The organism is Acinetobacter sp. ANC 5414, assembly GCF_013004295.1.
Classification (GTDB): Bacteria; Pseudomonadota; Gammaproteobacteria; order Pseudomonadales; family Moraxellaceae; genus Acinetobacter.
The window spans coordinates 1-57,671 of sequence record NZ_JABERM010000013.1 but is presented as its reverse complement, the minus strand read 5'-3'; the positions used below and the strand labels follow the sequence as shown (position 1 = coordinate 57,671).

General features: G+C 41.3%; 43 protein-coding genes, 5 tRNA genes and 1 pseudogene (1 of these 49 running past the window's edge). 26 read left to right on the top strand and 23 right to left on the bottom strand.

Annotated elements, in window-relative coordinates; translation table 11 throughout:
- Window positions 1-556: the 3' portion of a BON domain-containing protein gene (locus tag HLH18_RS09345; RefSeq protein WP_171546604.1), read on the top strand. 128 nt of this gene lie to the left of the window's left edge; the window shows 556 of its 684 coding nt (coding positions 129-684); its start codon lies off the left edge, out of view; the stop codon is at window positions 554-556.
- On the top strand, window positions 546-1,433 hold the full coding sequence (locus tag HLH18_RS09340) for an alpha/beta hydrolase (RefSeq protein WP_171546603.1): 888 nt from the start codon (window positions 546-548) through the stop codon (window positions 1,431-1,433). The genes HLH18_RS09345 and HLH18_RS09340 overlap by 11 nt, the downstream gene beginning before the upstream one ends.
- A gap of 1 nt (window position 1,434) precedes the next feature.
- Here HLH18_RS09340 and nudC read toward each other — a convergent pair whose 3' ends face one another.
- The 3 genes from nudC to dnaQ form a co-directional block, all read right to left on the bottom strand.
- Window positions 1,435-2,208 carry an NAD(+) diphosphatase gene (nudC, locus tag HLH18_RS09335; protein WP_171546602.1) on the bottom strand — a complete coding sequence of 258 codons (774 nt, stop codon included), beginning with the start codon at window positions 2,206-2,208 and terminating at the stop codon, window positions 1,435-1,437.
- Window positions 2,208-3,851: a chemotaxis protein gene (locus HLH18_RS09330; RefSeq protein WP_171546601.1), complete on the bottom strand. Its 1,644-nt coding sequence runs from the start codon at window positions 3,849-3,851 to the stop codon at window positions 2,208-2,210. The genes nudC and HLH18_RS09330 overlap by 1 nt, the downstream gene beginning before the upstream one ends.
- A gap of 126 nt (window positions 3,852-3,977) precedes the next feature.
- Entirely contained in the window at window positions 3,978-5,390 is a 1,413-nt protein-coding gene (dnaQ, locus tag HLH18_RS09325) for a DNA polymerase III subunit epsilon (RefSeq protein ID WP_171546600.1), read from the bottom strand.
- Window positions 5,391-5,608: 218 nt separating this feature from the next.
- On the opposite strand from dnaQ, the gene HLH18_RS09320 reads away from it, so the two are divergent.
- From HLH18_RS09320 to HLH18_RS09295, 6 genes are all read left to right on the top strand, one after another.
- Window positions 5,609-8,902, top strand: a complete 3,294-nt coding sequence (locus tag HLH18_RS09320; RefSeq protein WP_171546599.1) for a lytic transglycosylase — start codon at window positions 5,609-5,611, stop codon at window positions 8,900-8,902.
- A 29-nt stretch (window positions 8,903-8,931) separates the two neighbouring features.
- Window positions 8,932-10,770 carry an extracellular solute-binding protein gene (locus tag HLH18_RS09315; RefSeq protein WP_171546598.1) on the top strand — a complete coding sequence of 613 codons (1,839 nt, stop codon included), beginning with the start codon at window positions 8,932-8,934 and terminating at the stop codon, window positions 10,768-10,770.
- Window positions 10,771-10,802: 32 nt separating this feature from the next.
- Entirely contained in the window at window positions 10,803-11,867 is a 1,065-nt protein-coding gene (locus HLH18_RS09310; RefSeq protein ID WP_171546597.1) for a microcin C ABC transporter permease YejB, read from the top strand.
- Window positions 11,867-12,880, top strand: a complete 1,014-nt coding sequence (locus HLH18_RS09305; RefSeq protein WP_171546596.1) for an ABC transporter permease — start codon at window positions 11,867-11,869, stop codon at window positions 12,878-12,880. Before HLH18_RS09310 ends, HLH18_RS09305 begins: the two co-directional genes overlap by 1 nt.
- A complete protein-coding gene (locus HLH18_RS09300) occupies window positions 12,855-14,444 on the top strand; it encodes an ABC transporter ATP-binding protein (RefSeq protein WP_171546618.1) in 1,590 nt (529 codons plus the stop codon). The genes HLH18_RS09305 and HLH18_RS09300 overlap by 26 nt, the downstream gene beginning before the upstream one ends.
- 100 nt (window positions 14,445-14,544) lie before the next feature.
- Entirely contained in the window at window positions 14,545-15,789 is a 1,245-nt protein-coding gene (locus HLH18_RS09295) for an NADH:flavin oxidoreductase/NADH oxidase family protein (RefSeq protein ID WP_171546595.1), read from the top strand.
- 278 nt (window positions 15,790-16,067) lie between these two features.
- On the opposite strand, the gene HLH18_RS09290 is transcribed toward HLH18_RS09295, so the two are convergent.
- From HLH18_RS09290 to pyrC, 10 genes and pseudogenes are all read right to left on the bottom strand, one after another.
- Window positions 16,068-16,143: transfer RNA gene (locus tag HLH18_RS09290), tRNA-Glu, on the bottom strand.
- 12 nt (window positions 16,144-16,155) lie between these two features.
- Window positions 16,156-16,231, bottom strand: a tRNA-Glu gene (locus tag HLH18_RS09285).
- 127 nt (window positions 16,232-16,358) lie between these two features.
- Window positions 16,359-17,252, bottom strand: coding sequence for a hypothetical protein (locus tag HLH18_RS09280; RefSeq protein ID WP_171546594.1), 894 nt, complete (start codon window positions 17,250-17,252; stop codon window positions 16,359-16,361).
- Between the two features lie 80 nt (window positions 17,253-17,332).
- Window positions 17,333-18,751, bottom strand: coding sequence for an amino acid permease (locus tag HLH18_RS09275; protein WP_171546593.1), 1,419 nt, complete (start codon window positions 18,749-18,751; stop codon window positions 17,333-17,335).
- 113 nt (window positions 18,752-18,864) lie between these two features.
- Window positions 18,865-18,940, bottom strand: a tRNA-Glu gene (locus HLH18_RS09270).
- 129 nt (window positions 18,941-19,069) lie between these two features.
- Window positions 19,070-19,213: pseudogene (locus tag HLH18_RS16325) on the bottom strand (S-methylmethionine permease); the annotation flags it as partial.
- Between the two features lie 133 nt (window positions 19,214-19,346).
- Complete coding sequence (locus tag HLH18_RS09265) at window positions 19,347-19,511, bottom strand: hypothetical protein (protein WP_171546592.1); 165 nt, start codon at window positions 19,509-19,511, stop codon at window positions 19,347-19,349.
- A gap of 398 nt (window positions 19,512-19,909) precedes the next feature.
- A tRNA-Glu gene (locus tag HLH18_RS09260) sits at window positions 19,910-19,985 on the bottom strand.
- 20 nt (window positions 19,986-20,005) lie between these two features.
- Entirely contained in the window at window positions 20,006-20,665 is a 660-nt protein-coding gene (gene rnt / locus HLH18_RS09255) for a ribonuclease T (RefSeq protein WP_171546591.1), read from the bottom strand.
- Window positions 20,650-21,684: a dihydroorotase gene (gene pyrC, locus HLH18_RS09250; RefSeq protein ID WP_171546590.1), complete on the bottom strand. Its 1,035-nt coding sequence runs from the start codon at window positions 21,682-21,684 to the stop codon at window positions 20,650-20,652. The genes rnt and pyrC overlap by 16 nt, the downstream gene beginning before the upstream one ends.
- A gap of 154 nt (window positions 21,685-21,838) precedes the next feature.
- On the opposite strand from pyrC, the gene HLH18_RS09245 reads away from it, so the two are divergent.
- The gene (locus HLH18_RS09245) at window positions 21,839-23,098 is read left to right on the top strand and encodes a diguanylate cyclase (protein WP_171546589.1); all 1,260 of its coding nucleotides are present in this window, start codon (window positions 21,839-21,841) and stop codon (window positions 23,096-23,098) included.
- A gap of 61 nt (window positions 23,099-23,159) precedes the next feature.
- Here the strand turns inward: HLH18_RS09245 and argG are convergent, their stop codons facing one another.
- On the bottom strand, window positions 23,160-24,503 hold the full coding sequence (argG, locus tag HLH18_RS09240; protein WP_131286580.1) for an argininosuccinate synthase: 1,344 nt from the start codon (window positions 24,501-24,503) through the stop codon (window positions 23,160-23,162).
- 501 nt (window positions 24,504-25,004) lie between these two features.
- Here argG and lldP point away from each other — a divergent pair.
- The 8 genes from lldP to HLH18_RS09200 all read left to right on the top strand — a co-directional run bounded on the left by lldP (window position 25,005) and on the right by HLH18_RS09200 (window position 38,716).
- Entirely contained in the window at window positions 25,005-26,684 is a 1,680-nt protein-coding gene (gene lldP / locus HLH18_RS09235) for an L-lactate permease (RefSeq protein WP_171546588.1), read from the top strand.
- A gap of 19 nt (window positions 26,685-26,703) precedes the next feature.
- Window positions 26,704-27,447 (top strand): transcriptional regulator LldR, encoded by a 744-nt coding sequence (lldR, locus tag HLH18_RS09230; protein WP_171546587.1) that lies wholly within the window; start codon window positions 26,704-26,706, stop codon window positions 27,445-27,447.
- A gap of 3 nt (window positions 27,448-27,450) precedes the next feature.
- Complete coding sequence (gene lldD, locus HLH18_RS09225; RefSeq protein ID WP_171546586.1) at window positions 27,451-28,605, top strand: FMN-dependent L-lactate dehydrogenase LldD; 1,155 nt, start codon at window positions 27,451-27,453, stop codon at window positions 28,603-28,605.
- Window positions 28,606-29,055: 450 nt separating this feature from the next.
- Window positions 29,056-30,753: a D-lactate dehydrogenase gene (dld, locus tag HLH18_RS09220; protein WP_171546585.1), complete on the top strand. Its 1,698-nt coding sequence runs from the start codon at window positions 29,056-29,058 to the stop codon at window positions 30,751-30,753.
- A gap of 169 nt (window positions 30,754-30,922) precedes the next feature.
- Window positions 30,923-32,956 carry an NADPH-dependent 2,4-dienoyl-CoA reductase gene (locus HLH18_RS09215; RefSeq protein WP_171546584.1) on the top strand — a complete coding sequence of 678 codons (2,034 nt, stop codon included), beginning with the start codon at window positions 30,923-30,925 and terminating at the stop codon, window positions 32,954-32,956.
- Between the two features lie 97 nt (window positions 32,957-33,053).
- Window positions 33,054-33,143, top strand: a tRNA-Ser gene (locus tag HLH18_RS09210).
- Window positions 33,144-33,424: 281 nt separating this feature from the next.
- Window positions 33,425-37,027: a YDG domain-containing protein gene (locus tag HLH18_RS09205; protein ID WP_171546583.1), complete on the top strand. Its 3,603-nt coding sequence runs from the start codon at window positions 33,425-33,427 to the stop codon at window positions 37,025-37,027.
- Window positions 37,028-37,030: 3 nt separating this feature from the next.
- A complete protein-coding gene (locus HLH18_RS09200; RefSeq protein WP_171546582.1) occupies window positions 37,031-38,716 on the top strand; it encodes a ShlB/FhaC/HecB family hemolysin secretion/activation protein in 1,686 nt (561 codons plus the stop codon).
- 182 nt (window positions 38,717-38,898) lie between these two features.
- On the opposite strand, the gene HLH18_RS09195 is transcribed toward HLH18_RS09200, so the two are convergent.
- The 3 genes from HLH18_RS09195 to HLH18_RS09185 all read right to left on the bottom strand — a co-directional run bounded on the left by HLH18_RS09195 (window position 38,899) and on the right by HLH18_RS09185 (window position 42,386).
- A complete protein-coding gene (locus HLH18_RS09195; RefSeq protein ID WP_171546581.1) occupies window positions 38,899-39,870 on the bottom strand; it encodes a methyltransferase in 972 nt (323 codons plus the stop codon).
- 348 nt (window positions 39,871-40,218) lie between these two features.
- Window positions 40,219-40,917 (bottom strand): pirin family protein, encoded by a 699-nt coding sequence (locus tag HLH18_RS09190; protein ID WP_171546580.1) that lies wholly within the window; start codon window positions 40,915-40,917, stop codon window positions 40,219-40,221.
- Window positions 40,918-41,150: 233 nt separating this feature from the next.
- Window positions 41,151-42,386: a L,D-transpeptidase family protein gene (locus HLH18_RS09185; RefSeq protein ID WP_171546579.1), complete on the bottom strand. Its 1,236-nt coding sequence runs from the start codon at window positions 42,384-42,386 to the stop codon at window positions 41,151-41,153.
- A gap of 204 nt (window positions 42,387-42,590) precedes the next feature.
- On the opposite strand from HLH18_RS09185, the gene hemE reads away from it, so the two are divergent.
- From hemE to HLH18_RS09160, 5 genes are all read left to right on the top strand, one after another.
- The gene (hemE, locus tag HLH18_RS09180; protein WP_171546578.1) at window positions 42,591-43,661 is read left to right on the top strand and encodes a uroporphyrinogen decarboxylase; all 1,071 of its coding nucleotides are present in this window, start codon (window positions 42,591-42,593) and stop codon (window positions 43,659-43,661) included.
- Between the two features lie 38 nt (window positions 43,662-43,699).
- On the top strand, window positions 43,700-44,500 hold the full coding sequence (locus HLH18_RS09175; RefSeq protein WP_350642922.1) for a DUF817 family protein: 801 nt from the start codon (window positions 43,700-43,702) through the stop codon (window positions 44,498-44,500).
- A gap of 146 nt (window positions 44,501-44,646) precedes the next feature.
- Window positions 44,647-45,120 carry a DUF3015 family protein gene (locus HLH18_RS09170; RefSeq protein WP_171546576.1) on the top strand — a complete coding sequence of 158 codons (474 nt, stop codon included), beginning with the start codon at window positions 44,647-44,649 and terminating at the stop codon, window positions 45,118-45,120.
- 71 nt (window positions 45,121-45,191) lie between these two features.
- Window positions 45,192-47,078 carry an Lnb N-terminal periplasmic domain-containing protein gene (locus HLH18_RS09165; protein WP_171546575.1) on the top strand — a complete coding sequence of 629 codons (1,887 nt, stop codon included), beginning with the start codon at window positions 45,192-45,194 and terminating at the stop codon, window positions 47,076-47,078.
- A gap of 138 nt (window positions 47,079-47,216) precedes the next feature.
- Entirely contained in the window at window positions 47,217-48,629 is a 1,413-nt protein-coding gene (locus tag HLH18_RS09160; protein ID WP_171546574.1) for a diguanylate cyclase, read from the top strand.
- A gap of 301 nt (window positions 48,630-48,930) precedes the next feature.
- Here HLH18_RS09160 and HLH18_RS09155 read toward each other — a convergent pair whose 3' ends face one another.
- The 6 genes from HLH18_RS09155 to HLH18_RS09130 form a co-directional block, all read right to left on the bottom strand.
- Entirely contained in the window at window positions 48,931-49,290 is a 360-nt protein-coding gene (locus HLH18_RS09155; RefSeq protein WP_171546573.1) for a cupin domain-containing protein, read from the bottom strand.
- A gap of 96 nt (window positions 49,291-49,386) precedes the next feature.
- The gene (gene folE / locus HLH18_RS09150; RefSeq protein ID WP_171546617.1) at window positions 49,387-49,935 is read right to left on the bottom strand and encodes a GTP cyclohydrolase I FolE; all 549 of its coding nucleotides are present in this window, start codon (window positions 49,933-49,935) and stop codon (window positions 49,387-49,389) included.
- A gap of 94 nt (window positions 49,936-50,029) precedes the next feature.
- On the bottom strand, window positions 50,030-50,716 hold the full coding sequence (locus HLH18_RS09145) for a Smr/MutS family protein (protein ID WP_171546572.1): 687 nt from the start codon (window positions 50,714-50,716) through the stop codon (window positions 50,030-50,032).
- Window positions 50,717-50,731: 15 nt separating this feature from the next.
- Window positions 50,732-51,538 (bottom strand): indole-3-glycerol phosphate synthase TrpC, encoded by an 807-nt coding sequence (trpC, locus tag HLH18_RS09140; RefSeq protein WP_171546571.1) that lies wholly within the window; start codon window positions 51,536-51,538, stop codon window positions 50,732-50,734.
- 21 nt (window positions 51,539-51,559) lie between these two features.
- A complete protein-coding gene (gene trpD, locus HLH18_RS09135) occupies window positions 51,560-52,606 on the bottom strand; it encodes an anthranilate phosphoribosyltransferase (RefSeq protein ID WP_171546570.1) in 1,047 nt (348 codons plus the stop codon).
- A gap of 17 nt (window positions 52,607-52,623) precedes the next feature.
- A complete protein-coding gene (locus HLH18_RS09130) occupies window positions 52,624-53,208 on the bottom strand; it encodes an anthranilate synthase component II (protein WP_131286538.1) in 585 nt (194 codons plus the stop codon).
- 963 nt (window positions 53,209-54,171) lie between these two features.
- On the opposite strand from HLH18_RS09130, the gene glnA reads away from it, so the two are divergent.
- The 4 genes from glnA to ubiA all read left to right on the top strand — a co-directional run bounded on the left by glnA (window position 54,172) and on the right by ubiA (window position 57,475).
- Window positions 54,172-55,587: a type I glutamate--ammonia ligase gene (glnA, locus tag HLH18_RS09125; RefSeq protein WP_171458762.1), complete on the top strand. Its 1,416-nt coding sequence runs from the start codon at window positions 54,172-54,174 to the stop codon at window positions 55,585-55,587.
- Between the two features lie 87 nt (window positions 55,588-55,674).
- Window positions 55,675-55,950, top strand: coding sequence for a hypothetical protein (locus HLH18_RS09120; RefSeq protein WP_171546569.1), 276 nt, complete (start codon window positions 55,675-55,677; stop codon window positions 55,948-55,950).
- 113 nt (window positions 55,951-56,063) lie between these two features.
- Window positions 56,064-56,573 carry a chorismate--pyruvate lyase family protein gene (locus tag HLH18_RS09115; RefSeq protein WP_171546568.1) on the top strand — a complete coding sequence of 170 codons (510 nt, stop codon included), beginning with the start codon at window positions 56,064-56,066 and terminating at the stop codon, window positions 56,571-56,573.
- 23 nt (window positions 56,574-56,596) lie between these two features.
- Window positions 56,597-57,475 carry a 4-hydroxybenzoate octaprenyltransferase gene (gene ubiA / locus HLH18_RS09110; protein ID WP_171546567.1) on the top strand — a complete coding sequence of 293 codons (879 nt, stop codon included), beginning with the start codon at window positions 56,597-56,599 and terminating at the stop codon, window positions 57,473-57,475.
- Window positions 57,476-57,671: the final 196 nt, after the last annotated feature.

The following is a 57,671-nucleotide window of genomic DNA, read 5'->3' as shown; positions in this document are numbered from 1 at the left end:
GTTTATTGACTCTTCTATAGAACGTACCGCTAAAATTAATTTATATAAATTAGATGCACGATTTAAACAATCTCGTGTGAATATTGAAAGTTTTCATGGCAACGTCTTATTGACTGGCCAAGTGCCAGATGCCCATTTAAAGCAATTGGCTGAAGATAATGTACGTGCCATGAGCGATGTCAAAACTGTCCATAATTATATTAAAGTGGGCAACCAAATTGGTTATGCCACCATTATGCAAGATACCACGGTCACAGCGAACACGCGTGGACTGATTATGAAAGCCGTCGTGGTATCAGATAGTAAAGTCCGCATTCATACTGAAGATGGCATTTTATATGTGATGGGACGTTTAAATAGTGCCGAGATCACGGATCTGAATCAGGTGCTTGAGCAAGTGGGGAATGTGACTAAAATCATTACCCTGATTGATAATGTTGAACAATCACGTGCAGTGACTTCAAGTTTTAGCAGTCCTGTGGTGTATGCACAACCAATTGAACAAACACCTGTAGCCATTGATCCTGACCAAGCTGAACCTACGAATGCTCAATAATGTAACTGAAGTGGTTAAAAAGAAACTGGAACAAAATGTCGCATTGGTGAAAATGTTTTACAAGGATTTTCGCCTTTACGATTTTGGTAGTTATGCACTGAATCGTTTAACCCCTAAAAAAGGTTATTCGGTCGTTGAAAACATTGCTTATGGTTTAAGAGCACGACAACGCTTAGATATTTTTACTGCTGAAGCACCACGTGAACAGCGTCCCTTAATTGTATTTGTACATGGCGGGGCGTGGTTACATGGAGATAAAAAAGATTATCGCTTTGTCGGTGAAGCCTTTGCGAAAGAGGGGTATGACGTTGCGGTGATCAATTATCATTTAGCACCAGAACATGTATTCCCCAGTTATATTGATGACCTGAGTCTGGCATTAAACTATCTGACCCAGCATCAATCCAAACTGAATATTCGCACTGAAAAATTGGTGTTGATGGGGCATTCGGCCGGTGCATTCAATGTCATGTCGGCACTGTATCATCCGAAGCCGTATACCTTGCACTGCCGTGCCCAAATTCAAGCGATTATTGGATTGTCTGGACCTTATCATTTTGATTATAAAGATGATCCTTTATGTGCCGAGGCGTTTGATCAGACTGTGCCTTATCAACAGGTGATGCCATATTATTTTATTGAATCGAACATGGTGAAGCATTACCTGTTTTTGGCATCGAATGATCAAGTGGTCGGTCATAATAATTCAGAAGATTTGCATCGTATTTTGCAGGAAAAGGGCAATCATAGCCAAATCATTACCATTCCGGGGACAGGGCATGTTTCCATTATGGGTTCGGTTTCGAGTTTATTTAGTCGCTATTTCCAGACCAAGAAACAAATTTTAGCGGCTTTGGATGAAGCCCTAAAACCCTAGCTTATAACCATTCACGGGTGTCATCTGCAACAGGATGACCTTCGGTAATGTGTTTAATCATGGCGTAAGCAATGCTGCCTTTAAACGGAATTTCGGGCAGTTGATCCAATTTAAAAAATTGCGCATCGCTGATTTCTTCTTCTTGAAGTTTAATTTCTCCAGAAGCATATTCGGCGCGAAAAGCGAGCATTAAATTGCTTGGAAAAGGCCAAGGTTGGCTGGCAAGATATTGGACATTTTTTACTTTTAATCCGACTTCCTCAAAAGTTTCACGGCGTACCGCCTCTTCTAAGGTTTCTCCAACTTCGACAAAACCGGCAATCAGTCCATACATATTGCTTTTGTTTTTGGCATTTTTAGCCAGCAAAATTTCATCATCACCACGGGTAATGACCGTAATCACGCAAGGTTGTACTCGTGGATATTGGTGATAATGGCAAGCAGGGCAAATCATGGCATATTCAGTCGGATGTGCTTCTGTCAGATGCCCACAGTGACTACAGAATTTATGGTTTCGACGCCATTCTAAAAGTTGAATTGCACGACTGGCCTGTTCGAATTGCTTTGTATCCCAAAGCGTCAATAACTGACGGATAGGAACCAATTGTAAGCCTTGAGGAATAGGCTCGTCTTCGAGAAGATCACGGGCAATCACTTGATCACCCGTGTTGAAGTGAAGATCACTTGCCAAACGTTCTACTTGAGGAAGTTGAAAATTTTCATCCACTAACAGTTGATGTTGATGAAAGATATAAGCAAGTGATAATTCAGACATTAGGCAACAGTTTTCAGTTTTTCGCTACTTTGCAATGCTACATTAAACATCGACTGCAATACAGGTTGTTTGTATTTTAAATTGTCAATCATCATATCGGCACTGGCTAAAGTATCGAGGGTGTGATTGATTTGTTCAGCATTAATCACTGTTGAACTTTCAATTTGCTGCTGAATAAATTCTGCTGCTGTTTTTAACGCGGTTTGACCAGCTTCAGCATTTAAGAACAAGAGTGCACCCCCAATTTCACGCAATTGGGTCGGCAAATTTTCTACAGTTGCCAAATTACTGTCTTGTAAATACTGCATTAGGGTTTGGCTAGCAAGCTCAATCACCGCTTTAGCTTCATTGAGCAAAGCAGCATGTGCTTCGTCTAAACGGTCTAAAGAGATATTCATGTTGTGCACACGAAGCTGTAAACGGCTTGAGGTGTGATGACGTTCTAATACGCCAATTGAATTCATTGCAGAGAGAATGCAATTCATCAATTGTTGTGCAAAGCCTTCATCTTTCAGCACTTCAGCACTGTTGAGCAAACTTGCTTGGCGTGATAAGTCATTAAAGGCTTCATTCAGATTGAGCACTTTGAAAATATTAGCAAGACTGCTTAATTTATCTTGTAACTCCCGTGTTTTTTCCGGGGTCATATTTTGATAGTTGTATTCGATGTCGTTACGAATTTGTGTCATTTCAGTAGTCACAAGTTCGCTAATCGTATGCATGGTATCAAAATCGGGGCCATAAAGATGACGGCTGAATACTTGTAATTGTGTATCGGTCAGATGGTCTTCACCCAGATTAAGCTGGTTGCGGATATGCTCGGCAGTCTGATCTTCTTGGCTAATACACAAACTTAAAATATTGGCTAAATCGGCCAAGCTTGGCTTGAAACGATCAGGGGTATTGAAGTACTGCGCCATATTACGTTCAATGCTGACCAAGGTACGCAAACGCGGATCGTTTAGAAGCAAATGATCAATCTGCTCAAATGCGACATGCACTAAATTCCAATATTGCTTACTTGGCGTATTTTCGGCAAGACCGGCTAAATATGCACCGACCAATTTGATCGCTTGTAGATCAAATTCGGTTTCTTCCTGTTTAATCAGCTTGTTTAAAGATAATTTATACAAGCGATGCACATATTTAGATTTCTCTAAGCTTGGTGCTTTAGGAAGCTGGAAATCAGGAGTGATAGAGTCAAGTAAAGACTCAATATGCTGACCTTCATGAGTAACAGGTTTACCCAATACAATTTCCAGACGATTGAGTGTATCGAGCAAGAATTGCGGGATTTTAACTTCACGCAAGCAAATGAATTCGATATAGCGCTTCATCATGGTAGTGCCTTCGCTTAAGGCGATCACCTCTTGGGTGTTAATTTGCGCAGGATTCCCCATGATTTTGCGCATTAACTCAGCAGAATATTGAGCGATTTTAGCCAAGGTGGGCATATCAATCAGCGCCAGTACCTGGGCACATTGCTCAAATTGATTCAGTGCATCATCAATACCAAAAGGTAAAGTTTGATCTTCTGCTAAGCTGCTAACCGCTGATTCGACTAGTTTAATTGAGTTATCAACCTCATTTTTTATTATCAGCAATGCAGTTGGGTCAAAATGAATAGAGGTTTGGTAAGACATGTATCTGCACCTTTCCTAGTGTTTTATCTGTTTATGAGCAGCCCGTTAAAGGCGAAACTTCTTTACATTCAACTATAACTTAACTGTTAAATGTTTAAATACAAAAAACCACTAGAAATGTAGATTTTATTTTGCAAAAAGACAAGCTGTGCCATGTTTTTCTTCAAATTCTTTGACCCATGTCTCATGTGCTTCAAGTTCCTGCTCTGAAGGCAAGATGACAGGCAACTCGATTTGTACACTTAGACGTGCAGTCTGTGCCTCTTGTTGCTCACTCTCGGTCAAGGTATCCATGTCGAAGGAAACTTGACCACCGGTCATGGCTAAATAGACATCTGCCAGAATTTCAGCATCGAGTAATGCACCGTGGAAAGTACGGTCTCGTTGCGGAATCTCATAACGGCGCACCAAAGCATCAAGGGAGTTTTTCTGCCCCGGATGTTTGCTTTTCGCCATGGCTAAGGTGTCGGTAACTTCACACACATCGGATAAAGCCACAAAGCCCGCACGTTTGAACTCCATGTTTAAGAAGTTCATGTCGAAGGTGGCGTTATGCGCAATAATCTCTGCGCCTTTTAAATACTCAAAAAGGACATCAGCAATTTCTGCATACACCGGTTTATCTTTTAAGAAATCATCTGAAATACCATGGATATTTTCAGAATCACCGACCGGTTTTTTCGGATTGATATAAATATGAATGGAGCTACCGGTCAGTTTACGGTTGACCATTTCAATCGCACCAACCTCGATAATCCGGTCAGTGTCCTGAAAATAGAAACCGGTGGTTTCGGTATCCAGAATCAGTTGGCGCGGACCATGAACCTGTTTGGTTCGTGGTGTAATCACAATATGTGGATGCTCTACATTTAATAGATCAGGCGCAACACTTTCTACAATTTCATCTTGAACTTCAGCTTCGTCATTCATTTCTTCAGACTGAATCATTTCTTGTGCTAAATTTTCTAAAGCTTCCGTGTCATCCTGTGCATCAGATTCCATTAAATCGAAACCAAAAGGATCATCTAGCAACCAATCCTTTTCCACTTTTTTTTTATCTAAAACCACAGCTTCTTCTAATGGGTTTTCTGCTTTTGATGATGGATTTTTCATGTTGGCTAAGGTTTGGTCTGCACCTAGGTTGGCAAGTTGATCTGCCATTTCATTGCCCGGATGTCCAGAATGACCTCTAATCCAGTTCCATTCAATTTCGCGGCCCTGGCAGGTTGCATCCAGAAGTTTCCACAGATCTGGATTTTTAACATCTTTCCAGTTTTTCTTTTTCCAGCCATGAATCCACTCGGTAATACCTTGTTTTACGTAATTGGAATCTGTCCAGATAATCAGTTTTGCATCAGCAGGGCAGGATTTAATGCCTTCAATGGCCGCAGTGAGTTCCATGCGGTTATTGGTGGTTTCCGGCACACCGCCAAACAGCTTGTGTTCTTCAGTTTCAGTAATGACATATGCACCCCAACCGCCTAAACCTGGATTGCCGCGACAAGCGCCATCGACATAGAGTGTGATTGTTTGAGTCATATAAACCAAATCCGAACGAGTGAAAGTCAAATTGAACAGTGTGAATGGCATATTGTATAACGCAATTGCACATTTGAACTGTATAACATGCTTATTTTTTAATTTCTTGTAACATTTATAGTGAAATCGCGCTAAATTATTGCCTTGTGTCTAAGACATGCTTCACTACAATGGCATATCTAAAAAATAAATTTTATACGAGTTGTCTGGATTTCTTTATGTATAAACCAACCGCGATTTTGTGGCAGCCTTTATTACCCAATTTTTTTAAAATTACAGTATTGGGTTCAGCTTTAGCTGCGCTAGGTCTGACGGGTTGTTCCTCGAGCCAAAGTGCAATGCAAGGATCAAAATCGAAACTGGTGGGTTCTGCATATCTGGATGCCGACAGCTTGGACTCTTTAGAAGATCTACTCTCTGCAACAGATATGCGTGCGGTAGAAGGGGATCGTCTGCTCATTTTAAAACACGGTGATGTTTGGAAACGCATGACCGTGGGTTTTAAAATGGATCAAACCCATTGGGACTCTCGTATTGAAGCGCAGCGTGGCTGGTTTATTTCACGTCAACCGTATTTAGACCGTTTGAGTGCACGTGCTTCACGTTATCTTTATCACACGGTGAAAGAAGCAGAGCGTCGTGGCCTGCCGACTGAACTGGCTTTATTGCCGATTATTGAAAGTTCGTATGACCCTGCAGCAACCAGTAGTGCAGCAGCAGCAGGCATGTGGCAATTTATTCCAAGTACTGGCCGTATTTATGGCTTGAAACAAACCAGTTTATACGATGGTCGCCGTGATGTCGTTGAATCGACGCGTGCAGCGTATGAGTTTTTAGGCGGTTTGTACAATCAGTTCGGTTCATGGGAACTGGCTTTGGCGGCGTACAATGCAGGCCCGGGACGTATCCAGCAAGCGATTAACCGCAATAAGGCGGCAGGGTTGCCCACCGATTACTGGTCACTAAAACTGCCACAAGAAACCATGAACTATGTGCCACGTTTCTTGGCGGTTGCACAAATTATTAAAAATCCGGGTGCATATGGGGTGTCTTTGCCTCCAATTGCCAACCGCCCACACTTTAGAGAAGTGCCTGTAGGGACAGTGAATTTAAATGAAGTTGCCTCTATTACAGGTTTAAGCCGTGCCGAGCTATATCAATTAAATCCGGGACATCGTGGTGATTGGGTGGATAGTCAAAGCCCAATGAAGATTATTATTCCTGCGGATTTAAGTCCTGCTATTGATGCCCGACTTAAAAAATTATCTTCTAGTTCTGGTGGTTTATGGGCCAGCACTGCACAACCCTTTACGCCAGAAAGATCTAATCCACCTGAACTCAATACTCAAGTGATTAATCCGGTAAAAAAAGCCCCCCCGGTATTAGCCACGACGACTACAAAAACCGCTCAACCCGTTGCAGCTACAGCAGTTAAAGCTGCGAATCCTGTGACCACAACCCAAGCCTCAAATACACGGCGTATATCTACACCTCAAGGTTCTGAAGCGTTGGCATTGTTTGCGTCGAATAGCGATATTCCAAGTGCACCACGTATTCCTGTTGCGGTTACTCCAGTGGCCAATGTTAAACCTGTGACTGTTGAGCCACCATTATCTACGGCTGAACGTGAACAAATTTTGGCTGCAGTAAAAGCTGAAGGTGCAAATAAAACTGTCGAGCAAGTGCTACAACCTGTAGCCAGCAAAGCTGAACAAGAGATAGTGGTTGCAGAACTTAAAGCCATTGCACCGCAAGGCACAGAAATTACCGATCCATTTGACGGTAAAATTAAACTCACGGCGATTCAAACCAGTCAATCGGTCGCAGAGCAGCAAGGTAAGGAGTTGACCAAAGGCTTTGCTTATCCTAAAGGGGTAGCGGAAAATACCAAAATTGATTCTGATGAGGCAAAACGTAACCAAGGTAAAAACTACGTTAAGACTGATTCAGAAATTGTGGTGGTTGCACCTAAAGGAAAACGCAGTACCTATACCGTTCTTCCTGGAGATACCTTAGCCGTTATTGCGATGAAAAATGGCTTGAACTGGCGTGATGTGGCAAAGTGGAATCAGATCGATCCAAATTCACCGCTGTATGTCGGAACCAGTATTTATCTCTACGATGCGAAACCGCAAAGCACAGAAACATCTGCTCAAGGCAAGGCAAAAACACAGCCTGAAAGCTATGTGGTTCAAGCCAATGACAGTTTGACTGGCGTCGCTAGCCAGTTTGGCATGTCGGTTAAACAACTTGCAGATTACAATAATTTATCAGTCAGCAGTGGTTTGCGTGTGGGGCAAAAATTGTCGTTAAAAGAAACGGCTCAAAGCAACTCCAATACTGCCGAGACGAAGGTTAATAGCACGACGCCAGCTGCTAAAGTGAAAACCAAGTCCTATGTGGTTAAACGTGGCGAATATTTAAAACTGATCGCTGACCGTTATGCCTTGTCTAATCAAGAGCTGGCAGATTTAACCACGGGTTTAACTGCGGGCAGTAGCCTCATGGTAGGGCAAAAAATTAATGTTCCATTAAATGAAGTTGAAAGCAAAGTAGAGATTAAGCAGGAAGAAAAATCGACTCCAGTTAGAGAGGTTTCAGAACTCGCGTATAAAACTGAAAGCTATCGTATTCAACGTGGTGACACCTTATCTAGTATTGCTGCACAGTCGAAAATCTCTTTAACTGAATTAGCTCAACTCAATAAATTATCCAATAACAGCGGTGTGCAAGTCGGTCAGACCATTAAAATTCCTGCAGGTTCAACTGTTCCTGAAAGTTATACGGTGCAATCCGGAGATAGCTTGTCGGCTATTTCGGCTAAATATAATTTAGGCATGGATTATATCGCCAATATTAACGGCATTAACCGCAATACCGGCTTGCGTGTTGGACAGCGCTTAAAACTCAGTGGTGAAGCTGCACCTGCGGTTCAGTCTGTAAATGAAACAGTCATGGACAAAACTGAAAAAGCAGTCAAAGGCGTGAAGCCAACTGTGCATGTTGTGAAATCGGGTGAAACTTTAAGTTCGATTGCACGTCAGTATTACTTGCAGCTTCAGTATTTGGCCGATCTCAATCAAATCAGGACTAACAGCACTGTACGTATCGGACAGCAGCTAAAAATTGGTTTGCCGCCTGAAATTGAAGCGAGAGCCAACAGTATTCGCCCTGTCGTTGCAAGTCCGCTAAAAACTAAATCTTCATCTAAAAGTACTGATACCTATACAGTGAAACCGGGTGAGTCTTTAAATGCGATTGCGAATCGGGCAGGTGTATCGGTTGCTGAACTGGCATCATTAAATGATCTAAATGCACGTGCAGGTTTGCGTGTCGGTCAGCAGATCATGGTGCCTAAAACAGTCACAGAGTATAAGATCAAACGCGGTGATACCTTGATTGGCTTGGCCAACCGTTATGGACTGGATACGGATAAACTGGCGGAAATGAACGCGATTCAACCCAATACTCAATTACGTATTGGTGATGTGATTAAAGTGCCGAACTTATAATTATAGGCAAAGACAGGGAGTCATTTTAGATGTCATTTGCTCTAGCAAAACGCTTGAGTTTTGCCTGTGGGGTTAGTCTTTTGACGCAAGGGCTGTGGGCTGCTGTGCAGACCACGCCTTATATTGCAATCCATAGCCAGCCGAAATACGCTGGCTTAGCCGTCATGCCTTATGCAAATGCCAATGCCCCCAAAGGTGGTTATTTGAGTACCGCAAGTAATGGCACATTCGATAACCTGAATAGTATGAATGGCAAAGGCAGCTCAACCGATGGCGTGGAATATCTGTTTGACTCGCTGATGTCGAATTCACTGGATGAGCCGGGAGTGATGTATCCCTTGCTGGCGGATAAAGTGACTTATGATCCCAAACAAACCAAATATGTCATTTTCCATTTAAATCCCAAAGCACGTTTTAGTGATGGCAGTGCAGTGACTGCCGAAGATGTTAAATTCAGTTTTGATGCTTATCGGACCAAGTCTAATCCGGGTTTACAGATGTATCTGGCGGATCTGGATAAAACCGAAGTGTTATCCAAATTTGCGGTAAAGATGAGTTTCAAGTCTGGCAATAATGCTGAAATGCCGCTGATACTGTCGCAAATGCCGATTTATTCAAAACGTGATTGGCAGAACAAAGATTTTACCCGTGTCACCATGCAGCCGATTTTAGGTTCAGGGCCGTATCTGATCGATCGGATTGATGCCGGTCGCAATATTAGCTATAAACGTAACCCGAATTATTGGGGCAAAGATTTACCGGTCAATAAAGGACGTTATAACTTTGATCGTTTGAAGTATGTGTATTACCGCAGTTTGGACATTGCTTTTGAAGGTTTTAAGTCGGGTCAATATACCCTGCATGAAGAGTTTACTGCGCGTAAATGGGTCACTGAATATCATTTTCCTGCTGTAAAAACAGGGATGGTGGTGAAATACAGATTCAAGCATCAGAATCCCATACCGACACAAAGTTTTGTGTTTAATACCCGCCGTACACCTTTTCAAGACATCAAGTTCCGCCAAGCCATCACTTATGCCTACGATTTTGAATGGCAAAACAAGGCGCTATTTTATGGACAATATCGACGATTACAGAGTTATTTTGCCAATAGTGAACTGGAAGCGAAAGGTGTTCCAAGCAGTGCAGAACTGGCGATTTTAAAACCGTATTTATCTCAATTAAATCCGATTCAACGTCAGGGTGTTTTGAAGGATTGGAAATATCCGGTTTCCGATGCCAGTGGTTTTAACCGCAATAATTTGCTGACGGCTCGTCAGTTACTCATCAAAGCAGGTTATACCTTTAAGAATAGCCGTTTGCTCGATCCCAAAGGCAAGCCGATTCGTATTGAATTCCTGATTCATCAAGATGGTTTACAACGTACGCTGATGCCGTTTATACGCAATATGAAACGTCTGGGTGTGGATGTTGCCATTCGTCATGTCGATGTGCCGCAGTACATTGAACGTATGCGTAGCAAGGACTTTGACATGACCACCAATGTGATGCCACAGTCTTTAAATCCGGGCAACGAACAGGCACAGTTCTGGGGCAGTGCATCGGCAGATCAGCCGGGAAATTATAATTATGCCGGCATCAAAAATCCGGTGATTGATGAAGTGATTCAGCAGCTCATCCGTGCACCTGATCGTGAACAATTGGTAGTCAGAACCAAGGTGCTGGATCGTTTATTGCGTGCCGGATATTATCAAATTCCGACCTATGGTAAAGGTGAAAACTGGTTTGCCTACTGGAACATGTATCATCAGCCTAAGGTTAAACCAAAGCTCTCAACAGGGATTGACTATTGGTGGAGTGATGCGGAACAAGCCAAAAAAGTCACCCATTATTTAGGTCAACAATAAGCAATAGCAAAGGCACAAGGAACGTTGTTTCGATGGGCATATATATATTAAAAAGACTGCTGCTGATTATTCCGACACTGTTTTTCATTTTATTGATTAACTTTGTGGTGATTCAAATTGCACCCGGAGGTCCAGTCGAGCAAGCCATTCAACAGGCGGAAGCTTTTCAAGGTTTGGGGGCGACGGGCGGTGAAACCGCGACGGCCAAAAGCAATTATCAGGGTGCAAAAGGCTTGAGCGAAGAAATGGTCAAGAAGATTAAAGCGCAATATGGTTTTGATCAGCCTGCAACTGAACGCTTCTGGATGATGCTGAAAAGTTATGTCACTTTCGATTTTGGCACCAGTTTTTTTAAAGATAAACCTGTGACCCAATTGCTCTGGGAAAAAATGCCGGTGTCCTTGTCTTTAGGATTATGGAGCACTTTGCTGATTTATCTGGTCTCTATTCCTTTAGGCATTAAAAAAGCGCGTCAACATGGCATGCTGTTTGATAAATCCACCTCAATGTTATTGGCAATAGGTTATGCCGTACCTTCTTTTGTCTTTGCAGTTTTGCTGATTGTGTTTTTTGCTGGTGGTTCGTATTTTCAGTGGTTCCCGCTACAGGGGCTGGTTTCAGAAAACTTCAGTGAACTGAGTGTATTGGGGAAAATTAAAGATTATTTCTGGCATATGACTTTGCCTTTGCTGGCGATGGTAATCGGTGGTTTTGCCAGCCTCACATATTTGACCAAATATTCTTTTATGGAAGAATTAAACAAGCAGTATGTCCTGGCGGCGCGCTCTAAAGGCTTAACTGAATCGCGGGTGCTCTATGGTCATGTGTTCCGTAATGCGATGCTGATTGTGATTGCCGGTTTACCGGAGGCACTGATTGGTATTTTCTTTGTCGGCAACTTGTTTATTGAAATCATCTTTAATCTGGATGGTTTGGGACTACTTGGTTTTGAAGCCATTCAACAGCGTGATTATCCTGTCATTTTCGGAACCTTGTTCCTGTTTACCTTGCTGGGTTTGATTCTGCGTTTAATCAGTGATGTGTTGTATCAGGTGATTGACCCGCGCATTAATTTTGATTCGCGAGGTGCTGAATAATGTCACCTTTAATGCATGCACGCCTGAAACGCTTTCAGGAAAATAAACTCGGTTTTGGTTGTTTAATTGTTTTCACTGTCATTTTTGTATTGTCGCTGGCTTCTGAATTGATTGCCAACGATAAACCGCTTTTGGTGAGCTATGATCATTCACTTTATGTGCCGGTTTTAAAATCCTATCCGGAAACCACTTTTGGCGGAGTGTTCGAAACTGAAGCCGATTATAAAGATCCGGTGGTACAGCAACTCATCAACGATAAAGGCTGGGCAGTCTGGCCTCTAATTAAATATTCCTACCAAACGCCTAATCTGGAACTGGCAGTTCCGGTACCTTCTGCACCGACTTCCCAAAACTGGTTAGGCACCGATGATCAGGGGCGTGATGTATTGGCGCGCATTCTTTATGGTTTACGTGTATCGCTATTATTTGGCTTTGCATTAACCATTGCTTCGGCCATTCTTGGAATCGCCGTAGGGGCGATTCAGGGCTATTATGGTGGCTGGATTGATCTACTTGGTCAGCGCATTCTGGAAGTATGGGGCGGTTTACCGATGCTATTCATGGTGATGATTCTGGTCAGCATGTTTACCCCGAATGTGTACTGGCTGTTTCTGATTATGCTGTTATTCGGCTGGACCACCTTGGTGGGACTGGTTCGCGCTGAATTTTTAAAGGCACGTAATCTGGATTATGTTCGTGCCGCACGCAGTCTGGGTATGGAAGATCGAACCATTATGTTTCGTCATATCTTGCCGAATGCAATGAGTTCCAGTTTGTCACAGTTACCGTTTATGTTAACCGCCAATATCACCGCACTGACTGCATTGGATTTCTTGGGTTATGGTTTACCACCGGATGCTGCGTCTTTGGGTGAATTATTATTACAAGGCAAATCCAACCTGAATTCACCGTGGTTGGCACTCTCGGGCTTCTTTACTCTAGCCATTGTCTTATCTTTGTTGATTTATATTGGGGAGGCGACACGTGATGCATTCGATCCAAGACGCCAATAATCCAGAAACGGTATTAACTGTAGAGCATCTGAATATTCAGCATCAACAACAGGTTTTAGTGGATGACCTAAACTTTAAGCTGCATGCAGGTGAAACCATTGCCATTGTCGGTGAAAGTGGTTCCGGTAAATCGATTAGTAGTCTGGCTGTGTTGGGGCTTTTACCGAGCACCTTAAAAATAAAAGGTCAGGCTTGGCTCACACAGCAAGATCTGTTGTCACTTAAAACTGAACAGCTGCAAAAAATTCGTGGCCATAAAATTGCCATGATTTTCCAGGAACCGATGACGGCTTTAAATCCCTTGCATCGGGTCGAGAAAATTATAGGCGAAACTTTATTGCTGCAAGGTTGGTCTAAGCAAAAGACTCAGGCACGCATTATCGAATTGCTGCAAGATGTTGGCATTACAGACCCTGAAGATAAATTGCGCCGTTATCCACATGAGCTTTCCGGTGGACAGCGTCAACGCGTGATGATTGCCATGGCATTAGCCTTGGATCCGGAAATTTTGATTGCCGATGAGCCGACTACGGCTTTGGATGTGACTTTACAGGCGCAAATCTTGCATCTGCTTAAATCATTACAGCAAAGCCGAAAGATGGCGATGATCCTGATCAGTCATGACTTGAATCTGGTACGTCGCTATGCCGATCAGGTGATTGTGATGAATAAAGGCATGGTGGAAGAACAGGGCAGTGTTGCGGAAATTTTTAAAAACCCGAAACAAGCCTATACCCGCGATTTACTGAATCATGATTTTGGTGAAGCCATTCAAATTGCAGAAGCTCCCAATCTATTGGCTTTACACAAGGTCGCGGTGAAGTTTCCAATCAAGCAAGGATTGTTAAATCGGGTCAAAGATTACTTTGTGGCAGTAGAACCTTTGGATTTACAGTTAATGCAAGGTGAGTCGATTGGCATTGTCGGCGAAAGTGGTTCGGGTAAAAGCTCACTGGCTTTGGCGATTACCCGCTTGATTAAAAGTGACGGTGAAATTGTTCTGCTTGGCACTGATTTAAACCAGTGCAATGAAAAACAGTTACGACCTTTACGTGCTGAATTTCAGATTGTGTTTCAAGATCCGTTTAGCAGTTTAAATCCACGCTTAAATGTCGAGCAAACCATTGGCGAAGGATTGGGCTTAAAAAAACTGTCAGTGGCTGAAATCTCACAGCGGATAGATGAGGCCTTGGAAAAAGTCGAATTGCCGGTTTCTTTTCGAACGCGTTATCCGCATGAACTTTCGGGTGGACAACGTCAGCGTGTAGCCTTGGCACGAGCCTTGGTATTACGACCAAAGTTACTGATCCTGGATGAACCGACCTCGGCACTGGATCGCACTACGCAGCGTGCAATCGTGAAACTGTTAAGACGTTTGCAGCAGGAACATCAGATCAGTTATTTGTTTATCAGCCATGATTTACAGGTAGTCAAAGCCCTGTGCCAGAAAGTACTGGTGTTACGTCGTGCGCAGGTGATGGAATTTCAAAGTACTGAACAGCTGTTTTTACATCCACAAACTGAATATACCCGGCAATTAATTGAAGCCAGTCAGTACGTTTAAATTTACTGACACGTCATATTGTCAGAATAGTCATTGACGGATTGCAGAATAAGTTTAGGGTATTAAAGCTAAATAAATACAAATAAATCAGGATTGAAATATGAGCCATCTTGCTGAAGCGACCACGATTCGAAATACCCCTTTTAAAAATAGAATTATCAAAGCCGCGATGAGTGAAGCCTTGGCAAATGATGCGGGTCAGCCGAGCCAGTTACATTTTAATCTCTATGAAGCCTGGGCCAAAGGTGGCTTGGGTTGTGCGATTACTGGGAATGTAATGGTGGACTTTCGCGCCAAAAATGAACCGGGTGTGGTTGTCATTGAATCAGAGCGTGATTTGGCTCAACTGAAGCAATGGGCAGAAGTTGGTAAACAACATGGCATGGTACAGCTGATTCAATTGTCCCATCCGGGTCGCCAGTGTCCTAAAGGTTTAAATAAAGAAACCGTTGCACCATCGGCGGTGCCTTTTTCTCCGATGCTTGCGACAACCTTTGGTACACCGCGTCAATTACGTGAAGATGAAATCCTGGACATTATTCAGCGTTTTGCCACTTCTGCCCAAATCTGTGAAAAAGCCGGTTTTGAAGGCGTGCAGTTGCATGGTGCACATGGTTATCTCATCAGTCAGTTTTTATCGCCCTTGACCAATAAACGTCAGGATCAATGGGGCGGTCCGATTGAAAACCGTATGCGCTTCCTGTTAGAAATTTATAAAGCGGTACGTGCGGTCACTTCGGATCAATTTATCATTTCAGTCAAACTTAATTCAGCTGATTTCCAACGCGGTGGCATTGCCGAAGATGAAGTGGTTGCAGTCTTTAAAGCGATTGATGCAGCAGGAATCGATCTGATCGAGATTTCTGGCGGTACTTATGAAGCACCAGCCATGGCAGGCGCTAAAGCAGATAAACGTAAAGTCAGTACCATTGCCCGTGAAGCATATTTCCTCGATTTTGCCGAGCAGATTCGTCAACAAGTGAAATGCCATTTAATGGTGACAGGTGGCTTTCGTACGGTAGAGGGCATGAATGCGGCACTCGACAGTGGCGCGTGTGATTTTATTGGGATCGCCCGTCCATTGGCAGTGGAAACGGATTTAACCGATCGATTGATTGCTGGGCATGATGTGCGTTATGCAGTGGATAAAATTAAAACCGGTATTCCGATGGTCGATAAAATGGCGATTATGGAAATTATCTGGTATGCCGCGCAGTTTAAAGATATCGCGCAAGGCAAACGTCCAAATCCCAAATTGTCACCGCTAAAAGTTTTCTTTAAATATGCCAAAGGCAATATCACCGCAATGATTAAAGGACAGATTAATTCACGTCGTAGTGCGTAGCTTTTACTACCACGCTTTAGCCCCATAAGATTGAAAAACTCTATAGCAGACCATTGTCCTTTCTCGAATATAGCTTGAAGGACTGGTCTGTTTTTTTTTATGGGATGTTTTTAAAGAGCATCATCTTTTTTATAAAAAAATTCAGAGAAAAATGGTGATAGTTTTACGATCTTGAGAATACAAAATAGAAAGCGGTTTTGGATTTATAATATTTAAAAACAAAAAAGCCTGATTCATGATGATCAGGCTTTTTTGTTAAGATTTTTCAATCCCGAATATGGCGACCCTACGGGGATTCGAACCCCGGTTACCGCCGTGAAAGGGCGATGTCCTAGGCCTCTAGACGATAGGGTCATCTATATGAATTGGCGTCCCCACGGGGATTCGAACCCCGGTTACCGCCGTGAAAGGGCGATGTCCTAGGCCTCTAGACGATGGGGACGTTTCAGAGGTGGGCGTATAATAGGGTGGATATGACACCCTGTCAAACCTTTTTCAGCGATAATCTTTAAAAACCCAGTCAAGTGAATAAAAATAAAACAAATAGGTGAAATATACTTTGAAATGCCCTATTTTTTGCATGCTAAGGCATCCACGATGCTTTTGATGACAGCGGGATGTTGTAAATAGCCGGTAATGCTGTGGGGATTATGAATGAGTGTCGTAATCATTTGGTTAATAATGGGGGGATCAAAATCAAAAGGGGGTTCGGATAAGGGAAAAGCTGTTAAAAAGTCTTCAGGTGAATAGAAGTTGAACCAATCGCCTTGGAGCTGGGGGGGGCTGGAAATAGGGGGAATCAGTTTTTCCTGGATGACTTTAAAAGCCAAGGGGGAACCTAATGTAATAAAGCGCTGGATTTTAAAATTTGTGAATTGATGCAGCAGGTTGTAAGTAATCACAGATCCTAATGAATGCGCCACGATAATGTGATCTGGTTCCGGATGAAGGTAAGACATGATTCTATGATGAACTTCATGCATAAAATCTGGATTGGAGAGGTACAAGTAAGTTTCGATTAGAAATTTATGAATCAGGGTTTCATGCAATTTGGGATAATGATTTAGGAACAGGGATAATTCCCTGAATGCATGGTCTTTGGTGAGTGCCGAAATAACAGATAAGCGCTGAGTAAATGATTCAGAATGTTCTGGATTAAATGTAGGCAATGCATGGATGCAAGGTTGATGTTCTTGGACAATACAGCTGCTCTGTCCCAAGTGAAAGGGAAGATGCAGGTGTGAGATTGATTTTGGTAAAAATGTTTCTAAGTCCAAGCTGTTATATAAGTGATGTTTACTGAGTAAATCCCCATAAAAGGGAAATCGGATCTCCAGAGATTTTAGGTCAATATCGAGATGTGAATTATTTAAACCAGACTGAAATGCAGTTAACCAATGTTGTTTTAATGAAGCTTGATCATAATTCTGTTGATTCATGCCGTGAATAAAAATGATTTTCATGCCGGATCAGATTTTTATAGATGTCATTGTCTTTATTTAGCTTAAAAAAAAGAGTGGTACTTGACCACTCTTTTTATGTGTTAGTTTTGCTTTCGATAGAAAACATAGTAACTGAGATAACACGCTGCAATAAAGATTAAACAGCCGATAAAGCCCGGTAGCATTTCAGGGTCAGTTGCCATACTGATACAGGTAATAAAACAGAATACAAAACCTAAGATTGGCACAATTGGAAACAGGGGTGCGGCAAAGCCCAATTCTTTTGCAGTATGACCTGCTTTATACCACTGACGACGGAAATTGAACTGGCTCAAGCAAATGCTCATCCAAACCACAACCATGGTAAATGCAGCCACACCTAGCAAGTTTTTGAAGATAGTTTCAGGTGCAAACTGTTCTGACAGTAAACCCGGTAAGGCACCCAGCATGGTAACCATAATCGCAATAAATGGAATGCCACGATGGTTCACTTTGGAGAATACAGCAGGTAATTGTTTTTTGTCAGATAAAGACCACATCATACGTGAAGCGGCATATAAACCGGAGTTGGCTGCTGACAAAAGCGCAGTGATAATCACAAAGCGAATAATATCTTCTGCATGCGGAATACCAATATAGGTAAATACCGTCACGAATGGACTGCTACTGACACCTTCAGCACCTAATCCTGCCATCTGATGTGGCAACAGCGCACTAATCACCACAATGGTACCGACAAAGAAGATTAACAATCGCCAGATCGCGGCATTGATGGCTTTAGGGACATTCTTGGCTGGGTCTTTGGTTTCACCGGCAGCAACACCAATCAGTTCTGTACCTGAGAAGGCAAAGTTCACAATCAGCATGGTTGCGAAAATAGGAAACAAGCCTTGAGGGAACCAGCCTTGAGCGGTCAGGTTGCTGAATAAAGGCGCAGAGGTGTGACCTTGGAAAGAAAGAATCCCGAAAATCCCCAATAAGCCTAGAATAATGAAGCTAATCACGGTCACGACTTTGACCAAGGATAGCCAAAATTCAGATTCAGCAAAGAGTTTGGTTGAACTCATATTGAGTCCAAAAACAATCGCTGCAAAAACAATAGTCCAGATCCAGACCGAAATTTGCGGAAACCATTCCTGCATCAGCAAGGCTGCGGCAGTAAATTCGGTTCCCAGGGTGGCAGTCCAGGTGAGCCAATATAGCCAGGTAACCATATAGCCCGTACCCGGACCAATGTATCTGCGTGCATAGGTACCAAAAGAACCCGATTCGGGCATATGCACCGCAAGTTCGCCCAAGCAAAGCATTACAGCATAGGCAATTAAACCGCCTAATACATAGGAGATGATGGCACCTACAGGCCCCGTTTGTGCAATGACTTCACCCGAACCTAAAAACAAACCTGTTCCGATTGCGCCACCAAGCGAAATCATAACCAGGTGTCGAGTACTCATAGCGCGTTTTAAAGGCGCAGAATTGCCCTGATGCGAAGCATCATTCGGAGTATGAGATGACTGCATAAGAGAAAAATGAAAAAGAGAAATGAAGCGAGCTATTGTAGTGAAAAACTACAAATCTGCAATGTAATAATGAGAAGTATTGGAGCTTGAATGATCGTATAGCACGATATATATGGCGACCCTACGGGGATTCGAACCCCGGTTACCGCCGTGAAAGGGCGATGTCCTAGGCCTCTAGACGATAGGGTCGTTAGGAGGTGATGCGTATATTATGGATTTTTAATGGGGCTGTCAAACCTGTAATTGCATTATTTTTAAAATATTGAATTGATTGCATAAAAAATGACAAATCGACATAAAAAAAAGCGCAGTTTAAAACTGCGCTTCATTCAGAAATAAACCGGTACCGATTGCATCACTCAGGGAGAGCATAATGAGATGACGTTTGGTCTTGGCTCTTTTTAACGAGCTGGTTTGTCCCTCGGCAGCTGAATGCTGTGAAGGTTGTATAGGAGATTGCATAATTTAGAAAAAGAGTTGAAAGAATTATTTTAATTGTTGATTGAGTGAATATTCACATAAATCATTTTTTCTGACTCATTACTAAATTTAATAAGAAAACTAGATGAATGAAAAGAATAACTTAATGCATCCTTTAATGATCTGGGGTCTGGTATTTTTGCGATTGTTCTTGTGCCGGTACTTGTTTAGGTGCTGCAGAGGAAGATTCTTTGGCATGCTCTGCATCTTTGCTGGCAAGATAAATATATACAGCTGAAGGGAGCAGAATCATTAAAACAATAAAAACTTTTTTCAACATAATCGAGGCAGTATTGATGGGGGAGACGGTAACGTTAGCATGCAAACTGACATAAAAAAAAGAGCACCGATGTGCTCGGGAGTTAAACTTTTAAGATTAGAACTAAAAAGTAATATCAGTCATAAATTGATGACCGATTTCAGAACTAATGTTTCATCATTATTTACAGGTTATGCCGGTTTTTCATATTGTTGACTATCCTCTTGAATATGCGAGTCAAGTCTTTAGCAATTGGAATATGGCTTCAAAAGTTAAAATAAAATGACAGCTATTTTAATCAAATATTTTAATAAAAATTAAAATAATCAATAGCATAGATAGGGTGTTGAGCAATATAGTGAAATCTAAAGCATAGAATGCTTTTAAGCAATTGGATTAAAGCGAGAAGAAAGAATAGATGGCGTCCCTACGGGGATTCGAACCCCGGTTACCGCCGTGAAAGGGCGATGTCCTAGGCCTCTAGACGATAGGGACGTTTAGAAGATGGCGGTATCTTATTGATCCGCCACCAGAGTGTCAAGTAGGTGAGGTGCGAGTTTGTTCAAAATATAGCAAAACAGTTCCGCAGTCTTTTGAGTATCGTATAAAGCAGAGTGTGCTTCCTTACCATCGAACTCAATTCCAGCGTGAATACACGATTTTGCCAGTACGGTTTGACCAAACATGACTGCACTTAAAGTCACGGTATCGAACACCGAAAAACTGTGGAATGGATTTTGATTTTTAGTTCCGGTACGCGCAATGGCTGCTTGTACAAAACCGAGATCGAAATGTGCATTATGACCGACTAAAACTGCATGGGTACAATTCTGCTGGCGACGAACTTCATTTACAGATTTAAAAATACGTTTTAAGGCATTTTTTTCATCTTCAGCCATGGCCATACGCATAGGATTAAATGGGTCAACCCCAATAAAATCGAGTGAGCGACGGTCTAAATTAGCCCCTTCAAAAGGATTAATATGTGCGTGATGGGCTTGGCCAGGCACAAATAGACCTTCTTCATTATAAATGATGGGGATTGCTGCAATTTCCAATAAGGCATCGGTCTGTGAGTTAAAACCTGCTGTCTCGACATCGACAACAACAGGTAGAAATCCACGGAAACGCTGACCAATTATTGGTTGGGTTTCATCTGTCACACTTTTCTCCATTGGATGGTATTACCCGCATATAGGGGGATAATTTTTTCACCATCCAAGTAGTCTAAACTTGTCGGAATAACTTGCTCTTCTTTAACCAAGGTAATGGTGTTGGTATTACGCGGCAGACCATAGAAGTCAGCACCGAAGTGGCTGGCAAAACCTTCCAGACGGTCAATTTTACCGACTTGGTCAAAAGCTTGAGCATATAATTCAATTGCGGTAGGCGCACTATAACAACCCGCACAGCCACATGCATTTTCTTTGGCATTTTTTGAATGCGGCGCGCTGTCTGTACCCAGGAAGAACTTAGGATTCGAGCTGGTTGCCACTTCAAGTAAAGTTTGCTGATGGGTTTGACGTTTCAAAATCGGCAAACAATAGAAATGCGGTTTTATACCACCCACAAGCATATCATTACGGTTAAACAATAAATGCTGTGGAGTAATGGTTGCAGCAACATTGCGGTCTTGTTCGAGTACAAAATGTGCAGCTTCACTGGTGGTGATATGTTCTAGCACCAGTTTAAGCTTAGGGAACTGTTTTAAGAGCGGAGAAAGGACTTCATCCAGGAAGCGTTTTTCACGATCGAAAATATCAACATGGTTATGAGTGACTTCACCATGAAGCAGTAAAGGGACTTGATGCTCTTCAAGCTGTTCGATCACAGCATAAACTTTACGAATATCGCTGACACCATTGTCTGAATTTGTGGTTGCACCAGCAGGGTATAGCTTGATGGCATTGACATGTTCAGATTCTTTTATTTTTTTAACTTCGTCTGGTTTGGTGAAGTCCGTAAAGTAAAGCACCATACGTGGATCAAATGAAACACCTTCAGGTACATGTGCCAAAATACGTTCACGATAAGCAATCGCTTCTTCAACTGTTTTCACAGGAGGAACAGTGTTTGGCATACAGATTGCGCGTGCAAACTGGTTGGCTAAATCGGGAACCGTACGTTTTAAAGCAAGACCATCACGAAGGTGAGCGTGCCAATCATCTGGCTGGAGAAGAGTGATTGTATTCAAGGCCATTTCAATCAAGAAAATAAAACAAATGATAATCCATAAAGTGTGAAAATGGTAACGAGAATTAAAGACAAATGGCGATATATATTTAAATATTAATAATAAAATTGTGTTACTTTTAAGTAACTAAAAAATAACTACATAATGCTTGCGAATGGAATACAAGTATAATCTGGCTAAATTACAGTACGATAAAGAAAAAGTAGAAGAACTGATTACGCAGCAAAGTCGCCGTGTAGGGCAAGTTTTTCCAAAAAAATTAGAACAGGAATTTTGGTCTAAAAATTTAGAACGCGCGCGTAAACATATTGAAAAATACCTCTGGGGAGGTGTTTTAAGCTATTTTGTTTTTATGGTGGTCATGATTCCAAGTGACTACTGGATTATCGACCAGCAATATTTCGTCCATGATTTTGTGCAAACCATGTTGGCATTGGTAAACGGTGGTTTATGTTTGCTGGCTTTATTCTTCTTTGCTTATTTCCCTAAACTGCGTCCATATTTTGCTCACGCCGCGATGGTGGTCAAATTCTGGGCCATTGTTTCCATGTCATGGTTGACCGTGACGGTTGAAACGGTTGCGCTACAGCATCAAGCCATGGCGATCTTATGTATTATTTATATTCTTGGTTATATTCTGACTGGGGTAAAACCATTTCACATGTTGATGACAGGCATGTCAGCAGCAATGTTCACCATTGTATTATTTTTAGGGTTGCATGTTGCTTTTGATGCGATGGTGCTGGGGCGTATTCTTACTGGAAGCTGTGTACTGGGTTATGTAATTAGTCATATGATTTTTGCACGTGAGCGGATGATTTATTTGTATTCAATGCGGGCCAGAATTAGTGAAAAAATTCACCGCATTCATAATTCAGAATTGCTGCATTTGAGTCAGAACGATCAACTGACGAAAATTTCAAATCGTCGTACTTTCGATGAAATGATGGAAGTTTTTTATCAGCAAACTCGTCTAGACCACACTTCTTTATCCATTTTGTTTATAGATGTAGATTTTTTTAAAAACTATAATGATTTTTACGGTCATCAAAAAGGTGATGACGTTATTTTTTCGATTGCTAAATCCATTAAAGGCGCCATTCGGCATATGGATTTTGTGGCGCGTTATGGTGGCGAAGAATTTGTGGTGTTGTTGCCTGAGACCGATGCACATGGTGCATATGCGGTTGCATCGAATATTTTTAAGGCAGTAGAGCGTCTGGAAATTCCACATGCCAAATCCTCGGTGTCGAGCTATATCACGATTAGTTTGGGGATTGCAGTTTATCGTTGGGAAAATGAAATAAGCAAAGAAGAAGTACTCAAGATTGCCGATCAAGCTTTATATCGGGCTAAACAACTTGGGCGAAACCAGATTTATTATCAATCTATTCGTGCGTCAAATATTGCTTAAAGACCCAAAATTTAGTCATAAAAAAACCGCCTATATGGCGGTTTTTTGACATCAAACAAACTTATTTGTTTTTGTCTTTTAATTGAGGCACTGCAGAACTTGTACCCACAGCAAGAAGACCTGCATTGGTATAGATGCCAAGTTTCGCACGTGTATCTGTAATGTCCAGGTTACGCATGGTTAACTGACCAATACGGTCCATAGGCGTAAACATAGAATCACCTTTCTCCATGGTCAAACGCTCAGCTTCATAAGTGAGGTTTTCAGATTCAGTGTTCATGATGGTGAAGTCATTACCACGACGAAGTTCTAAAGTCACAGTACCTGTGATTGCTTTAGCAACCCAACGTTGAGCAGTTTCACGAAGCATTAATGCTTGAGAATCGAACCATCGACCTTGGTACAATAAACGACCTAAACGTAAACCGTTGATACGGTATTGTTCAATGGTGTCTTCGTTATGAATACCCGTTACAAGACGTTCGTAAGTGATATGAAGAAGTGCCATACCTGGTGCTTCATAGATCCCACGAGATTTCGCTTCGATGATACGGTTTTCAATTTGATCCGACATACCTAGACCATGACGACCACCGATTCGGTTCGCTTCAAGAATCAATTCAACCGGATTGTCAAAACGTTGGCCGTTCAATGCAACTGGCGTACCTTCTTCAAAAGTCACAGATACAAGTTCCGGTTTAACCTCAACTTCTTCTTTCCAGAATGCAACGCCCATGATTGGGTCTACGATTTTGATGCCGGCATCAAGATATTCAAGATCTTTGGCTTCGTGAGTCGCACCCAACATGTTTGAGTCAGTTGAGTATGCTTTCTCTTTTGACATTTTATAGTCAAAGCCGTTGTCGATTAAGAATTGCGACATTTCGGCACGACCACCTAACTCATCAATAAACGTTTGGTCTAACCAAGGTTTATAGATTTTAAGGTTCGGGTTGGTCAGCAAACCATAACGGTAGAAACGTTCAATGTCGTTACCCTTATAAGTTGAACCGTCACCCCAGATGTTTACATCGTCTTCTTTCATTGCGGTAACAAGCATGGTACCTGTTACTGCACGACCCAATGGAGTCGTATTGAAATAAGGAACACCACCAGTGCTGATATGGAATGCGCCACATTGAATTGCAGCAATACCTTCAAGTGCAAGCTGTAAGCGGCAGTCAACCAAACGCGCTTTTACTGCGCCATACGCTTCAGCTTTCTTAGGGATTGCATCGTAGTCATCTTCATCAGGTTGACCTAAATTTGCTGTATAAGCATAAGGTTCTGCGCCTTTTTGTTTCATCCACAAAAGGGCAGCTGAAGTATCTAGACCACCAGAGAAGGCAATACCTACTTTTTTGCCTACGGGTACATTCTGCAAGATTGTTGCATTATCAGTCATTGCTAGTCCTAACTATTTTGAAATAGGCACCACGTATATTGGTGGCCAAGGAGAATTTTGAATGAAGATATTGTAACACCTTTCAAAGCGCAAGTTTTTGCAAAAAAAAAGCAAAATTCAAAAAATCGCTAAAATTTTATTCAATTCATTTAAAAAATAAATAAAGATAAATCAGCTTGAAAAGCTGAATTTATCGCGAGCATAAGACCAAAGTTATAGGTGAATAATTCAATTTTATTAAATCTATGAATTTAAATTAAATTTGTAAATTGAAAAAAATCAAAATACTTTAAAAATGAGAATAAATTAATCAAAAAATCATTAAATTGGTCATACCAATATTGTTTATTAAATTAATTGTTGATCTTTATTTCGACATTAATTAGCATAATTAGCTATGAAAGATCTCTGCTGGTCTGGATTTAATTAAATTGGTCATACCAAAATTGTTTGTAGGGATGATCAAAGCTCGATATTAAGTCGCTTAAGCATTTCAAGGAGATGAAAATGCTTCAACAATGGCAACAAATTTATGATCCTATGGGCAATATCTGGATCTCAAGCGCGATTGCACTGATTCCCATTGTATTTTTCTTCCTCGCACTGGCGGTGTTTCGGATGAAGGGTAGTGTAGCGGGCACCATTACCGTCGCTCTCGCATTCTTGGTTTCATTATTTTTATATGACATGCCATTGCCGATGGCGCTTTCATCAATGGTTTACGGCTTCTTTTATGGTCTTTGGCCGATTGCCTGGATCATCATTGGCGCAGTTTTCCTCTACAAGGTTTCAGTAAAAACGGGCCAGTTTGACATCATCCGTTCTTCAATTTTATCGATTACAGAAGACCAGCGCTTACAAATGCTGTTGGTCGGTTTTGCCTTCGGTACCTTTTTGGAAGGTGCAGCAGGCTTTGGTGCACCGGTCGCAATTACCGCGGCATTATTGGTGGGGCTTGGCTTTAAACCATTGTATGCGGCAGGGCTGTGTTTGATTGTAAATACTGCGCCTGTAGCATTTGGTGCAATGGGGATTCCAATCATTGTTGCAGGTCAGGTTTCAGGTGTAGATACCCTAGAAATTAGCCAAATGGTCGGTCGTCAATTGCCCCTTATGGTACCAATCGTGTTGATCTGGATCATGGCAATTATGGATGGCTGGCGCGGTGTCAAAGAAACCTGGCCTGCGATTTTAGTCGGTGGCGGTTCTTTTGCGCTGGCCCAATATTTAACATCGAATTTTGTCGGTCCTGAATTACCCGATATTACCGCTGCGATTGCTTCATTGGTGAGTTTGACTGTATTGCTGAAATTTTGGCAGCCAAAACACATTTTCCGTTTTGAAAATGAAGATCCGGCCAATTTAAACAGTAATGTAAATATAGACCTCAGCAATCAACCGAAATATTCCTTGGGTCAAATTGCCAAAGCATGGTCTCCATTTGCAGTCTTAACTGCGATGGTCACGGTCTGGAGTATCAAACCGTTTAAAGATTTATTTGCTAAAGATGGTGCGCTCAATGATTTGGTGATTTCGATCAAAGTGCCTTATTTGCACCAATTGATTCAAAAATTACCGCCTGTAGTGCCTGAAGCGAAAGATTACGATGCGATCTATAAATTTGATTGGCTCTCTGCAACCGGGACGGCAATCATGATTGCTGCAGTCATTACCATCATTTATTTAAAAATGAAGCCGAAAGAAGCAGTGGTGACTTTCGCTGAAACAGTCAATGAATTGAAAACCCCGATTTATTCGATTGGTATGGTGTTGGCTTTTGCATTCATTGCCAACTATTCAGGTTTATCTGCGACTTTGGCATTGGCACTGGCACATACCGGTCAGGCCTTTACCTTCTTCTCGCCATTTTTGGGCTGGGTCGGGGTATTTCTCACAGGTTCAGATACTTCTGCAAATGCATTGTTCTCAGCTTTGCAAGCAACGACGGCTCAGCAAATTGGGGTGCCGGAAGTCTTACTGGTGGCAGCCAATACCAGTGGTGGGGTCACAGGTAAAATGATTTCGCCACAATCCATCGCCATTGCATGTGCGGCGGTAGGGCTTGTAGGCAAAGAATCAGATTTATTCCGATTTACGGTAAAACATAGTATTAGCTTTACAGTCATGATTGGTATTATCGTGACATTACAAGCTTACGTATTCCCGTGGATGATTCCGTAACTACGGACAAGGAAAATAAATGAAAGTCTCCGACCAAGTTGTACAACGCTTACGCTTATTGATCGAACAAAGCAATATGCAAGTCGGAGAACGTTTGCCTGCAGAACGTAAACTCTGTGAGCAATTGGGTGTGTCGCGAAGTTCTTTACGCGAAGCGATTCAACAATTGAGCAGTATCGGCATTTTGTTGAGTAAAGCCGGTGCGGGGACCTATTTACAACAGCTTCCCGCAACGTGGTCACAGCACCAAATTGTAGAACCCTTGTCAAACTTGATGCATCAAGACCCTGAGTATCGTTTTGATGTGCAAGAAGCGCGTATGGTGCTTGAGGGGGGAACGGCCTGGTATGCGGCACAGCGTGCCACGCCAGCAGATTTAGAAAATATTCGTCAATGCTATGAACAGATCAATCATTTTCAGGTGCTTGGTGATGATGCTCAAGCCGCTATTGCGGATGCCAAGTTTCATCTGGCAATTGCAGAAGCTTCACACAATTTGGTGCTGATTCAGATGATGCGTGGTCTGTTCGATTTATTGCAATACAACGTGATGCTCGGTCGACGCAAAGTTTATACCGCACCACGCCATTTTGAACAGTTGCATGATCAGCACTTACAAGTGATGAATGCAATTGTAGGTCAAGACCCGGAAGCTGCACGAAAGGCTGTCTGTGGGCATATTGAATTTGTAGTTCAACAGGTACGTTTGATTGATGAAGAAGAAGCTCGTCGTCAGCGTGCGAGTCGATTAAATAGGATCTAAGTTATGATTATTTCTTCTGCAAATGACTATCGCGAAGCTGCGAAACGTCGTTTACCGCCATTCTTGTTTCACTACATTGATGGTGGAGCATATGCGGAATATACCTTAAAACGTAATATAGAAGATCTATCAAAAATTGCCTTACGTCAGCGTGTTTTAAACGACATGTCGGAACTAAGCTTAGAAACCAAATTGTTCAATGAAACCTTGTCGATGCCTGTGGCTTTATCGCCAGTAGGATTGACCGGGATGTATGCACGCCGTGGTGAAGTCCAAGCCGCAGTAGCAGCAGATCAAAAAGGCATTCCTTTTACCTTGTCGACGGTTTCAGTCTGTCCTATTGAAGAAGTGGCACCTGCCATCCAGCGTCCAATGTGGTTCCAGTTGTATGTGTTACGTGACCGTGGCTTTATGAAAAATGCCTTGGAACGTGCCAAAGCTGCAGGTTGTTCAACCCTTGTATTTACCGTGGATATGCCAGTACCCGGTGCACGTTACCGTGATGCGCATTCAGGCATGAGTGGGCCAAATGCTGCAATGCGTCGTTATATGCAATCCTGCTTACATCTGCAATGGGCTTGGGATGTCGGTTTGCATGGCCGTCCACATGACTTGGGTAATATTTCAAAATATTTAGGCAAACCGACTGGGCTTGAAGATTATATTGGCTGGTTAGGCAATAATTTCGATCCATCTATTTCGTGGAAAGACTTGGAGTGGATTCGTGAGTTCTGGGATGGATCGATGGTCATCAAAGGCATTTTAGATCCTGAAGATGCTAAAGATGCGGTGCGTTTTGGCGCGGATGGTATTGTGGTATCGAATCATGGTGGACGTCAGTTGGATGGGGTTTTATCCAGTGCTCGTGCTTTACCTCCGATTGCCGATGCTGTGAAAGGCGAGATTAAAATTTTGGCTGATTCAGGCATCCGTAACGGTTTAGATGTGGTGCGTATGCTGGCCTTGGGCGCGGATACCTGCATGTTGGGGCGTGCCTTTGTTTATGCTCTAGGTGCAGCAGGTGGTGCAGGTGTTTCAAATTTACTTGATCTGATTGATAAAGAAATGCGTGTAGCCATGACGCTAACAGGTGCAAAAACAATTGCAGATATTACGTCTGATTGTTTGGTGAAGCTGAATAGAGAATTGACTGAGTGATGATCTATTCGAACTCTTTTTTGAAAAGAATGAGTTCTCCTCTTTATTAAAGAGGGGGTAGGGAAGATTTTGAGAGTTTATAAATTCTAAATTCCAGAAGAATGGCTCCGCTTTTTTTAGTTTTTCTCCAAGTATTTGTTAATCCTATACATAGGAAATTCAAACAAGACGAGTTTAGGCGGAGTCTTATCTTGAAAAAGCAAATACTTGGAGCTCAGCTGTTACTTTGGTTTCGCCCAAAGTAACCAAAGGCATTTGTCATCCGTTGAACTCGTCAAATAACAAAACGAATGAATCTCTCGCAGAAACATTGAAACTCCTATTTTAGTCTGCCTCAAACAGCAACGGATGACTTTTTCGCGTATCAAATATTAGTTATGACGTTATTTTTAAAGCGTATTAAAAAGAGCGGTGAATAGCTCAAAAGGACTTTAGAAAAGGATTGGAAATATGTTCACGCAATCAGCTGCACCGCACACCATTCAAAAACTCATTAATATTGTCGGTAAGCAGTATGTACTGACAGATGACAATGATACCCGTTTATACCGTCAAGGTCGTCGCTATGGCTCAGGGCAAGTGCTTGCCGTTGTTGCACCCGGATCTTTAGTTGAACAATGGCAAGTTTTGCAAACTGCTGTTCAGGCAGATTGTATTGTGATTATGCAGGCGGCCAATACTGGACTCACGGGTGGATCGACTCCTTTTGGCGATGATTATGATCGTCCAGTCATTTTAATGAGTACACGTCGTTTAGCGGGTATCCAAGTCATTAATAACGGTAAACAAGTCATTTGCTTACCTGGTGCAACCCTGGATAAGCTTGAAAAGGAACTTGCTCCTTTTAATCGTGAACCACATTCAGTCATTGGTTCTTCCTGTATTGGAGCCTCGGTTTTAGGTGGGGTTTGCAATAATTCGGGTGGAGCTTTGGTTCGTCGTGGACCTGCCTATACTGAACTGGCACTCTATGCACGAGTGAATGATTCAGGACAGCTCGAACTGGTCAATCATTTAGGCGTAAATCTAGGTTCAATGCCAGAAGAAATTTTATCCAGATTAGAAAATCAGCAATATCAGGTGAATGATATTCTGCATGATTCCAAGTGCTGCGCCTCAGATCAGCATTATGCACATGATGTCACGCAGGTCGATGAAAATACCCCGGCACGATTCAATGCAGATCCATCGCGTTTGTTTGAAGCTTCCGGTTCGGCAGGTAAAGTTTGTGTTTTCGCTGTGCGTCTGGATACTTTTGAAAAAATTCTGAGTCAGGTCTTTTATGTCGGAACCAATACCCAAGATGATTTAACCGCGATTCGCCGTTTTCTACTCACTAATTTAGCGCGCTTGCCGATTGCGGGGGAGTATATTCACCGTGTGGCTTATGACATTGGTGCTGAATATGGCAAAGATACTTTCATGTTCATTGAAAAGTTTGGTACAGCTAAAGTGCCTGCTGCTTTTGCCATGAAAGATAAAGTCGATGGCTACTTGGAAAAAATCGGCATGAAAGGGTTGTCAGATAAAATTCTGCAACTGGTGAGCAAATTTTTACCTTCGCATTTGCCAAAACGAATGAATGAATTTCGTGATTTGTATGAACATCATCTGGTGCTGCGTATCGAAAATCAGGATGTGGAACAGGTTCAGCAATTTTTAAAACAATATTTTGCTTCTCACAGCACTGGAAATTATTTCCTGTGTAGCGAAGAAGAAGGACGTAAAGCCTTTCTTCACCGTTTTGCCGTAGCGGGAGCAGCCATTCGTTATCGCGATACGCATCGCAGTGAAGTTGAAGATATTGTGGCCTTGGATATTGCCTTACGCCGTAATGACCGTGAATGGGTAGAAACTTTGCCCAAGGAAATGGATGATCTGATGATTCATAAACTGTATTACGGTCATTTTTTATGTCATGTGTTCCATCAGGATTATATTGTGAAAAAAGGGGTAGACCCAATCGCAATGGAACATCAAATGTGGCATTTACTGGATGAACGTGGCGCAGAATATCCTGCTGAACATAATGTTGGACATTTATATGTGGCCAAACCGGCTTTAAAACATCATTATCAAAAGCTGGATCCAACCAATAGTTTCAATGTCGGCATTGGTCATACCTCTAAATTAAAACATTGGCATTGATGGCTAAGATCAAAATAATTTTTAAAAAGGTGCAGTTTCTAAACGGCACTTTTTTTTGCTGAATTGACTGTTTCGTCAGACAATGTTGAAAAGATGTCATAAACAAAATGCTAAAAATAGGTAAAGTAGGATGCAACAAGTTGCAAAGCCAATAAATTAAGGATTCATCATGACAACAAGCTATGCAAATATTTTAAAACCGCTGCATTTAGGCTTTACGACCATTAAAAACCGTGTCGTGATGGGTTCTATGCATACAGGTCTAGAAGATCGTTTTTATAACTATCCTAAACTGGCGGCATATTTTGGGGAGCGTGCAAAAGGTGGTGTGGGTCTGATTATCACCGGGGGAATTTCTCCGAACCGTCAGGGCTGGTTACTGCCGGCTGGCGGTACCATGAACAACTTGGGTGATGTGGCACCGCATCGTTTAGTCACTCATGCTGTGCATAAGCATGGCGCAAAAATTTTGATGCAAATTCTGCATTCTGGTCGTTATGGCTATCAACCTTTTGTGGTTTCTGCCAGTCCTATCAAATCGCCTATTTCACCGTTTAAGCCGCGTCAAATGAGTGAAAAGCAGATTCTCGATACCATTGAGGATTATGCACATACTGCCAGCATTGCCAAAAAAGCAGGCTATGATGGCGTGGAAATCATGGGTTCAGAAGGCTATTTGCTGAATCAGTTTCTAAGCCGTCATGTCAATCAACGCGATGACCGTTGGGGCGGTGATATTGAAAACCGCATGCGTTTTGCAATTGAAATTGTTAAAGCCATTCGTGAAAAAGTCGGTGAAAAATTTATTATCTGTTTCCGCTTGTCGATGCTTGATCTGGTGCATGATGGCAATACCATGGGTGAAGTCATTACCGTTGCAAAAGCACTGGAAGAAGCAGGGGTAACATTGCTCAATACTGGGATTGGCTGGCATGAAGCCCGTATTCCGACCATTGTCACTTCGGTACCTCGTGCAGCATTTGCAGACTATACCGCAGAAGTGAAAAAACATGTCTCTATTCCTGTGATTGCATCCAACCGTATTAACATGCCGGAAACTGCCGAAGCCATTTTAGCCGCTGGAAAAGCGGATATGGTGCAAATGGCACGCCCCTTGTTGGCAGATGCGTTCTGGGTCAGTAAAACCGCAACCAATCGGGTTGATGAAATTAATACCTGTATTGCCTGTAACCAAGCCTGTTTAGATCATACTTTTAAAAACAAACGTGCAACCTGTTTGGTCAATCCTCGGGCTGCTTATGAAACTGAACTGGTTTACTTAAAAACTAAAGCACCTAAAAAGATTGCTGTTATTGGTGCTGGTGTGGCAGGAATGTCTGCTGCAACAGTAGCGGCAAGTCGTGGTCATAAGGTCACCTTATTTGAAGCCGCAACTGAGGTCGGTGGGCAATTCAATTTAGCCAAAGTCGTTCCGGGTAAAGAAGAATTCCACGAAACCATCCGTTATTTTAAAGTTCAAATTGAAAGGACGGGGGTGGAACTGCGCCTAAATACCAGAGTCAACCGTGAACAACTGGAACGTGAAGGCTTTGATGAAGTCGTGGTTGCGACTGGGGTTGTTCCGCGTGCTTTAACAATTGAAGGCAGTGATGTACCACAAGTTTTGTCGTATGCAGAAGTATTGCGTGGGGCATCTGTAGGTCATAAAGTTGCTGTCATTGGTGCCGGTGGTATTGGTTTTGATGTATCCGAGTTTTTATTAAAACCAGAACATCAGCCTCAACCGCAACCATTAGCAGACTGGCAAAGGGAGTGGGGTATTGACCCAAATCCGAATTATATCTCTGAAGGTGGTTTGCAAGCTGCTGAGGTGGATCATCCGGTACGCGAGATTTATTTGTTGCAACGTAAAACCACGCCGTTGGGTATTGGATTGGGCAAGACCACTGGTTGGGTACATCGTGCCCAATTGAAAAAGCATGCCGTAAAAATGCTACGTGGTGTGCAATATAAGTCTATTACCAATGAAGGCTTATGGATTGAAACCAATGGACACGATCAACTGTTACGTGTAGATACTGTAGTCGTGTGCGCAGGACAGGAGTCAGTCAAAGACATCATGCCAAAGGAAGATGAATTTACCTTGGCGAATTACCATATTATTGGTGGTGCAAAACTGGCAGCAGAGCTGGATGCCAAGCGCGCGATCCGTGAAGGTGCTGAATTAGCAGCCAAATTATAATTTTTTGAGTTGATTTGGTGAAACAATATTCATTTGAATAGTTTAGTTGTAATTTTTACTTGTCAGTTTTTAAAAAGATCCGTATTATGGCGCACATGGAAGCGTGGCAGAGCGGTTTAATGCACCGGTCTTGAAAACCGACGAGGGTGTGAGTCCTCCGTGAGTTCGAATCTCACCGCTTCCGCCAAATTCAAAAGCCCCTGTGAAAACAGGGGCTTTTTTTACATTGAATTTTAAAATAAGTAAAATAATAACCATGATGTTAAATAAATATAAAAATAACATTTATTTCCTTCAGTAAAATTTGATTATGTTTAGAATATCTTTATATAAATAACTAAGAATATTTCATGATAAATAATGATAAAAGTTTTTAAATCCCTGTTTTTAGTGATATGAATCACGAAAATAATATGATATTAATGCTTAATATTTCATCATTTTTTGTATGCTTTTCTTGGGGTTGTCATGAATAAAATTTATAGGGTGATTTGGAACACGCAACTGGGGTGTTGGCAAGCAGTTTCCGAACTGGCAAAAAATCATAATAGTAGCTCGAAAACTTCTGTTACTTCAGCTGAAAATGATTCCTCGAAGGGTGGTTTAGGGAAGCTGTTTAGTTCAGTCTTGTTGTTTAGTTTTTCTTTATTTCCACTCTCCATTCATGCAGCAATTGTAAATAATGAACTCCCGACAGGCGCACAAATTAATTCAGGTTCTGCTCAATTTTCACAAGCAGGCAATACTTTAAATATTGATCAAAACAGTCAAAACCTGAGCACTAACTGGAATAGCTTTAATATTGGTCAGAATGCCACGGTTAATTTCAACCAACCGAACCAGTCCTCAACAGCGATTAATCATGTGCTGGATAGTAACGCATCGCAAATAATGGGACGTTTAAATGCCAATGGTCAGGTGTTCTTACTTAATCCCAATGGTGTGGTTTTTTCCAAAACTGCACAGGTGAATATCGGTGGTTTAGTTGCGTCTACACTTAATTTAACTGATGCAGATATTCAAAATGGTAAATTCACTTTAAAAGGTGATCCAAACAATACGGCAAGTATTGAAAACCACGGCACGATCCATACCGCGAATGGCGGTACAGTTGCCCTGATTGCACCAAATGTAAAAAATATAGGAAGCATCGTCACACCTAACGGAACAACGCATTTAACTTCTGCAAGTCAAGTAACTTTAGCTTTACAGGATGGTTCACTGACACAGTATCAAGTGAATGAAGGGGTACTGAAAGGTTTAGTAGACAATGATGGTGCAATTATCGCTGAAAATGGTGCGATTTACTTAACTGCCAAAGCTAAAGATCAACTCAGTAAAGCTGTGGTGAATCACACAGGATTACTTGAAGCCAATCGTGTCAGCCAGAATGCCAAAGGTGAAATCATTCTATTGGGTGATATGGCTGTAGGTGAAACTCATGTTGGTGGAACATTAAAAGCTGAAGGTAAAAATGGTGCAGATGGTGGTTTTATTGAAACCAGTGCAGCCCATGTGGAAATTGATGCAAATACACAGGTTTCAACTGCATCTGATACAGCGAAGTCAGGTTTATGGTTGATTGATCCAGTAGATATTACGATTGATGGTGCTAAAGCCACAGCCATACAAACGGCATTGAATAGTGGTGATGTGACTGTGACCACTGCGAACAGTGCGACAAATAGCTGGGGAGCCAATGGGACAGGCACCGACAAAGGGGATATTCATGTCAATTCTGCAATTACTTGGTCAAGTAATCAGGCACTGACGCTGAGAGCAGATAATGACATTCACATTAACGCCAACATTTCAGCAAATGGCGCCAATGGTAAATTACATTTGCAATATGGGCAGACCACGACGAATACCGATGCAAATTATTATTTAAACAATGGTTCGAAACTTAATCTACAAGCTGGAAATAACTTCAGTACAAAAAAAGGAAGTGAGATTGCAAAAGACTATACAGTGATTACAACTGTAGGTGCTTCAGGTTCGATGACGGGTAAAGACTTACAGGGCATGAATGGTAATCTCACAGGAAATTATGTACTGGGTGCAGATATTGATGCTTCAGATACAGTGAACTGGAATAGTGGTGCTGGGTTTAATCCAATAGGTAGTTCTTCAGCAGCTTTTACTGGCGTGTTTGATGGATTAAATCATGCAGTAAATGGTTTAACGATTAATAGACCTGCATTATCAGGAACTGGTTTAATTGGACGGGGTTCTAATGTAAAAATTTTAAATGTGGGTTTGTCGAATTCTGATATTATTGGGGGACGTATTACAGGGGCTTTAGCAGGTTATCTAAGTAATAATAGTAGTATTATCAATAGCTATACAACAGGGAAAATCTTTACAACCTCAGATATTATTGGGGGGATATTAGGTGCATTTGAATATGGAAATTCAGAATTATCAAATTCCTATTCAACTGCTTTAATTAATGGAAATAGTATAGCTAATTCAATGGGTGGATTGATAGGTGGATCGAATTCAAATACTACGATCAATAATTCATATTTTGCAGGTACTATTGAAAATGGTAATAGAAGAGTTGGTGGAATTTTAGGTGACAGTTGGAATAACAACCAAATTAATATCAATAATTCTTATTCTATTGGTAAGCTAAATGGAAATAATGATATTGGTTCACTCGTAGGAGGGAGTTCGAATTCATCAAGTTTGAGCAATTTAAATATTAGTAATAGTTTTTGGAATATTGAAACCACTGGTTTAACTAAGGGGGTTGGTGTAGGAACATCGACAGGTGTATTAGGTTTAACCACCGCTCAAATGCAAGACCTAAATACATTTAAAAATGCAGGTTGGGATATAGACGGAATAGGGGGTACTGGCAAAATCTGGCGTATTTATGATGGACAAACAGCGCCGTTGTTAAGAAGTTTTTTAACCCAGACAACAATTAATCCTGCAGACCAGATTTCGACTTATAATGGTCAAGTGCAAGGTTTGAATACTTCTATATTTACTGGACTTGATTCAAGTAAGATTTATAGTTCATTAAGCAATTCAAAAAATGTTGGTACTTATAATTTAAGCTATTATTCTGGACAGCAAGGTTATGATTTAATTGGTAATACTATAAATTTAATAATCAATAAAGCAGTAATTAATGCAATTACTGGCATTACTGCAAATAACAAGACCTATGATGGCACAACAGATGCAACTTTAAATATTGGGTCAGCAGACTTTGCAGGTATGATTGCTGGAGATAACTTAACTGTTGCCAGCTCCACAGGAAGTTTTAGCGATAAAAATGCAGGCACTGACAAAACCGTCAATATTTCAGGCTTGAGTTTGGGCGGTGCGGATGCAGAGAACTATCTATTAGCTTCGACTACAGCAACCAATATAGCAAATATCACGCCTGCGACTTTAACTGCCACGATTACAGCACAGAACAAGGTCTATGATGCAGGCACATCAGCCGTTGTTACTTATGGCGATAACCGTTTGGGGAGTGATGATTTAACTGTCAGCGGTACAGCGAACTTTAGCGATAAAAACGTGGCCAATGGTAAAACCGTAACAGCTACAAGTTTAAGCTTAAATGGTGCAGATGCACATAACTATGAATTGGTTAACAGCACGGCACAAACCACGGCAGACATCAGTAAAGCTAATATCAACAACATCACCGGAATTACGGCCGATAACCGTGCTTATAACGGCTTGACAGCTGCCAGCTTAAATAGCAACGATGCTCAATTTAATGGCATGTATGCAGGGGATGATTTAAGCGTAGCAACAGCAACCGGACAGTTTGACACTGCAACAACAGGGCAAGCGAAAACTGTGTCGATTACAGGCCTAAGCTTAGGTGGTGCAGATGCGCAAAACTACAATCTTGTTGATACAACAGCATTGACCACAGCAGATATCAATATGTTAACACCAGCTAATTATTTACAGGCAATCCAATTGAGACGTCCACGCTACTTACCCGAAACCAATAATGCATTAAATACAGTAGATTTAGATGTACGCCAAGGTGGGGTCAATACCTCTGGCATTCAGGCATTAACAGGGGAGTACTAATTGATGAAACTACAACTGAATTTATTAGCATTATCAATGGGTACATGTTTAACGTTATGGTCAACAAGCAGTCAGGCCGCTCCTGCACCGAATGCAGGGCAACTGTTACAACAGCAGCAACAGGGTCAGCCTCTTGCCCCTCAGCCTGCGGTTGATGTTGAAAGTTCATCTGCTGTTACGGAACCAAGTGGAACCCAGGTACAAATTCCTGTACAAAAAATCGAAATTTCGGGAAATAGCCGTTTTAGTTCTGAACAACTGCATCGACTGGTCGCTGATGCAGAAGGTAAGGAGCTGAGTCTCAATCAGCTTTGGGCTGTGACACAAAGAATCACTCAGTACTACCAACAACATGGTTATGAATATAGTCGTGCCTATCTACCTCAACAGAACTTAAGTCAAGGTGTGGTACGCATTAATATCCTTGAAGCCTATTACGATAAAACCGTGATCAACAATCAAAGCCGTACTCAAAACTGGTTGGTTGAACAAACGGTTGCACCTCTTAAACAAGGGGAGCATATCAACAGCAATGAAATGCAACAACAGCTTAAGTTGCTTAATCGCTTAGATGGTGTAACTACACGAAATGTTCTTACCCCGGGTGAAGCAGTAGGAAGTAGCCAGCTGAATATCGAACTGCAAAATGCGCCGATGTTGAGTGGTTATTTGGGTGCAGATAACTTTGGCAACAAATATACCAGTCATGTCCGTGGTACTGCAGGCGTTTCTGCATACAACCTTGCCGGATTAGGTGATGAACTGAGTCTGGATCTGATGACTGCAGGTGAGCGTATGAATTATGGTCGAGTTGGCTATGCCTTTACTTTTACAGGTATGGGAACTCGGGCAGGGGCTAGTTATTCATATCTTGATTATGAGCTTGGTAAAGAACTTAAAACCATTGGGGCGGAAGGTAATGCGGCTCAAACCAGCGTGTTTATCAGCCAGCCTGCATTGTTGACCAATACGGCTGAAGTTTTATTCACCCTTCAATATGACCATAAACAGCTTGAAGATGACATTAAACTGAATCAAGACCAAAAGCATCGCGATCTGGATAATGTCACTCTACGCCTAGACGGTTCACAATACGATCAACTGTTTGGAGGCGGACTAACCCAGTATGGAACGTCGTTAACTTATGGTCGGGTGAACTTTAAAAATGCTGATGCTGCTGCTTTAGATGCACAAACTGCCCAGACGGCTGGTGACTATTATACTGTAAGCCTGAACCTGTCACGTTTGCAGAATCTTGGTACAAAAGGGACTCAGGGCTATTTGGGTGTTTATGGTCAATATAGTCCTTACAATCTGGACAGTGCAGAACAATATCTGGGTGGCGGTCCATTCAATGTACGTGGTTATGAATCAAGCCAGTTTGCCGGGTCAACGGGATATTATGCGACAGCAGAATTAAGACAAAAGCTGTTTACCAATGCCCAACAGCAAATTGGCGGAAAAGTGTTTATCGATACTGCGGAAGTGACGCTGAATGCGGAAAAATGGACAGGATTAACCGGTTCCAATACTGTACAACTGAGCAGTGCCGGTTTAGGTTTAAATTGGTTTAATGTATGGAATGTCCAAGCAAATGCCGAAGTTGCATTCCCAATTGGCAATACGCCAGGTCAGCTAGACGATCGTGATGACCATCAGTACTGGTTAAGCATTCGCAAGAATTTTTGATTAAACATGGTTTTAATCAGAATTAATCTATCATGATATAGATAAAAATATCATTAGTTCATGGGAAGCTTCGGCTTCCTTATGAGCTTTATGTTTTTATTTTTAATAAACAGTTCTGGCTAAATTGGATATAGAAGTTAAAATTAAGTTCAATGTTTACTGAGTCTTCATCCCAATAATTTTTAATGCATCATTTCCAACTTCACCAAAACCAAAGCAATCCGTTCAATATGCTGATAAGCAGGCTGATCCAATTCTTCTCCAAAAACATCTGGATCAATTTCTTCGCAAGACCAGTTTACGTTTGATTCAGACTCCATCAACTTTTCAAGTTGTTCTAAAAAAGGATTACCGTCTGGCCGGATAGCCACCCCAGTATATAAAAACAGACAACCTTGAGGATTCAGCCTTGGAAGTCCTTCTTTTACAATATTGAATGACAATTCATTGCCATCCAGCTCATTACCACCATGACGATATTGCCGCTGATCTGCGTCTATTAAATAGGGAGGATTGGCAAAAATAAGGTCAAACTGTCCATCAATATTTGCAAATAAATTGCTATAGACTGGAAAGATATTGTCTAAATTTGTAAAAGTCGCATTAATTTGACTATACAACAAGGCTTTCGGATTAAGATCAGCCACCACTATTTCATTAAAGTTTGGATAATGTTTGGCAATGCTAATCGCGGCAGCTGAAGTGCCGCAGCACAATTCTAAACCTCGTTTGAATGACTGAACTTTACCTGCCAAATATTGTTTTAAATGATAAACAAAGCGATAAGTATCTGGTCCAAAAAAAACCGCGTCATGTTGAATGGTGGGGAAACTTGAATGGATAAACAATTCGTCATCTAGTGAGGCTACTCGGACATTGCTAAACCATTGCACGGCCTCGAAATGGAGGAGCTGATTTTCTTTTAAAATTGCAAAAAGTTCAGGTTCGAGATCCTTTTCTGCAAAGGCTAAATTCCTGCCGAATATATCCCGAAGGGTAATATCATTACTTTTTGTGTTCTTGTTTCGGTTCAGAATCCGTTGATGAGAAAGCGGGGTTATTACCGTAAAACGATAGTCTCGTTGTTTTAAAAAATCCAATAAAAAAAGCAAAGCCTGTTGTTGGCTTGTTTGAGCATCTAAAATCTGATTCATATGGATTTTCTCTTCTGATTATTAAAAATAAATTTAAAGTCTTTTGACCTGATTTAAGCATTTGCGAAGCAATGACCGAGCGGCCTTTATTAATTAAAGCAAGCTTAGATCTGGTGATTTAAAAATAGATAAGAGGATATTCCTCTAAAAAACGGTTTTTTTGAGTAAAGATATGCTGCTTATTGGTTTAATTTTTATTTTTTGTAGATATGGATGCAAGAAAATATAATGCTGATTTCAGCGTGAATAAACTGTTCATTTTATTTTTTGATATTCACTTTCTGAATCTACGTTGAGATGACTATTTTGCAATAATCATCTCAAGTCGAGATTTATCAATACACAGTATTAATTTTTAACCTGCGGTAAATCAAACCAGATAAATTGACTGTCTTCCAAGGCTTTAATTTCATTATTTTCTGTAAAAAGTAGCGCATCGCCAGCTTTCACAATTTGGTCTTCAATCTGGATTGCCCCTGAAATGACATGTACATAATTGACTTGCTGGGTGGCTTCAACAGGAAGCAGGTGATCTTTTTCCAAGACCGCAGTTTTTACTTCGGCTTGTTGGCGAATATGCATAGGCGCATTGTCATTTGGTCCAGCAATTAAATGCCACTGATTCGGTTGGTTACGCGGATTACACTGAATTTGCTGATAAGTGGGTTCTGCATCTTGCACATCAGGGTGAATCCAAATTTGCAACATATGAACAGGAATATCGCCATTGTTCATTTCACTATGTTGAACCCCTGTACCTGCGCTCATGAGTTGCCATTCACCTGCACTAATATGCCGTTCATTACCCATGCTATCTTTATGTGAAATCGTGCCATCAAGTACACAGGTTAAGATTTCCATGTTTTCATGGGGATGTGTACCAAAACCATTATGCGCAGCGATGGTGTCATCATTAATGACGCGAAGTACACTGACGCCCATATATTTGGGGTTATACCAGCTACCAAAAGAAAAGCTATGTTTGGTGTCTAACCAGCCGGCTTGAACATGACCTCGATTTTCAGCATGATGTAAAAAAGCATTCATCTTTGATGCTCCTTATTATTTAAAATTAGAATGATAATACCTTGCTATAAAAATGATAAAAATAGTATAAAAGCAACATATCATTCTATTTATGCGACGGTGATTTTTTTATTGTCAATATTCATAAAATGTAAAATAGATCACATTATGAGTAATTTTAAAATAAATGGCATTTTATTTTTTGTAAAAAAAAACCCACATAAATGCAGGCTCTTCAATCATCAATATTTTGATTATTCTAGGAATTTAACGGTCACACCAGATTTCACTTTTTTACCCAAGTCGTTGGCATCCCAGTTGGTTAAACGGATACAACCATGTGAGGCAGTTTTAGAAATGGCAGATGGGTTTGGTGTACCGTGAATACCAAATGATTTTTTACTTAAACCAATCCAGATGTTGCCGACCGGAGCATTTGGACCGGGTGGTAAAGAAAGTGGTTTAGTGTTGTTCCCTTGCAGAAAGTTACTTGGTGAATAGCTATACCAAGGATTTGGGGCTACGCCAGTCACTTTATAAGTCCCGGTTGGGGATGGCGTGTCCGAGCTACCAATGGTCGCAGGGAATGAACCAATCATTTGATTACGGCTGTTAAATAGGTAAAGTTGTTTGGCACCTTTATGCGCAACGATCAGGTGAATATCTTCCGGTACTTCGTTACGGATATTGGCAACAATGATTTTCTCACCGGCTTTTTTGAAAGTTACTTTAGGATTTAACTTTTTCAAAAAGTCTTCATCCATATGGAACTTTTCACCCAGCATTTCCGTTACACGAGTGTAATACAAGCCTTTCATTTTGGCCTGTAAGGCATAATCGTGTGGAATAGATGCAGCATAAGGACCTTTCAGGTCAGCATCGGTAATGGTGTATTCAATAAATGCAGGTTTAGAACCTTGTTTAGCAATTAAAGCCTCCCAGGTTTCTTGGGTTAAAATACCTGTCGGTTTAATGCCATTGATTTGCTGGAATGACGCAATCGCTTTCAGGGTGTTTTTACCACTTGAACCATCAATCGCGCCTGGTGAAGCATGGGCATTATTTAACATCACATGGGCACGAGCATAAACAGGAAACTGACCTTTCCCAATATTTTCATACCATTCGGCATTATTCAGGCCATTCAAGGTCCATGATGCTTTGGCTGCAGCAGCACTAGAACTGGTTGTGGTCGTTGGTGTTTTTGTTGTTGGTGCAACACCGATTGCAGCAGTATCATCTTCAGTTTCTTTAAGATCTTCTAAGGATTGCGACGCCTTATTCAAGTCTCGCTGTTCTTGTTGTGTAATATGGGTTTCAGTGCTTTGAGCGCTTGATGCTGGCTCGGTTGCAAGTGGATCAATCGGATCTTGAACTGCAGTATCAGCAATCTTTTGGGGATTTAAAGGCTGTTCAGCAGTAGAAGCGGCAAACGCTGTACCCGCCAAAATGCAACTTAAACTCATAGCGAGCAATGTGCGAACGAACATGTAATTCAACCTTAAAAATTATTCATTAACAATTTGATAAAACTACACAAGTATTGCAGAAAAAATGAGGAGATGCAGTATTTGTTTTGTGTAAAAATTATTTTACATTTCCCGTGATTGCTTTTTAGATGCGACAGAAGTTACTAAATTTTCGGGCTTTTTGTTATGATGGTTCGAAGATTAAAAAATGAGATGGGAAAGTAAATGACGACTCTAAAAAACGATCGTTTTCTACGTGCCTTATTGCGTGAGCCAGTAGATACCACACCAGTTTGGATGATGCGTCAAGCCGGGCGTTATTTGCCTGAATATCGCGAAACACGTGCCAAAGCAGGTGATTTCCTTTCCTTGTGCAAAAATAATGATTTTGCATGTGAAGTCACTTTGCAACCTTTGCGTCGTTATGACCTGGATGCAGCCATTCTGTTTTCAGATATTTTAACTGTGCCGGATGCTTTGGGGCTAGGTCTGTATTTTGAAGCGGGTGAAGGTCCGAAGTTCCATAAAACCATTCGTACTGAACAAGATGTAGCGAATTTACCAAACTTCAATGCCAAATCTGATTTAGATTATGTGATGAATGCTGTAACCACCATTCGTTCAGCCTTGGGTGGGCAAGTTCCCTTGATTGGTTTTTCGGGCAGTCCCTGGACGCTTGCAACCTATATGGTTGAAGGCGGATCAAGTAAGGATTTCCGTTACACCAAAAATATGATGTATGCCCAACCCGAAGTATTACATGCCTTGCTTGATCGATTGGCTATCACCGTGATTGATTATTTAAATGCGCAAATTGATGCCGGTGCACAAGCGATACAGATTTTTGACAGTTGGGGTGGAGCACTTGGACACCGTGAATATATCGAATTTTCATTGAACTACATGCAGAAAATTGTTGCAGGTTTAAAACGTGAAAATGAAGGTCGTCAAGTGCCGGTGATTTTATTTACCAAAGGTGGCGGTCAGTGGATCGAGCCGATGCTGGCAACGGGTGCAGACGCCTTAGGTCTGGATTGGACCACACCATTGAATGTGGCACGTCAAACAGTCAATGGTCGTGCTGCGTTGCAAGGTAACCTGGATCCAGCCACTTTATATGGCACACCAGCATCCATTGAAAAAGCAACCAAAGCCATGCTTGACGATGCTTATGCGGGTGGTGAAAAAACCGGTTATATCGCCAACTTGGGTCATGGTATTACTCAATGGGTCGATCCTGCGAATCCTAAAGTATTTATTGATACCGTGCATGAATATAGCGCCAAATATCTTTAAGTACGTGTGAGTAAACTCATTTTTAGGATTCAACCTTGATCAGTCTTTTTAAGTCATGTTTTGAGTTCTCATTTAAGGCAGCTTCGGCTGCCTTATTTGGGATTTTACTCCTGATTGCTTTTGTATTCACAGCATCCATGGGAAGCCATGAGTTTTACGGTTTTTTTCGTTATGACTACTTGTTTTTTTATGCCTTAATTATTCAAGTTTGCTTGCTGTATTTAAAACTGGAATCATGGCCAGAAGCTAAAGTCATTGCCTTGTTCCATATTATGGCGATGGTCATGGAAATTTTTCTGACTCACCCGCAAATTGCTTCATGGCAGTATCCACAGCCTGCAGTATTTAGAATATTGACTGTACCTTTGTTTGCAGGATTTATGTATTCAGCAGTAGGCAGCTTTTTTGCTCGCTCATTAAGGCTGTATCAGGTGTCGTTTGAGAAGCTGCCCAATTTTCTTAACATGATGGCTTTGGCAGGACTTTCATATCTTAATTTTATGAGCAAATTTTTTGTTCCAGATATTCGCTATTTGCTCTTTACATGGAGCGTCATTATTTTCTGGAAAACCAAAATTCGCTTTCAGCTACAGCAACATCAGATACAACTCCCTATGTTACCCGTACTCATGGTTCTAGCATTTATCATTTGGATTGCGGAAAATATCAGTACTTTTTACAAAATTTGGTTATACCCGAGTCAGGTTAATGCCTGGCATATGGTGGGGTGGGGCAAGTTGGGTTCTTGGTATTTATTGCTACTTTTGAGTCTGGTTTTGGTGTTAAAAATACTGGGAAATCGTAGTGAACAAGGTGTTTGGCAGCTAAAAAATAAATAATTTCAATTGCTTGATTGGTAATCGATATCTTTAGTGTAAATTGTTTTGCGTTATCAGAAAGATGCCGTTATCTTACAGAGGTGTAATAAAATTTACACAATCTGAATAAATTAAAATACTTGGATAAAACTCTCTGGAGAATAACCATGTTAAAAAAATTAGCTTTAGCTGCACTACTTGCAGTAGGTTCAACTGCAGCCTTTGCTGACCGTGATGCCGGTTGTGGTGTCGGTTCTCAAGTCTGGGCAGGTCAGTCAGGAAAATTGCCTAAGTTATTTGCTGCAACTACAAACAATGTTCTTTTTGCGAACCAGTTATTCGGTATCACTTTTGGAACCTTAGGCTGTAGAGGCACAGGCACGGTAACTGCTCAGGCGGTGACGTTTACCAATGAAAATGCTGAAGCTTTAGCGCGTGACATGGCGGTAGGTCAGGGTGAAAGCTTAAATGTACTTGCTGAACTTCTCAACATTAAATCTCAAGATAAAGCCCGTTTCTTTGCGGTATCTAAACAAAACTTCGCTGAAATTTATTCAGCAGAAAATCAAGACTCTTTACAAGTTCTTGCATCTTTACAATCAGTTATGGCTAAAGATGAAGTGCTTAAAGCATACGTATAATGGTTGAGCACAAAACCCTGTCATTTTGACAGGGTTTTTCTGATTGAATAAATGATAAATAAAAGATTTGAATGAAACCAATTGCGTTAGTTTTTATTTTAATGTTCTCATCTGTTGCCTATTCAGCAACTCGCTCTCAAACTGCTCAACCTTATATAGAACGTGCGGAACAGCAAAAACTAGACCAAGATATCACTTGGCAAAGGTTAATGTATGCCAATGAAAAAGATCAAAGTGAAGTTAATTATTCAGGCTATTTTTTATCAAATGATGGGAAGAAAGATTTAAAGCAAGAGTTACACGCCAATATCCAAGCGCTATTCCAATTCGCAGAACCGAATCAGTCGGTACGTTGTCGCTTTCCTGCACGTAGTCATTGGCTGATGCAGCAACTGCATATTCAAGAACAGCAATTACCTACCGTGACTTGCCCAGAACTGGATGATTGGATTGGACAAATTAAACCCTATAAAGCGACGCTGATTTACGCGACCGACTTTATGGGTAATCCAAGTTCGATGTTTGGGCATACCTTATTGCGTTTAGATCCGAAAGATCAAAAGCAACTCAATTTAGTTTCGTATGCGGTTAATTATGCAGCAACGGTGACGAGTGGCGAAGGTTGGTCTTTTGTCTGGAATGGCTTAACTGGGCAGTATCCCGGTGAATATTCTTTAATGCCGTATTACCGTAAGGTGAAGGAATATGGTGACTTGGAAAGCCGTGATTTGTGGGAATATGAACTTAACTTAAGTCCCGACGAAACCCGATTTTTAGTCGAACATATTTGGGAAATGAAACATGTGACTTTTCCCTATTATTTCGTCAGTGATAACTGTGCTTATCGTCTATTGGGTTTGATTGATCTGGTTCGTCCAGCACTTAATTTAAAACAACAATTTAAAGTGGCATCAATCCCTGTGGAAACTATTAAAGCCATTGAGCAGCAAGGCTTGGTTAAAGATACGGTTTATCGTCCTGCTTTAGAAACACAGTTATTATCACAAGTAAGACAGCATGGTAAAATTTTAGCCAAGGTGGCACATCAGCTCGCTTTTGCTGAAATAAAAGACATGCCTACGATTTTAGAACAGGATCAGGGAGGAGATCGCGCCAAAATTTTAGAAATGGCCTATGACGACTTATATCTTCAGTTTATTGGACATAAAGTTGAACCGAGTTTTGCACAGCCACGCTTACGCCAATTATTGAGTTTGCGCAGTCAAATTGATTTGGAAAAACAGCGTCAAGAACCTGTACGGCCGAAAGTAGACCCAACGCAAGCGCATGATGCACGTCATTTTTCGGTCAATATGGGCGAAGTACAAGGTGAAAAATTTATCGAGCTGGGACACCGTCAGGCTTATCACGACCTGATTGATCCGCAAGGGGGCTTCCGAACGGGTACCCAGTTATTGTTTTGGGAGGGTTCAATTCAATATCGTGAAGATAAGTTAAAGCTGAATCATTTCGACTTTCTTTCGGTGAATTCCTATAACCCGATTACGCCGTTTAAAACACCACTGAGTTGGGGTTTTAATTTGGGATGGCAGCAAGAAGCATTAGAGCAGGGTGGACAATTTAGTGAATACGAGCAACATGGCGTAGCCAATTTAAAAGTGCAAATGGGCTATAGCTATGCCGATCAAGCGCGTGAAAATTTATGTTATGCGCAACTGCAAAATCATATTCAAGCCGGCAAGGCATTTGATCAGGGTTGGCGTTTCGGAATGGGCCCTACCCTGGGCTGTCAGAATATTTGGTCAGATAAAATTAATTCTTTAATTCAAGTGGAATTGCCGTATTGGCAAGATTCACAGCAATGGCAATTGCGGTTAAATACTCAACTGCAATATGTATTGAATCCTCAGAATGCAATTCGTTTCAATTGGCAATATCAACAACAAGACAGCAAAGACTGGATGAAAACCAGTGTGGGATATGTGCGATTTTTTTAGAGCAAAATCTCTAATAAATGCACGTTTTTCCTCATTATTTATATAAAATAATTATGCGTTCACAAAGTAATTTTTATCATTATTTGTTATATTAATAACGTATTATCTCCCTTTTAAAAAGCGCTTGGAATCAATTGTATGAATAATGAATGTATGGCCATGCTGGCTGAGCAATGGGAACATATATGTCAGAATTATTCATCAGATGATTTATTGCATGCCTTTCAGTTTATACAAGATCACTCGCTGGTTTTGGTTGAAGAATTTTATAAAAAAATGCTGGTCGAGAAAGAGTCTGCGGAATTTTTCTCAGATGATTTGATTCAACAACGCTTGCTCAACACACTGAATGCTTGGCTGCTTGAGAGCTTTAGTGTCGGCATCAATAAACGCTATAGCGAAGCTGTGCAAAAACAGCACAAGGTGGGTCACGTGCATGCACGTGTGGGCATTCCATCGTGGTTAATCATGCGCGGCATATGTGAGATTGAACGCAAAGTATTTGAACTGGTGGCTCAAAATCAACAACAGGATATGATCACTGTTTGCAGTTACATTGTCCAAATCATGGGCTTTGCTTCTGAAATCATGTGTCGGTCTTATGAATTCAACCTGGAAAAGAATAATGATATAAAACATACCTATCGTTTATTTTCTGCCATGCAAGATGTAGCTTCACAAAAGGACAAGCAGCGCAGCTCATTATTAAACTGGGAAAATGAGCTGATGTTTAAGGTGTTCTCAGATGAGCTGAAATTTACTCATCCGTTGCTGTCAAAATCTGAATTTGGCTTATGGTTTATCCATAAAGCCGCTTATGCATTTACCGGTTCTGAGCAGGTTTCAGTCATTATTGATCGTATTTACCAGATTGATCTGCTGAGTCAGCAGGTTTTAAATGCGATCGAAAAAGATAAAGCCATTCAGTTGATTCAGGATATTCGTGAAAATAATAGAGAGATCCAGCATCTAGTCGATCAGCTTTTTCAGGTGGCTGACTATATCGACTCGGGCAGCGATTCCCTCACTCAACTGCTCAATCGCCGTTATTTAAATACCATTGTTTCGCGTGAAATTAATTTTTCCCGTAAAAACAATACTCCATTGTCATTGCTGGCGATTGATGCGGACTTCTTTAAAAGAATTAATGATAAATTTGGACATGCAGCCGGTGACTTGGCTTTACAGTTTATTGGTGAAGTGTTGCTGGAATCAGTTCAGGGCAGTGATTATGCCTTCCGTGTGGGTGGGGAAGAGTTTTTATTGCTGCTGGTGGATAGTGATCTAGGCAGAGCGCAAGAAATTGCAGAAAATATTCGTAGACGCATTCAGGAAACCACTATTCGCACCACCATGGGAAGTAGTTTTAATTTTACAGTCAGTATCGGATGTGCACTTTATGATGGTCATCCAGATTATCAAAAATTCCTGGATACAGCAGATACAGCACTGTATGCAGCCAAAAATAGCGGTCGAAATCGTGTCTATTTGGCTCAAAACGAGTTACAGGTTGCTGTTGTTGCTAACACACCAGAGTCTGTACAACTCTAACAAAACATTAAATATTAGACTGCTTCATCCAGTCTTGGATTTTTTGTTTTTGCACTACATATTCGGGATGGGCTTTGATTTTCATCCCATTTGTAAAAAATGCGTACCATATCAGCACAGACAAAATTATTCTGTTGTAAATAGTCTAAGAAAAGCGGATAAATTTTTTCGCTCATTCATCTAAGACAGATGGCGAGCGGGGAGAGAATGGTTCAAGTAATGACATGTACTGAGCTTGTGAGTTTGCTACTGCTTTAAAATTTTTATAAAAACATAAAAGAAAAACCTGTAGCGACAGTTTTTAGGCTTCCACTACGACAAAATATTTTCTAACGGCTTCAACGACTTCAAATTTTCCAGTAAAGCCGGGCGGGATAATGCCAGCTTCACCCGCTTTAATTTCGACAAAATTCTGCGTGTTGGCATCATACAAGCGTACCAGGCCTTCAATCACTTGAAAGAATTCCTGTTTGTTGTCCGCAAATTGAATATTCCATGCACCCACTTCACAGGTCCAGATGCCACAGTTCATATTGGGATGCTCATATAAACTTTGGGTTATACGTTTAGGGTTGCCTGTAACCAGACGATCGGGACGGGGATAATCAATTGTTATTTCACTCTGCGTTAAACCGTGACCTGCTAACCAAATAGATGACATGATTGATCCTTAAAGTTAAAAGTTGCATAAATGCAAAAAGTTAAAGCATATATAAAAAAGCCCCGAACAATCGGGGCTTTTTTGAATCTTTCAAATTTAGTAATTTTCAGGTAAAGCACTTAAAAATTCACGACGTTCTTCTTTATTGGTTTTAAAATCACCGACAAAAGAAACCGTACGCGTGGTGGATTCCTGCTTGCCTACACCGCGCATCATCATGCACATATGTGCAGAATCAATCATCACTGCAACACCGCGTGCTTTGGTCACTTCAGCCACAGCTTCAGCAATTTGTTGAGTCAGGTTTTCCTGAATCTGTAAACGGCGCGCAAACATTTCAGTAATGCGGGCAAATTTGGATAAACCTAAGACATTGCCTTCCGGTAAATAAGCAATATGCACACGACCGTAAAAAGGCAATAAATGGTGTTCGCATAAAGAATAGAATTCAATATTCTTGACTAAAACCATTTCACGATTGTCAGAAGGGAAGACCGCATTATTGGTCACTTCTTCCAAAGTTTTGCTATATCCAGACGTTAAATACGAAAAAGCTTTAGCAGCACGCATTGGCGTATCTTTAAGACCAGGACGATTAAGATCTTCACCAACGGCAGTTAAAATGTTGGCGTAGGATTGCTGCATAGACATAAGACGTGTTCACTTACACTGATATCGAACAAGGACGGCATTGTAGCAGAAAACCGCTACAATGCCCTGTTTTGGGGAAAAATTCCGATTACTGTTTAAATTTAGGGTTTTTTTCGCTTCGTTTTAGCAGGACTAAAACTGCACCCGTGCCCCCTTGTTTTTCAGGCGCACTGACAAATGCTAAAACATCACGGTGCTGACGAAGCCAGCCATTGACATAAGTTTTTAAAATGGCTTCAGGACCTTTACCATGCACAATCTTAATGACATTTTGATTTTCATCTTTGGCCATTTGAATGATCTGTAAAACGGCGACGCGTGCATCTTCAACCGTACAGCCATGCAGGTCAACGGCCTCAAACCAGCGCAAATTGCCGGCTTTTAAATCTTCAAAAACCTTGTGCTGTAAAGTGGCAATGCGATAGCTTAATGTGGCTTGACTGGCTACAGGATTCAGCATGGCTTGGGTATCAGAAAGCTCTGCATTGTCTATTTGCATTGGGCCAGTGGCTGAAGCACGTTTCGCTAAAGTTCGTGCATCCATTTTTTTCTTTTTGTCCTTTTCAATCTTTGCAATATTACTGGTGTCCATTTTTTTGACACCTTGCATCGACTTTTGGAACAAATCGAAATCATCTTCCTGTTCTTGCTGGGCCTGAGCTTTAGGCTCAGGTTGCTTGGCAATCGCAGTTGAATGCGGATTGGTCATCTGCTTTTTAAAAGATTTCAGCAAGTTGTACTGATCTTTCGAAAGCGAAGAATCATGTTTACTCATAATCTTAATTATTCATCAAACCGTTTCAGGCTGACCAAATAATGCGGTGAATGCATGATCTGGACGAGGCTGTTTCATAAAACTTTCACCCACAAGGAAGGCATGAATGTCATGCTGTTGCATCATGTGGACATCATTTGGGGTAGCAATACCACTTTCAGTCACCAGTAAACGTGAAGGCTCAAGTAATTTTTTCAAACGTAGTGATGTATTTAAATCGACATCAAAGGTTTTTAAATTACGGTTATTCACGCCTAACAGACAACGCTCTGAAAGTCTCAGTGCACGTTCAAGCTCAGCTTCATCATGCACTTCAACCAAAACATCTAGATTGTGTTCAAAGGCAGTTTTAGACATTTCTTCCAGTTGCTGGTCAGACAGACAGGCCACAATCAGAAGAATACAGTCCGCATGCAAGGCACGTGCTTCAATGACACCATAGGGATCAATCAAGAAATCTTTGCGTAGTGCCGGAAGAGCACAATGTGAACGTGCAATGGCGATATTTTCATCGGCACCTTGGAAAAAATCCACATCAGTCAATACCGATAAACAGGCTGCACCCGCTTGTTCATATTGCTGGGCAATTTCAGCCGGATTAAAGTTTTCACGAATCACGCCTTTAGACGGTGATGCTTTTTTAATTTCAGCAATTACGCCTGGGCGTTTAGATAATAAAGACTGAGCAAAACCACGCACTGGTGTTGCTGCCTGCGCCAGTTCTTCTACATCTTTATAGCTATGTTGTTTTAAACGTGCAGTAAATTCTACCTGTTTACGGTCAACAATTTTACCTAAAATGGTATTTGCGATATCTAGCATGACAATAATTCCTATCTAGCCTTAAGCTTCATATTCTTTGAGGGTTTTTGTGAATTCAGACAAAACGCTCATTTTTTCTAAAGCTTGTCCGCCATAAATAATGTCATGTGCCAGTGCCACACCTTGTTTATAGCTTGTGGTTAAGCCGGAGACATAAATGCCTGCACCTGCATTGAGTGCAATCATGTTGGCCGCTTTTTCACCTTTTGCCGATTTTTTCTTGCCTAGAGCATCTTTAATTAAAGCCAAACTTTCAGCGGAATCTTCAACAATCAAACCGGTTAAAGTCTGTGATTCAATGTCGACATCTTCAGGGTTAATCATCCATTCGGTGATTTCACCATCTTTGAGTTCAGCAACATAGGTTGATGATGCAAGGCTGATTTCATCCAAACCATCTTTGGAATGAACCACCATGACATGCTCAGCACCAAGCTGTTTCATGACTTCTGCAATTGGGCGGCACAATTCATTGCTGAATACACCAATCACAAAACGCTTCACGCCAGCAGGGTTGGTGAGTGGACCAAGCAGGTTAAAAATACTGCGGAAGCCCAATTCTTTACGTGGACCCGCTGCATACTTCATCGCTTGATGATGATTCGGTGCAAACAAGAAACCTACGCCCATTTCACGAATACAGCGTTCAGTTTGTTGCATGTTTAAATCAAGATTAATGCCTGCTTGCTCAAGCAAGTCCGATGAACCTGATTTGGTTGAAACACCACGGTTACCGTGTTTAGCAATGGTTGCACCCGCAGCTGCAATCACAAAGGCAGAGGCAGTAGATACATTAAACAGGTTTTGACCGTCACCTCCCGTACCGACGATATCAACTAAATGTGGAATATCGCTGACATCAATTTTGATCGCAAATTCACGCATCACGCGAGCAGCTGCGGTAATTTCGTCAATGCTTTCGCCTTTCAAGCGTAAGCCCATCATCAGCGCACCGATCTGAGCATCGGTTGCTTCACCGGACATGATACTGCGCATCACAGCTTCCATTTGCGGCTGGGTCAGGTGAATCTGTTTGGTAATATTATTTAAAGCTTGTTGAATGTTCATTATTTTCGTTACGCTCTTTATGCATAAATTTCGAGAAAGTTCTGGAAGATTTGATGACCATGCTGGCTCAAAATAGATTCAGGGTGGAACTGCACGCCTTCGACGGCTAATGTCTTATGTTTGACACCCATGATTTCTTCCATACTGCCATCGGCTTCATTGGTCCAGCAGGTCACTTCCAAACAATCCGGCACAGTCGCCTGATCAATCACCAGTGAATGATAGCGTGTTGCCGAAAATGGAGAAGGCAGGTTGCTGAAAATGCCTTTGTTGCTGTGATACATATCGGACAAACGACCGTGCATGACGTTCTTTGCGCGAATAATATCGCCACCAAAAGCTTGTCCAATGGCTTGATGTCCTAAACACACGCCAAGCAATGGAATTTTGCCGGCAAAATGCTGAATCGCTGGAATTGAAATTCCGGCTTCACTTGGTGAACACGGGCCAGGACCAATCACCAGATATTTGGGTTGCCATCGCTCGATATCTTCCAATGTCACGGCATCATTACGGACTACTTTTACGTCTTGATTTAACTCGCCAAAATATTGAACGATGTTATAGGTAAAGGAGTCATAGTTGTCGATCATTAAAAGCATGAGCTAACCTATTGAAATTTACGCACTTATATGTGCTCGAATAGTCCAGGAATACTCACATTTTTTCCAGTTTCAATGCGCAAACTTATATCAATAAAGTTTATTGAAACGGATAAAAAACGGAGTGCGAATAATCATAGCAAAAAATAAGCATTTTCGGCTGAACTATTTCTATGATAATGATTTTAGAGGAATCACAGGATAAGAATAAGCTGATTTATTTACATTTTGTCTTGAATGAAATTCATCGCTGTTTATTTCAACTATTGAAACCCTCTTTAAAGAATATGGAGGTTTTATTTCGATTTCAAAGCAATGAATGAGGCGATGAAATTGAATTTAAGTAACAGGCTAACTATAAGTAAGTTTTATTGGGGTGAAAATTTGATTAGTTGAAGCTGAACTTAATAAAGGAGCATGCATAGAAGGAAATGTGATCCAACCTTAATCCCCAAAATGGCGCACAACCTTTCTTTATTCAAATGCTGAAAAAATCTACGAGTCAAACTGTCTTGAATATAAAATCGTGAAAAAATAATAAGATAATCTCATTCTAAATTTAAATTTATACAAGGGGGTAAAATTAAATAGTTGAAATATTAAGTAATTAAATCATAGATATGGATGGAAATTGATTTTTAAGTATATATTTTAATCTGATGAAAAGGAAAGTGAAGCCAACAGATGAAAACAAGGCTCATTTACAACTTTTAAAAATAAACTCGCACCATTTTGATACACTGAAAGTGGCTTTTTAAGCAAAAGTAATTAAGAGTGTTTGAATATGGTGCATTTACATTTGCACACAGTATAATAGCGTCAAACTAAAGTATCTAAATCTTCTATTCTGATAAAGAATTCAATATTTTATCTTTGTTTTTTAAAGTTGGTACGGGATTTGCTTTATAACTGCCAACTACTAACACGCACTTAACAGGTGCAACAAAAAATCATCGGAGCACAATGAGCATGGCGAACAAGGTCCTTCAACTCATCCAAGAAAGTGGCGCAAAATGGGTCGATTTTCGCTTTACTGATACTAAGGGTAAAGAGCAACACGTAACTTACCCAGCAGATACGATTGACGAAGATACATTTGAAGACGGTAAAATGTTTGATGGTTCTTCAATTGGCGGTTGGAAAGGCATCGAAGCATCTGACATGATTTTACGTCCAGATGCTGCAACATGCTTCCTTGACCCGTTCTTTGCTGAAGCAACAGTTGTTGTAACTTGTGACGTGATCGAGCCTTCAACTGGTCAAGGTTACGACCGTGACCCACGTTCAATTGCTCGCCGTGCAGAAGAATATTTGAAATCTACTGGTATCGGTGATACTGCATTCTTTGGTCCAGAACCAGAATTCTTCGTATTTGACGAAGTGAAATGGGAAATCGATATGTCTGGCGCGCGCCATACATTGATCGCTGAAGAAGCTGCATGGTCAACAAACAAAGACTACGAAGGTGGTAACTCTGGTCACCGTCCACGTGTTAAAGGCGGTTACTTCCCAGTTCCTCCTGTAGATTCTTCACATGACATGCGTGCAGAAATGTGTGCAAAAATCGAAGACATCATGGGCCCTGGTCGTGTAGAAGTACATCACCACGAAGTTGCATCTTGCCAGTTAGAAATTGGTGTGAGCTTCAACACGATGGTTCGTAAAGCGGACGAAGTTCAACAGTTTAAATATGCTGTTTGGAACGTTGCGCATCAATATGCTAAAACTGCAACCTTTATGCCTAAACCAATGGTTGGCGATAACGGTTCTGGTATGCACGTTCACATGTCGATCTCTAAAGATGGCAAGAACTTGTTTGCTGGTGATGAATATGCAGGCTTGTCAGAAATGGCGCTTTACTTCATCGGTGGTGTAATTAAGCATGCTCGTTCATTGAATGCAATCACAAACCCTTCTACAAACTCGTACAAGCGTTTAGTTCCGCATTATGAAGCGCCGATCATGCTTGCTTACTCAGCACGTAACCGTTCTGCTTCTATCCGTATTCCTTACGTTTCTAGCCCTAAAGGCAAGCGTATTGAAGCACGTTTCCCAGATCCAATGATGAACCCGTACTTAGGTTTTGCGGCATTGTTGATGGCTGGTCTTGACGGTATCCAAAACAAGATCCACCCAGGTGAAGCTGCTGACAAGAACTTGTATGATCTTCCTCCTGAAGAAGAAGCAAAAATCCCTACAGTGGCGCATAGCCTAGATATGGCACTTGAAGCACTTGCTGCTGATCACGACTACTTGTTAAAAGGTGGCGTGTTCACTAAAGAAATGCTTGATGCCTATATCGAACTTAAAACTGAAGAAGTACGTCGTCTGAACACAACTACTCACCCAGTTGAATTTGATATGTATTACAGCCTTTAATTCTTTTCAGAATTTAAGCTTTAAAAACCCGCTCATGTAGCGGGTTTTTTTGTATCATTGTTTTTGAAACTCCTTATTGTAAATACTATGGCACAACGTAAAAAACACACCAGTTTTTATCCATGGATTGATCCTAAAGATCATGAGCAAGGTTTTAAAATGAACTTTTCTGCCGTGACCTATGTAGAAGTGGGACGCACTGTGGAAGGTTATAAACAAGCTGAATTTGTGGCACTGAAAAATCCTGAAATGGCTTTGGAGTTTGACTATCCTAAAAGTTTTTATTTAAGTGCTGAAGGCTTGATTCTAGTGAAAACACCGCAGGGAAAATTTGAAGTGATTGCCAAAACAGATAATTGTTAATTGCATTTGATTGGATATGATGGGGAAGAGTCATGGCTGAGTTAATATTGGCTATTGCTAACATGATGTATATATGAGATTAAAATCAATCAACCTAAATGAGCCGGGGACTTATGCAAAACAAGCGAGCATGTAAACGACAGGATAAACAGATTCCTGCTGAATTACGTGAATGGTTGTATGCATCGGGTTCACTCACGCAGCAACTGACAGATTTAGCGGATGGAGCGTTTAAAGTACAGCCGATCCAAGAGCATTTTTTGCGTTTAAGCTTTGCAGACAGCCAGTGGATGAACATGCCGCATCAGCATACCTCATGGGTGCGTGAAAGTTATTTATACGGCTGTAAGGATCAGCCTTGGGTGAAAGCGAAAAGTATCTTTCCAATTTTAAGTTTGCAATCTCGTGCACGTATCTTCCAGCATATTGGCAAAAAGCCAATTGGCTGGTTCTTGTTTCAACGCACCAATCCAGATTGTGAGCGCCGTGTGATTCTGCTTGAAGATGGCTGGACACGGCAAAGTTGCTATACTTGGCATGGTTGTAAATTTATTGTTCAAGAGACTTTTTTGCCTGCATTTGAACAGTTTATTCAGCAGAATACTTCACAAAAAAATATTTAACAGAAACTTGGTTAAGGACAGTCATGGACATTGCACAACAAACTACATGGCGTGAGCGTTTAGCAGCGTATTACTATTTATGTCGTTTTGATAAGCCGATTGGCACAGAGTTGGTGTTTTGGCCGACCATGTGGGCATTGTGGATTGCAAACCGAGGCATGCCAGATTTAAAAGTACTGCTCCTGATGATATTGGGTGTGATTTTTATGCGTGCAGCAGGCTGTGCCATCAATGATTTTGCTGACCGTAAAGTAGATGGTGCTGTTGCCAGAACCAAAGATCGGCCTTTAGCCACAGGTGTAATCAAGCCGATTGAAGCCATCGGGGTGTTTTTATTTCTTGTTACTGCCAGTGCCTGCCTGTTGTTCTTCTTGCCGATAGAAACCTTTTACTGGTCATTTGGGGCATTGTTTTTGGCCTTTATCTATCCCTTTATGAAGCGCTATACAAACTTGCCGCAAGTATTTTTAGGGGCTGCATTTTCATGGTCGATTCCAATGGCCTATACCGCAGTCGGGCAAACCCCCGATTTGACCTGTTGGCTTTTATATTTTGGTAATTTGGCATGGACAGTGGCTTACGATACGCAATATGCGATTACCGACCGCGAATATGATTTAAAAATTGGGGTGAAATCCACAGCGATTTTATTTGGAAAATACGACATCGAAATCATCTCGCTATTACAGGCAGCAAGTGTGTTGTTGATTGGTGCAGCTTTGTTCCGAGAGGCTTTACTTGTACCTTTTGGATTAATGGCTTTGCTCATTGTTGTAGCTGACTTTATTTATCAGTGGACAAAAACCAGGGATAGAAATCCGCAACTCTGCTTTTGGGCATTCCGTCATAACCGTTGGGTGGGGCTGATCATCTTTGCTGGAATCTGTATTGCATTGTTTTAATGCTGTGCTGGTCTGAAAGTCGAATTTTATAACAAGCATCTACTAAATTATATTTAGTAGATGCTTTTTTATGCTTAATGTAAGCATCCGCTGAACCCCACTTTTCTTATTTTCTCAATATCCCGATAGTGTCCATTATTTATTAAATGGACATTATGTTTATGGCCTTAGACACTTTTATAGACACTGAACAAAC

What these genes read in the sequence shown, in the direction of transcription:
- HLH18_RS09340 (WP_171546603.1), top strand. Translation starts at nt 546, where the DNA reads ATGCTCAATAATGTAACTGAAGTGGTTAAAAAGAAACTGGAACAAAAT.
- nudC (WP_171546602.1), bottom strand. Translation starts at nt 2,208, where the DNA reads ATGTCTGAATTATCACTTGCTTATATCTTTCATCAACATCAACTGTTA.
- HLH18_RS09330 (WP_171546601.1), bottom strand. Translation starts at nt 3,851, where the DNA reads ATGTCTTACCAAACCTCTATTCATTTTGACCCAACTGCATTGCTGATA.
- dnaQ (WP_171546600.1), bottom strand. Translation starts at nt 5,390, where the DNA reads ATGACTCAAACAATCACACTCTATGTCGATGGCGCTTGTCGCGGCAAT.
- HLH18_RS09320 (WP_171546599.1), top strand. Translation starts at nt 5,609, where the DNA reads ATGTATAAACCAACCGCGATTTTGTGGCAGCCTTTATTACCCAATTTT.
- HLH18_RS09315 (WP_171546598.1), top strand. Translation starts at nt 8,932, where the DNA reads ATGTCATTTGCTCTAGCAAAACGCTTGAGTTTTGCCTGTGGGGTTAGT.
- HLH18_RS09310 (WP_171546597.1), top strand. Translation starts at nt 10,803, where the DNA reads ATGGGCATATATATATTAAAAAGACTGCTGCTGATTATTCCGACACTG.
- HLH18_RS09305 (WP_171546596.1), top strand. Translation starts at nt 11,867, where the DNA reads ATGTCACCTTTAATGCATGCACGCCTGAAACGCTTTCAGGAAAATAAA.
- HLH18_RS09300 (WP_171546618.1), top strand. Translation starts at nt 12,855, where the DNA reads ATGCATTCGATCCAAGACGCCAATAATCCAGAAACGGTATTAACTGTA.
- HLH18_RS09295 (WP_171546595.1), top strand. Translation starts at nt 14,545, where the DNA reads ATGAGCCATCTTGCTGAAGCGACCACGATTCGAAATACCCCTTTTAAA.
- HLH18_RS09280 (WP_171546594.1), bottom strand. Translation starts at nt 17,252, where the DNA reads ATGAAAATCATTTTTATTCACGGCATGAATCAACAGAATTATGATCAA.
- HLH18_RS09275 (WP_171546593.1), bottom strand. Translation starts at nt 18,751, where the DNA reads ATGCAGTCATCTCATACTCCGAATGATGCTTCGCATCAGGGCAATTCT.
- HLH18_RS09265 (WP_171546592.1), bottom strand. Translation starts at nt 19,511, where the DNA reads ATGTTGAAAAAAGTTTTTATTGTTTTAATGATTCTGCTCCCTTCAGCT.
- rnt (WP_171546591.1), bottom strand. Translation starts at nt 20,665, where the DNA reads ATGGAGAAAAGTGTGACAGATGAAACCCAACCAATAATTGGTCAGCGT.
- HLH18_RS09245 (WP_171546589.1), top strand. Translation starts at nt 21,839, where the DNA reads ATGGAATACAAGTATAATCTGGCTAAATTACAGTACGATAAAGAAAAA.
- argG (WP_131286580.1), bottom strand. Translation starts at nt 24,503, where the DNA reads ATGACTGATAATGCAACAATCTTGCAGAATGTACCCGTAGGCAAAAAA.
- lldP (WP_171546588.1), top strand. Translation starts at nt 25,005, where the DNA reads ATGAAAATGCTTCAACAATGGCAACAAATTTATGATCCTATGGGCAAT.
- lldR (WP_171546587.1), top strand. Translation starts at nt 26,704, where the DNA reads ATGAAAGTCTCCGACCAAGTTGTACAACGCTTACGCTTATTGATCGAA.
- lldD (WP_171546586.1), top strand. Translation starts at nt 27,451, where the DNA reads ATGATTATTTCTTCTGCAAATGACTATCGCGAAGCTGCGAAACGTCGT.
- dld (WP_171546585.1), top strand. Translation starts at nt 29,056, where the DNA reads ATGTTCACGCAATCAGCTGCACCGCACACCATTCAAAAACTCATTAAT.
- HLH18_RS09215 (WP_171546584.1), top strand. Translation starts at nt 30,923, where the DNA reads ATGACAACAAGCTATGCAAATATTTTAAAACCGCTGCATTTAGGCTTT.
- HLH18_RS09205 (WP_171546583.1), top strand. Translation starts at nt 33,425, where the DNA reads ATGAATAAAATTTATAGGGTGATTTGGAACACGCAACTGGGGTGTTGG.
- HLH18_RS09200 (WP_171546582.1), top strand. Translation starts at nt 37,031, where the DNA reads ATGAAACTACAACTGAATTTATTAGCATTATCAATGGGTACATGTTTA.
- HLH18_RS09195 (WP_171546581.1), bottom strand. Translation starts at nt 39,870, where the DNA reads ATGAATCAGATTTTAGATGCTCAAACAAGCCAACAACAGGCTTTGCTT.
- HLH18_RS09190 (WP_171546580.1), bottom strand. Translation starts at nt 40,917, where the DNA reads ATGAATGCTTTTTTACATCATGCTGAAAATCGAGGTCATGTTCAAGCC.
- HLH18_RS09185 (WP_171546579.1), bottom strand. Translation starts at nt 42,386, where the DNA reads ATGTTCGTTCGCACATTGCTCGCTATGAGTTTAAGTTGCATTTTGGCG.
- hemE (WP_171546578.1), top strand. Translation starts at nt 42,591, where the DNA reads ATGACGACTCTAAAAAACGATCGTTTTCTACGTGCCTTATTGCGTGAG.
- HLH18_RS09170 (WP_171546576.1), top strand. Translation starts at nt 44,647, where the DNA reads ATGTTAAAAAAATTAGCTTTAGCTGCACTACTTGCAGTAGGTTCAACT.
- HLH18_RS09165 (WP_171546575.1), top strand. Translation starts at nt 45,192, where the DNA reads ATGAAACCAATTGCGTTAGTTTTTATTTTAATGTTCTCATCTGTTGCC.
- HLH18_RS09160 (WP_171546574.1), top strand. Translation starts at nt 47,217, where the DNA reads ATGAATAATGAATGTATGGCCATGCTGGCTGAGCAATGGGAACATATA.
- HLH18_RS09155 (WP_171546573.1), bottom strand. Translation starts at nt 49,290, where the DNA reads ATGTCATCTATTTGGTTAGCAGGTCACGGTTTAACGCAGAGTGAAATA.
- folE (WP_171546617.1), bottom strand. Translation starts at nt 49,935, where the DNA reads ATGCAGCAATCCTACGCCAACATTTTAACTGCCGTTGGTGAAGATCTT.
- HLH18_RS09145 (WP_171546572.1), bottom strand. Translation starts at nt 50,716, where the DNA reads ATGAGTAAACATGATTCTTCGCTTTCGAAAGATCAGTACAACTTGCTG.
- trpC (WP_171546571.1), bottom strand. Translation starts at nt 51,538, where the DNA reads ATGCTAGATATCGCAAATACCATTTTAGGTAAAATTGTTGACCGTAAA.
- trpD (WP_171546570.1), bottom strand. Translation starts at nt 52,606, where the DNA reads ATGAACATTCAACAAGCTTTAAATAATATTACCAAACAGATTCACCTG.
- HLH18_RS09130 (WP_131286538.1), bottom strand. Translation starts at nt 53,208, where the DNA reads ATGCTTTTAATGATCGACAACTATGACTCCTTTACCTATAACATCGTT.
- glnA (WP_171458762.1), top strand. Translation starts at nt 54,172, where the DNA reads ATGAGCATGGCGAACAAGGTCCTTCAACTCATCCAAGAAAGTGGCGCA.
- HLH18_RS09120 (WP_171546569.1), top strand. Translation starts at nt 55,675, where the DNA reads ATGGCACAACGTAAAAAACACACCAGTTTTTATCCATGGATTGATCCT.
- HLH18_RS09115 (WP_171546568.1), top strand. Translation starts at nt 56,064, where the DNA reads ATGCAAAACAAGCGAGCATGTAAACGACAGGATAAACAGATTCCTGCT.
- ubiA (WP_171546567.1), top strand. Translation starts at nt 56,597, where the DNA reads ATGGACATTGCACAACAAACTACATGGCGTGAGCGTTTAGCAGCGTAT.